The sequence below is a fragment of the Hahella sp. CCB-MM4 genome (assembly GCF_002260525.1).
GTDB lineage: Bacteria > Pseudomonadota > Gammaproteobacteria > Pseudomonadales > Oleiphilaceae > Hahella.
The window spans coordinates 749,728-805,316 of sequence record NZ_MRYI01000001.1 but is presented as its reverse complement, the minus strand read 5'-3'; the positions used below and the strand labels follow the sequence as shown (position 1 = coordinate 805,316).

At 49.8% G+C, this 55,589-nt stretch carries 48 protein-coding genes (1 of these 48 running past the window's edge); 25 read left to right on the top strand and 23 right to left on the bottom strand.

Translation table 11 applies throughout. From position 1 onward, the window contains the following. Nucleotides 1-229 precede the first annotated feature (229 nt). The 3 genes from BTA51_RS03565 to BTA51_RS03555 all read left to right on the top strand — a co-directional run bounded on the left by BTA51_RS03565 (nt 230) and on the right by BTA51_RS03555 (nt 1,875). Nucleotides 230-523: a hypothetical protein gene (locus tag BTA51_RS03565; protein ID WP_210404752.1), complete on the top strand. Its 294-nt coding sequence runs from the start codon at nt 230-232 to the stop codon at nt 521-523. 132 nt (nt 524-655) lie between these two features. Further along, nucleotides 656-1,042 carry a DUF6559 family protein gene (locus BTA51_RS03560; protein WP_094706002.1) on the top strand — a complete coding sequence of 129 codons (387 nt, stop codon included), beginning with the start codon at nt 656-658 and terminating at the stop codon, nt 1,040-1,042. A gap of 98 nt (nt 1,043-1,140) precedes the next feature. Next, nucleotides 1,141-1,875 (top strand): alpha/beta hydrolase, encoded by a 735-nt coding sequence (locus BTA51_RS03555; RefSeq protein WP_094706001.1) that lies wholly within the window; start codon nt 1,141-1,143, stop codon nt 1,873-1,875. A gap of 117 nt (nt 1,876-1,992) precedes the next feature. Here BTA51_RS03555 and BTA51_RS03550 read toward each other — a convergent pair whose 3' ends face one another. Beyond that, nucleotides 1,993-2,703 carry a hypothetical protein gene (locus BTA51_RS03550; RefSeq protein ID WP_141215522.1) on the bottom strand — a complete coding sequence of 237 codons (711 nt, stop codon included), beginning with the start codon at nt 2,701-2,703 and terminating at the stop codon, nt 1,993-1,995. Between the two features lie 438 nt (nt 2,704-3,141). On the opposite strand from BTA51_RS03550, the gene BTA51_RS03545 reads away from it, so the two are divergent. The 8 genes from BTA51_RS03545 (at nt 3,142) to BTA51_RS03510 (ending at nt 8,501) form a co-directional block, all read left to right on the top strand. Continuing rightward, nucleotides 3,142-4,794, top strand: a complete 1,653-nt coding sequence (locus tag BTA51_RS03545; RefSeq protein ID WP_094705999.1) for a tyrosinase family protein — start codon at nt 3,142-3,144, stop codon at nt 4,792-4,794. 273 nt (nt 4,795-5,067) lie between these two features. After that, nucleotides 5,068-5,484 carry a DUF2846 domain-containing protein gene (locus BTA51_RS03540; protein ID WP_094705998.1) on the top strand — a complete coding sequence of 139 codons (417 nt, stop codon included), beginning with the start codon at nt 5,068-5,070 and terminating at the stop codon, nt 5,482-5,484. A gap of 228 nt (nt 5,485-5,712) precedes the next feature. Then, the gene (locus tag BTA51_RS03535; RefSeq protein ID WP_094705997.1) at nt 5,713-6,180 is read left to right on the top strand and encodes a hypothetical protein; all 468 of its coding nucleotides are present in this window, start codon (nt 5,713-5,715) and stop codon (nt 6,178-6,180) included. Beyond that, nucleotides 6,170-6,505 (top strand): hypothetical protein, encoded by a 336-nt coding sequence (locus BTA51_RS03530; RefSeq protein WP_094705996.1) that lies wholly within the window; start codon nt 6,170-6,172, stop codon nt 6,503-6,505. Before BTA51_RS03535 ends, BTA51_RS03530 begins: the two co-directional genes overlap by 11 nt. A 2-nt stretch (nt 6,506-6,507) precedes the next feature. Next, the gene (locus BTA51_RS03525; protein ID WP_094705995.1) at nt 6,508-6,906 is read left to right on the top strand and encodes a hypothetical protein; all 399 of its coding nucleotides are present in this window, start codon (nt 6,508-6,510) and stop codon (nt 6,904-6,906) included. 104 nt (nt 6,907-7,010) lie between these two features. Further along, complete coding sequence (locus BTA51_RS03520; RefSeq protein WP_168188038.1) at nt 7,011-7,508, top strand: hypothetical protein; 498 nt, start codon at nt 7,011-7,013, stop codon at nt 7,506-7,508. Nucleotides 7,509-7,546: 38 nt separating this feature from the next. Then, nucleotides 7,547-7,960 (top strand): zf-TFIIB domain-containing protein, encoded by a 414-nt coding sequence (locus BTA51_RS03515; protein WP_094705993.1) that lies wholly within the window; start codon nt 7,547-7,549, stop codon nt 7,958-7,960. A 19-nt stretch (nt 7,961-7,979) separates the two neighbouring features. After that, nucleotides 7,980-8,501 (top strand): 2'-5' RNA ligase family protein, encoded by a 522-nt coding sequence (locus tag BTA51_RS03510; RefSeq protein ID WP_094705992.1) that lies wholly within the window; start codon nt 7,980-7,982, stop codon nt 8,499-8,501. A gap of 47 nt (nt 8,502-8,548) precedes the next feature. Here the strand turns inward: BTA51_RS03510 and BTA51_RS03505 are convergent, their stop codons facing one another. Then, nucleotides 8,549-9,340: an NPP1 family protein gene (locus BTA51_RS03505; protein WP_094705991.1), complete on the bottom strand. Its 792-nt coding sequence runs from the start codon at nt 9,338-9,340 to the stop codon at nt 8,549-8,551. A gap of 224 nt (nt 9,341-9,564) precedes the next feature. On the opposite strand from BTA51_RS03505, the gene BTA51_RS03500 reads away from it, so the two are divergent. The 3 genes from BTA51_RS03500 (at nt 9,565) to BTA51_RS03490 (ending at nt 11,109) form a co-directional block, all read left to right on the top strand. Continuing rightward, nucleotides 9,565-9,924 (top strand): hypothetical protein, encoded by a 360-nt coding sequence (locus tag BTA51_RS03500; RefSeq protein WP_094705990.1) that lies wholly within the window; start codon nt 9,565-9,567, stop codon nt 9,922-9,924. Nucleotides 9,925-10,009: 85 nt separating this feature from the next. Beyond that, nucleotides 10,010-10,429: a hypothetical protein gene (locus BTA51_RS03495; RefSeq protein WP_141215520.1), complete on the top strand. Its 420-nt coding sequence runs from the start codon at nt 10,010-10,012 to the stop codon at nt 10,427-10,429. 65 nt (nt 10,430-10,494) lie between these two features. Next, entirely contained in the window at nt 10,495-11,109 is a 615-nt protein-coding gene (locus BTA51_RS03490; RefSeq protein WP_094705988.1) for a LysE family translocator, read from the top strand. A gap of 29 nt (nt 11,110-11,138) precedes the next feature. Here BTA51_RS03490 and BTA51_RS03485 read toward each other — a convergent pair whose 3' ends face one another. Continuing rightward, nucleotides 11,139-12,782 carry a methyl-accepting chemotaxis protein gene (locus BTA51_RS03485; RefSeq protein ID WP_094705987.1) on the bottom strand — a complete coding sequence of 548 codons (1,644 nt, stop codon included), beginning with the start codon at nt 12,780-12,782 and terminating at the stop codon, nt 11,139-11,141. Nucleotides 12,783-13,070: 288 nt separating this feature from the next. Here BTA51_RS03485 and dhaL point away from each other — a divergent pair, with 288 nt between their 5' ends. The 5 genes from dhaL to BTA51_RS03460 all read left to right on the top strand — a co-directional run bounded on the left by dhaL (nt 13,071) and on the right by BTA51_RS03460 (nt 18,437). Further along, entirely contained in the window at nt 13,071-13,751 is a 681-nt protein-coding gene (gene dhaL / locus BTA51_RS03480) for a dihydroxyacetone kinase subunit DhaL (protein WP_094705986.1), read from the top strand. Further along, a complete protein-coding gene (dhaM, locus tag BTA51_RS03475) occupies nt 13,748-14,140 on the top strand; it encodes a dihydroxyacetone kinase phosphoryl donor subunit DhaM (RefSeq protein WP_094705985.1) in 393 nt (130 codons plus the stop codon). The genes dhaL and dhaM overlap by 4 nt, the downstream gene beginning before the upstream one ends. Nucleotides 14,141-14,332: 192 nt before the next feature. Continuing rightward, nucleotides 14,333-14,740, top strand: coding sequence for a hypothetical protein (locus tag BTA51_RS03470; RefSeq protein WP_210404751.1), 408 nt, complete (start codon nt 14,333-14,335; stop codon nt 14,738-14,740). 102 nt (nt 14,741-14,842) lie between these two features. Continuing rightward, nucleotides 14,843-15,817, top strand: coding sequence for a dihydroxyacetone kinase subunit DhaK (locus BTA51_RS03465; RefSeq protein ID WP_094705983.1), 975 nt, complete (start codon nt 14,843-14,845; stop codon nt 15,815-15,817). Nucleotides 15,818-16,271: 454 nt separating this feature from the next. Next, nucleotides 16,272-18,437, top strand: a complete 2,166-nt coding sequence (locus tag BTA51_RS03460; protein WP_094705982.1) for a methyl-accepting chemotaxis protein — start codon at nt 16,272-16,274, stop codon at nt 18,435-18,437. 195 nt (nt 18,438-18,632) lie between these two features. Here the strand turns inward: BTA51_RS03460 and BTA51_RS03455 are convergent, their stop codons facing one another. From BTA51_RS03455 to BTA51_RS03405, 11 genes are all read right to left on the bottom strand, one after another. Further along, nucleotides 18,633-19,676, bottom strand: coding sequence for a porin (locus BTA51_RS03455; RefSeq protein ID WP_168188037.1), 1,044 nt, complete (start codon nt 19,674-19,676; stop codon nt 18,633-18,635). A 554-nt stretch (nt 19,677-20,230) separates the two neighbouring features. Continuing rightward, the gene (locus BTA51_RS03450; RefSeq protein WP_094705980.1) at nt 20,231-20,413 is read right to left on the bottom strand and encodes a hypothetical protein; all 183 of its coding nucleotides are present in this window, start codon (nt 20,411-20,413) and stop codon (nt 20,231-20,233) included. Further along, on the bottom strand, nt 20,410-21,000 hold the full coding sequence (locus BTA51_RS03445; RefSeq protein ID WP_094705979.1) for a hypothetical protein: 591 nt from the start codon (nt 20,998-21,000) through the stop codon (nt 20,410-20,412). Before BTA51_RS03445 ends, BTA51_RS03450 begins: the two co-directional genes overlap by 4 nt. A gap of 21 nt (nt 21,001-21,021) precedes the next feature. Further along, complete coding sequence (locus tag BTA51_RS03440) at nt 21,022-23,247, bottom strand: methyl-accepting chemotaxis protein (RefSeq protein WP_094705978.1); 2,226 nt, start codon at nt 23,245-23,247, stop codon at nt 21,022-21,024. Between the two features lie 434 nt (nt 23,248-23,681). Next, complete coding sequence (locus BTA51_RS03435; protein WP_094705977.1) at nt 23,682-24,680, bottom strand: class 1 fructose-bisphosphatase; 999 nt, start codon at nt 24,678-24,680, stop codon at nt 23,682-23,684. Between the two features lie 98 nt (nt 24,681-24,778). Further along, nucleotides 24,779-25,786: an ABC transporter ATP-binding protein gene (locus BTA51_RS03430; RefSeq protein WP_094705976.1), complete on the bottom strand. Its 1,008-nt coding sequence runs from the start codon at nt 25,784-25,786 to the stop codon at nt 24,779-24,781. A gap of 10 nt (nt 25,787-25,796) precedes the next feature. Further along, on the bottom strand, nt 25,797-26,879 hold the full coding sequence (locus BTA51_RS03425; RefSeq protein WP_094705975.1) for an ABC transporter ATP-binding protein: 1,083 nt from the start codon (nt 26,877-26,879) through the stop codon (nt 25,797-25,799). Between the two features lie 91 nt (nt 26,880-26,970). Beyond that, the gene (locus tag BTA51_RS03420) at nt 26,971-27,180 is read right to left on the bottom strand and encodes a hypothetical protein (RefSeq protein WP_094705974.1); all 210 of its coding nucleotides are present in this window, start codon (nt 27,178-27,180) and stop codon (nt 26,971-26,973) included. Then, entirely contained in the window at nt 27,177-28,178 is a 1,002-nt protein-coding gene (locus BTA51_RS03415) for a carbohydrate ABC transporter permease (RefSeq protein WP_094705973.1), read from the bottom strand. Before BTA51_RS03415 ends, BTA51_RS03420 begins: the two co-directional genes overlap by 4 nt. Continuing rightward, the gene (locus BTA51_RS03410; RefSeq protein WP_094705972.1) at nt 28,175-29,128 is read right to left on the bottom strand and encodes a carbohydrate ABC transporter permease; all 954 of its coding nucleotides are present in this window, start codon (nt 29,126-29,128) and stop codon (nt 28,175-28,177) included. Before BTA51_RS03410 ends, BTA51_RS03415 begins: the two co-directional genes overlap by 4 nt. A gap of 105 nt (nt 29,129-29,233) precedes the next feature. Next, complete coding sequence (locus tag BTA51_RS03405) at nt 29,234-30,562, bottom strand: ABC transporter substrate-binding protein (RefSeq protein WP_094705971.1); 1,329 nt, start codon at nt 30,560-30,562, stop codon at nt 29,234-29,236. A 377-nt stretch (nt 30,563-30,939) separates the two neighbouring features. On the opposite strand from BTA51_RS03405, the gene BTA51_RS03400 reads away from it, so the two are divergent. Beyond that, on the top strand, nt 30,940-32,619 hold the full coding sequence (locus BTA51_RS03400) for a dihydroxyacetone kinase subunit DhaK (protein ID WP_094705970.1): 1,680 nt from the start codon (nt 30,940-30,942) through the stop codon (nt 32,617-32,619). Between the two features lie 133 nt (nt 32,620-32,752). On the opposite strand, the gene BTA51_RS30455 is transcribed toward BTA51_RS03400, so the two are convergent. Continuing rightward, nucleotides 32,753-35,755, bottom strand: a complete 3,003-nt coding sequence (locus BTA51_RS30455) for a glycosyl hydrolase family 18 protein (RefSeq protein WP_210404750.1) — start codon at nt 35,753-35,755, stop codon at nt 32,753-32,755. A 745-nt stretch (nt 35,756-36,500) separates the two neighbouring features. Between BTA51_RS30455 and BTA51_RS03385 the strand changes: the two genes are divergently transcribed. Beyond that, entirely contained in the window at nt 36,501-38,135 is a 1,635-nt protein-coding gene (locus BTA51_RS03385) for a glucan 1,4-alpha-maltotetraohydrolase domain-containing protein (protein ID WP_210404749.1), read from the top strand. Nucleotides 38,136-38,205: 70 nt separating this feature from the next. On the opposite strand, the gene BTA51_RS03380 is transcribed toward BTA51_RS03385, so the two are convergent. The 3 genes from BTA51_RS03380 to BTA51_RS03370 all read right to left on the bottom strand — a co-directional run bounded on the left by BTA51_RS03380 (nt 38,206) and on the right by BTA51_RS03370 (nt 42,468). Further along, nucleotides 38,206-40,443 carry an ATPase, T2SS/T4P/T4SS family gene (locus BTA51_RS03380; protein WP_094705969.1) on the bottom strand — a complete coding sequence of 746 codons (2,238 nt, stop codon included), beginning with the start codon at nt 40,441-40,443 and terminating at the stop codon, nt 38,206-38,208. 116 nt (nt 40,444-40,559) lie between these two features. Beyond that, nucleotides 40,560-41,843, bottom strand: coding sequence for a sensor histidine kinase (locus BTA51_RS03375; protein WP_246840900.1), 1,284 nt, complete (start codon nt 41,841-41,843; stop codon nt 40,560-40,562). Next, complete coding sequence (locus tag BTA51_RS03370; RefSeq protein ID WP_094705967.1) at nt 41,818-42,468, bottom strand: ATP/GTP-binding protein; 651 nt, start codon at nt 42,466-42,468, stop codon at nt 41,818-41,820. The genes BTA51_RS03375 and BTA51_RS03370 overlap by 26 nt, the downstream gene beginning before the upstream one ends. A 148-nt stretch (nt 42,469-42,616) precedes the next feature. Between BTA51_RS03370 and BTA51_RS03365 the strand changes: the two genes are divergently transcribed. The 3 genes from BTA51_RS03365 (at nt 42,617) to BTA51_RS03355 (ending at nt 46,571) form a co-directional block, all read left to right on the top strand. Next, a complete protein-coding gene (locus BTA51_RS03365; protein ID WP_094705966.1) occupies nt 42,617-43,591 on the top strand; it encodes a PP2C family serine/threonine-protein phosphatase in 975 nt (324 codons plus the stop codon). Further along, a complete protein-coding gene (locus BTA51_RS03360) occupies nt 43,588-45,783 on the top strand; it encodes a protein kinase (RefSeq protein ID WP_168188036.1) in 2,196 nt (731 codons plus the stop codon). The genes BTA51_RS03365 and BTA51_RS03360 overlap by 4 nt, the downstream gene beginning before the upstream one ends. 137 nt (nt 45,784-45,920) lie before the next feature. Continuing rightward, nucleotides 45,921-46,571, top strand: coding sequence for an OmpA family protein (locus BTA51_RS03355; RefSeq protein WP_168188035.1), 651 nt, complete (start codon nt 45,921-45,923; stop codon nt 46,569-46,571). Between the two features lie 39 nt (nt 46,572-46,610). Here BTA51_RS03355 and BTA51_RS03350 read toward each other — a convergent pair whose 3' ends face one another. From BTA51_RS03350 to BTA51_RS03330, 5 genes are read right to left on the bottom strand one after another with little or no spacing between them, the layout of a single operon-like run. Then, entirely contained in the window at nt 46,611-47,894 is a 1,284-nt protein-coding gene (locus BTA51_RS03350) for a HAMP domain-containing sensor histidine kinase (protein WP_094705963.1), read from the bottom strand. A 26-nt stretch (nt 47,895-47,920) separates the two neighbouring features. Further along, nucleotides 47,921-48,628, bottom strand: a complete 708-nt coding sequence (locus BTA51_RS03345) for a response regulator transcription factor (protein ID WP_094705962.1) — start codon at nt 48,626-48,628, stop codon at nt 47,921-47,923. Continuing rightward, complete coding sequence (locus BTA51_RS03340; RefSeq protein ID WP_094705961.1) at nt 48,622-51,810, bottom strand: efflux RND transporter permease subunit; 3,189 nt, start codon at nt 51,808-51,810, stop codon at nt 48,622-48,624. Before BTA51_RS03340 ends, BTA51_RS03345 begins: the two co-directional genes overlap by 7 nt. 4 nt (nt 51,811-51,814) lie before the next feature. Beyond that, nucleotides 51,815-52,966, bottom strand: coding sequence for an efflux RND transporter periplasmic adaptor subunit (locus tag BTA51_RS03335; RefSeq protein ID WP_094705960.1), 1,152 nt, complete (start codon nt 52,964-52,966; stop codon nt 51,815-51,817). Then, complete coding sequence (locus BTA51_RS03330; protein ID WP_246840899.1) at nt 52,963-54,360, bottom strand: efflux transporter outer membrane subunit; 1,398 nt, start codon at nt 54,358-54,360, stop codon at nt 52,963-52,965. Before BTA51_RS03330 ends, BTA51_RS03335 begins: the two co-directional genes overlap by 4 nt. A gap of 278 nt (nt 54,361-54,638) precedes the next feature. On the opposite strand from BTA51_RS03330, the gene BTA51_RS03325 reads away from it, so the two are divergent. Further along, a protein-coding gene (locus tag BTA51_RS03325; protein ID WP_094706054.1) for a DUF1565 domain-containing protein crosses the window boundary here: on the top strand, nt 54,639-55,589 show its 5' portion. 165 nt of this gene lie beyond the right edge of the window; the window shows 951 of its 1,116 coding nt (coding positions 1-951); the start codon lies at nt 54,639-54,641; its stop codon lies beyond the right edge, outside the window.

The following is a 55,589-nucleotide window of genomic DNA, read 5'->3' as shown; positions in this document are numbered from 1 at the left end:
GATGGGCCCAGATGAGGCCCTGCGAGGGGTGTGAGATCCAAAATGGCCGGAAAAACAATCTGTATCTTCGACCATTTTCGTCGAGAGTATCAATTACCTCAGAATTTTGGGGTTATTCAGACTCTCCCTAAGAAGGCATTCTAAGAAGCACCATGATTAATTATAGGATCTGGGAGGCATAGGAAAACGAGAGTAACAGAATGATCTTATTATTCACCGAGTGGGTATTTTGACCTACGCTGCTAAATTTATGTCAGCGATTCCCCTAACTAAGTATCAAAATCAAATGAAGCACGAACTCTGGGTAGAAACTGAAGAAGAACAGACATTTTGTTTAGCTGGGCGATATGGAGATAGTGTAAGGAGCCTGCTCAAGCCCGGAGCAAAGTTGGTCTGGACTTGCGACGCATCATCTTACTTTGAGGCGATGACAAAATACTATGAGTATATGGGATGGGGAGAGTATAAAAGTGATTTTCCAGAGGAAGATAAGAGAACCTATGTGGAACGTGGTTGGGAATAAGGGCATTTAAAGGCTTCTATGAGGCACTAATGATGGGGTAATACAAAAAGTAAATTATCGGTTTCAATCCTGTTCTTCTAGTTGCCAATTATCTCTTCTGGAGTAAATAACCTATGCTGTTTGAGTACTAATATGCGACTCTTTAATTCCATAAGAAGACGAATTCAGTTACACAAATACGTTCGCCAGCTCCCTTTTTATCTCATGAGAACTTTTGGGGTTAAACGATACTATTCTAAGGAGCAGGTAGAAAGTGTCATAGTGAAGTGGAAGTTTAATGTTCACTTTGCAGATTTTGGGTATGCAGTGGCCTGTCATCCAGACAAATTAGACTCAAGTCACTTGACTGAATTAAGAAAAGAGATTGCGGAAAAATATAAACTTCCCTTCCACTTCAGTGTTTTTAATGCAATCAGGCTTTCTCAATATAAAGACAAGTGGCATACCGGAGCGTCGGCTGATAATAATGAATATTGGGAGTTTATAAATGAACTGGAAGAAATGGAAAGGGAGGCATAGGGGGTCAACTGACAGGAAGTATGATCAGATCTACTCATCTGGCTTAGTTCTCGTATCTAGCGAGATGAGTTGTGGGCTAACAGATAGCGAGAAAATGTGTGTTTAGCTTTCTTGAAGACCAGTTTATCTTCCCCGGATGCCCTCCAAACCCTTTTGCCTATTCAACCTACAAATCTCACGAAATCTGGTTGAAGTCAGGTGGAGTTAATTTACAGGGTTGGAATTATGATGTCCCCCAACCTGCCAGTAGTGCTGTCATGCTGTATTTCGGCGGTAATGCTGAAGATATTACCCAGATGTTCGACTGTGTTTCCAGGTGGGGTGTTAAGTCGGTCTTTACTTTTAACTATCGCGGGTATGGAAATAGTGAAGGCCGCCCATCACAAAGTGCGTTATATGAAGACGCGCTGCGAATATACGACTACCTGATTTCCTCCTGTGGCATTGATCCCCGGAAAATTGTTCTGCTTGGAAGAAGTCTGGGGTCATCGGTTGCAACCTATCTATCATCTCAACGGAAGATTGAGAAAACGATTCTGGTAACACCCTTTGATAACTTGGCTTCTGTTGGCAAATATCACTTCCCATTTTTGCCTGTTGGTAGTCTTCTAGGTCAGAGGTTTCCATCAGCTGAGTTTGCCGGGACGATTGATGAATCAATGCTGATGGTAGTAGCGGAACAGGATGAGGTGATCCCCACAACAAGCTCTATGGCTTTGTATGACCTATGGAAAGGTAGAAAGGATCTTTGTGTGATTGCGCAGGCGTGTCACAATGATCTGCACTTAAATGAGCTTTTTGATAAAGCGATTTATGGCTATCTGGTTAGCTAGGAGGGGAGCTTGGGGAAGTTGGTTAAATGGTGCCAGACTCGCAGAGTCAGGCACCTATGGAAGTAAGACAATTTTCTTTCTAAAGAGTCGGTATCTAGAAAAATAGTATCTAAAGAGTTAGCCACAATTTGCCAACACATAAGGGGATGCAAGTTCCAGGGGGCGAGGTTGTTCCTGATGCATCACCATATCGTTCAACCCTTCCAGCACAGCCCTGAATGAATCCAGGATACGATCAACCGTTTCAATGATCTGACGGCGTTTTTCATAAGATACGGTATTGTTCATAAATGCGGCTTCAATATCTCTATCGCTATGAGACATTTCAGCTTCATAGTGATGTCGGGAGAAATATAGCAGTTTAAAGCCATTTGCTTTGGAAGATGTATATGTTGCCATATGATAAAAAAAGACTTCACTGACGGCTTCGATGGTTTCAATAATGGCAAGTCTTGTATAGTCGTCGTCAGACTTCATTATTTCGCCCATAACTTCGAATGCGCTGTCTCGCACAAATGCCAAATCAGGCGAGTACAGCATATATAAATCCGGAGGGTTAATTCTTAGGGCGTCCAGGTCATGCAGATACCAGAGGTCGTGACCGCTGTCTTCGTTTCGATGTTTCTCTGCAATTAGCTTAAGTTTCTGATCCTGGAACTTCTGAGCGTTCAAACGGAGTGCATCCTGAAATGTCATGATCCAGAACCCCAGTCCCATAGCGCATACGGGGACTATGATCTTTTCATCGGCATTTCTGAAATTTTTATAGAAGTTTTCCTGGGTGAATTGATCCTTACTCTCGCTGATATATTTGTAGACGTTTTTCATATAAGAATCCCTGCCTATATATGAATCATTACTACGGTCATCAAACAGACAATCCAGCTGTCCTATACCACCACTGTAAATATTAACATGGCTCATTTATCAGTCTGGGATGATATTTGTTTGATTATTTATCGGGCTAATATGGATTTGTATAGATTGCGTGTAGATATAGATCCAAATAAATGTGAAGCGTAAATATGCAATGCAATGCGATAGGCGCAGCAAAGTATCTTGCGGAAAGCGGAAAGCGGAAAGCGGAAAGCGGAATCAGGATGGCGGTCAGATCAATGGCTGAAAAATGTAAACCGGTCTATGGTTATTGATGTTCATTGAACAGACTTCCTATGAATCAAAAAAGGATGTACCGGGTCTGAAATAGAGCCGGAGTAATAAACCCAAAATAGTGTGCGTCAATGTGACGTCACAAGGAGAAAAAGGATGGGTGATTCAAGCGAACTGAACGTCAGAAGGTCCGTTCGGGATCTTCAGGCAGAATATGACAGAGGAAACAGAAAACCTCTCGAAGACCTGATTCGAGCCTGGAAAGGCATTCAGGAACTACCGCCGGACGATAAACGATCTTTTTTTATTCTGGGCGGCTACCACGGCGAACCTTTCGATTACCGGAATGCCGTTGACGCTCTTCCCCCTGACGATATCTATACATACTGGGGAGGATGGTGTAACCACGGTAACGTGCTTTTCCCGACCTGGCACCGGATATATATCCTCAAACTGGAGGAGGCGCTGCAGTCCATTGTGCCAGGCGTCACGCTGCCATTTTGGGATGAAACAAGCGAAGAAACCGTCAAGAAAGGTATTCCCGATGTTTTGACCCGTGAGTACTTTGAGCTGGATGGGGAAAATATCAAAAACCCTTTATATTCCTACACGTTGCCTCTATCACTGAGTGACAATGTGCCCGGTGATAATAAGGCCTATGAAAAACCTGCCGGATATGAAACGGTGAGATATCCGCTTTCCGGACTAGTCGGAACCCCAGAAGCTCGGGCTGCCACAGCCAAACATAACGCGAAATATCCAAACCCTATCGAGAATACCCAATTACTCAACAAGAACATCATTGCTTGGCTACATGGCTCTGGAAAGGATGAAGAGGGACCGACAACGACGGATCCGAATCCGAAAGGAAGAGGTGTGAAGTGGATGTACGAGAAATGTCTGAGTGCACCAAACTACACCGTATTTTCCAATACCACATCAGCCGGTCAATGGAACCTGGACCACCCGGCCAAATCCGTGGTAGCGCTCGAACAGCCTCATAACGACGTTCACTTGGCAGTTGGTGGCTTCGATATACCGGGGCAGGGAGAGTCAGGCCAAGTCGCTGATGCCAATGGGGACATGGGAGAAAACAACACGGCTGCACTGGATCCGATCTTTTTCTTCCATCATTGCAATGTGGACCGGATGTTTTGGCTTTGGCAAAAACAAAACGGTTTCATCAACAAACTGGAAGTCATCACCGGCTATTACGGCACAAACTCCAGTGACTCACAGGGACCGACACCGGGTATTCCACCTGGGACACCACTGGATCTCAATACACCGCTCAATCCTTTCATCAAGGATGAGTTCGGCAACCCGTTCACGTCAATGGACTGCATCAATATCGAGGAGCAGCTTGGTTATACCTATGGGCCGGGGTCTCTCGACGAAGTACCCAAGCCTGAGCCAATCACCGGCGGCAGTACGAAAAAACTCACGGTGAGAGGCATTAACCGTGGTCTGTTTGACGGATCGTTTGTGATCCGGGCCTATGCTTCAGTGCCCGATGCCCAGGGACAATTAACTGAGTACTATCTGGGTGATCATGCGGTGTTGAGCAGACGCAACGTGGTGAAATGCGCCAATTGCCTGACTCACCTGGAAGTGATCGCACACTTCCCCTTGGATACGTTATCTGCAGATCTGGTGGATAAGGCGGAATACTGGATTACCATCCAGCACCGTGGACACTCCAAGCGGATGAAAGTCGATAAAGACACTGGGCAATCTGAAAAGGCGTTGCTTGCACAAAGGGCGGAGCTTCCCGAAAAGCTGAAGTATTCAATTTCTGTGACGGATTAATTTCGTGCGATAGTGCAATGTTGGCAGGAACAGTCATCGGGTGAATTTCCGATGATAATACATTAGTTAAAAGGAGGCTGAATTTTCAGCCTCTTTCTTTTATCAATGTTGGGCCTGGTAATTTACCACACGCAGTAAACCGCTTTTCATATTGTGTGTAATTGATTCCGGGTTATAAAATCAGGATGCTCTAAATTCAACCCTATTGGATTGTTCATTTTCTGCAACTGAAAAGGCAATTTCAGCACATCTAAAACTGCGAGTGAGTAAAGCATGTCATTAGTTAGATTTCTTATTGTAATACTGCTTTCATTGAGTACGGTAGCCTGTGGGTACCACCGATACTTCAACGGCTTTGACGATATACCAGAAGGCTCTGCGAGCTTGTATATAATTCGCCCAAATAGCTTTGTCAATATGGGTATAACGATGCAAATTTTTGTTGACGAGAAGGAAATCGGCATTCTTAAAAATGGCCATTTTCTTGATACTTCCATCAATCCAGGAGCGCATAAGATAGTCGCCCGTACGACAGATATTATGGGCGATGAGAGTAGCTTAACGATTAGCGCCAAGCCCAATGAAAGGGTGTACTTAATTGCCAGTTTCGGGTTGGAGAGATATTTTGGTATTAAACAAGTTGGCCATCAAGAGGCATTACAGGAGCTTATGGAGTTTACTGACAAATAGCGTAAATTTGATGGGTATAAGACGTGGTTTAAATAATCGGTAACTCTTGAGTACCGAGCTTCTTCTTGGAATAGGATTTGAAGCATCGCTCTGTTCAAGAGAGTTGTTTCAATAACACTTTGGAGTGAGGCAAAAGATCTCCGAATAAGAAATGGATTGATTGTCCTATAGCCTTTTTACACTGGCCTTAGCAAATAAGAGTTCTACACCACCACTGGATTAAAGGTATTGCAAGACAACCATATTGTGCACATTGAAGGCCAGCGTAAAATTCGCAATAAGAATGTCCAGCAGCAAAATTTGCTTTCATACCTTGAAATGAAAGTTTGTGCAGAGTCGTTTAGAAAACACCCGGAGAAACTGCCATGGTTGGTGGAATTACTTTCTGTGGAAAGACTGAGTGTACTGGGCGGCCTTTTAATAGATTGCAGTGACATACCCGAACAATTGGGCACTCAATGGATAGGAACCTGGCTCACATTTAACGAGTGCTTTTATGCTTTCGAAATTGCTGCGGAAAGATCTACAGGCAGGTTATTAGAGATAGATGTGTGGGAAAGAATTACGCCAGAAATATCTATTCACAGTAAGGGAGTTGGCAAATCGCCTGGTTTCATCGCTTTGTCATTACTAGCTGAATATGGAGATGGACCGGCCGAGTTGAGTGAAGCAGGGTGTCTTCCAGATGATGAATGAAGCTAGAAAAAAACTACCAATCTCTGTAGTTGAATATCGTGAGTTTGGTCGATCGAGTGATACGCTTTTGGGGGAGCAAGAAAAGGAAGCTGTCGTAGATTTCATTACACAAGATCCAAGAATTGGTGAACTTATCCAGAACACAGGAGGTATGCGTAAGCTTGCATGGCCACTGTCGGTAAAACACAAAAAAGAAATCAAGGGAACGATTTACTATTTCTACAAAGATCGCTCTATGCCCATTTTTATGATCAATGTGTTTAAACCGACGGCAAAAAATACTTTAGCGAGGACAATAGAAATTCTGTTGCAAGCGAGGGGATGAATATGGAAATAGGCAGTGAAAATCCACTTGATAGTTTTTGCAAGGCTATAAAGGAACGGTATCCTGCCATAGCGACAATGGCAGATTCTGAATATACCCGATTGTGGGGAGATTTCGCCGATGAAGAGTTTTACTCCTATTCTTGGTTTGAGGTGCTGGCCAGAGCTCTCAATAAAGAAATGTGTGGGGATGTTCCTCCATCTGAATATCGTGACTTATTGGTGGATATCAGTAACAGCTTTAAATCAGGTGATAGAGAAGTTAGGAATTGCATCGATGTTGCTTTTGTAGAAAATCTATTTTGGCAAGTGCCAGAGCTTCAAACTGAAAATTATTGGAACGCCTTACCTGAAGTTCTTAAAGAGCTATATCTTCAGTTTCACCGTAAAGCTCCAATTTAACCAATCCAAAAGATCCAGTATTCACATGCTTCATATGTGATTTTATCAAGAATATGATTGTAAACAGCTCTCCGGTTGTCTCAGCGCTCTCCAGATTTCAGAAGGTGGAGATACTTAACAGTTGTCATTATCCTGCAACTGTTGGAATGAAAGGCTCAGTTATCTGGTCTGACCTATTACATCAACACCAGAATGACGCTGTGATAGAAAAATGGCTCCATATTGTTGAATTGGATAAAAGCGTTGAAGGTCGCAAGTTTGTCACATGTTTAGAAGAGAACCTTCGTCCTGAACAAGCGTATAGTAACGAACGCTGTCATGTTGGAACTCGCAACGAAATTTCTTTCGACACAGAAAGCGGCCATGAGGGGTGTTTGAGGAGGGCAGGAGAGTTCTGGCAATGTTTCTATATTTCCTGGAAAAATGTGCCCATAGTCCAGATAGAGTCAGGCGTTTGGAAAAGTGGAATTTATGGGCACCGTATAGATATTCCTGTTGGAACAGAGATTAGCCAGGCGTTTGCTAAAGACCTTATAGAGTGTGAGCTTGGGACGTATCCCTTAGAGGTTATATCTGGTCCGGATTCATTGGTGCTGAAGTAGTTTAGGTTTTGTAGTTATTTGTAAGGTCACCATTTGATATGAAAAAGTTAATGTGCCCTAAGTGCATCGAACGATTAAGAACAGAACAATATCGACATCGAGAATATCGAATCTGCTTTTATTGTGAAGGTCTCTGGTTAAATCACGCTCAGATCAGCGAACATGGAATCTTAATTGAAAAAGAGAAAATTGGGGACACAAAACTAAGTTGTCCAAGCTGTGAGGATGTGAGGCTAGAGTTAGTGTCTTCAAACGGCGTACAAGTAGAGGAATGTCCACAATGCCACGGGGCTTTTTTTGATAAAAATGAAATTGATCAGTTTTACAGAAACTATCAGTCTGTGGACAGCAAAGAACTTGCAGCTGATGTAACTAATGGAGTCTTCAAAATGATTAAGTTTTCCAGCACAGTGCTCGGGATTTTTAGAACAATTACGCGGCTGTCTCCCTAAGGAAGAGAAGATTGATTCTATGTCATTAGTTGTGCTTGCTTATCCGGAGTTATCTCACACGGATAATGAGTGGATCGAAGAATTTCGTTTACAGCATGATGAACTTCATGCGGATGTTGTAAGTGCGCATTTCACTATGGTTTTCCCCGTATCCGGCATTGAAAAATCAGCCTTTATTGACCATGTTCAGAGAAACCTGGCTGGCATAGAGTCGATTTCTTTTGTGCTTCGATGCGCAACGCTCATGAAGGACGCATTCAGCGACTACAACCATGTATTCCTGGTACCGGATGAGGGCTATAGCCACATCGTCAAGCTGCATGACCGGTTCTATACAGGGCTGCTGGCCGAAGCATTGCGATTGGATATTCCCTATATTCCGCACATCGGAATCGCCAACTCCACTGATGCGCAGAAATGCAAATCTCTTGCTGATGCAGTGAATGCGAAAGACTTTGCAATCAATGGCACTATTGGGGAAGTGGAAGTGGTTGAATATATCGACCGAACGATACATCCGATACAGCGCTTTGTGTTGTAGACAACGCCCATTTTCCGGGCGCTGTCTGATTGTTGAATACCGATTTTCTACTGCGAAGCACTCACATCCGCACTGGTAAAAGTGGGATATCCTGAAGGCCGGTAGTCATTGATATTGTTCAGGAAATTGCTGTCTTTCATTGGAATGGTCGCGGAGCCGTAATCATAGGAATTCAGGCGATTGCGCATTTCTTCGTTGCTAAGCCCGTCACCGGTTACCTGATACCAACTGATTATCGTCGGAGTCAGAAAAGAACCATAGGGGTTCTCAGCATATTCGTTTGATTTGGCGAAACGGAAGGCGTGGGTGGTTATCCCATCCTTGTGATAGACAATTTTCAGGTGACCGTTTTCAAATGGCAGTTCCGCGGCCGGTTTTGTATAGAGATCACCGTGAGCGCTGTAGCTTCCATGGGTGACGACGCCATTTTTTGTCCAGACGGCCGCGTGTTCCCAGTCATGCCGGTGACCTCCGCCGAAATAGTGAAATAGCTGGTCTTTTTCAAAATACAGCGCATAAAAGTGGCCGCAATAGGTATCTCCGTTCGAAGTCTTGCAGACATAGCGATGCAGGGTATTGGAGGTCAGTAGAAAGTTTCCTGAGCGACAGCCACCGGTAATGGTTCCGGAGGTTTTAAGGCCGGCATTCTGTTCGCCGGCCCGACTGATACCGGCGCTTGGCAGGCATCCGTCGCCATCAAAATCAAACACAGGCTCCAGGTTGTTGATAATGCCATTGGGCGGTAACGCTTCGTCCAGTTTGGCAAAATCACTGGCCAGTGAGTAGTGGGATAACAGCCCGAAAGTGAGAAGTGCGGTTATGGGGACGATTTTATTCATATTGTATTCCCGGTTAGCTTACTCATTAATGTTATTGTTGGAAAACCCACTATATACCCGATAGAGAGCACAAAATTGTGACCTCGCGACCATTTGAAAAGGGAAATGATTGAGTTGAGACAATCGTCTCAGGATATAGCCCATATGCACGATTGAAGACGGAGCGCATAAAGCGTTTCATTAGCTCCCTACCATTCTGACTTTCATGCACATGCAGTAAGCAAATGAACAAGCAGGGATTTATTGTCTGGTCACTGGCCTTTCTGGTGTTGGGGACCATTACATCAATGAGTATCAAGGGCGAGACCAGGATCGTGAAAGCCCGGTATCTGCATCTTGCCTGCGAAAAGTGCTATCACCTGGAAGTGGAAGCCTCGTCTGATCAGTCGCTGGTGCAGCAGGTTATCGTCCCGACCTCTGATACGGTCAATATTGAGAACCTCATCGCGGAGTCTATAAAGTCGGGAGAAAGTTTATGCCTGACCGGTGCTCCCTACGTTTTTAATCTAGGAATCTTTGATCCTAAGGGGATTCGTTTTTTCGTTAAGGATCAAAGCTCTGGGGCAGAGTGTCGGACGCTCTAGCGACAATAATTGTACCGCTACCCCCTGAACTAAATACTATAAAACCGGCGAACAAAGGTCTGCTATTTTTTGAGGTCAAATAAGCATGGGGACAGTAATAAAAAGGCTGCTCTGCACTGGTGCAGTGTTAACTCTTATGCTCGCCGTATATTATGCGTTGGCTTCCCTATCTGAGGACAGAAGCTATTCAAAATATTCAATCGACTATTTGTTGCTTACCCCGTCCCTCGTTAAAAAAATACCCATTGAAGATATTTCTGATGAATTCTATTTATACAGCGCTGCTGATGGTAATAAGCCAAGTAGGGCTTTAGTAACCTTTACATCAGGTATGAATCGGGAGAGTGTTGAAGGAACTTTGGCGAATTACTTGCGGTCTGAGCACTTCAAAACAAGTGGAGCAAATACGTTTACCAGACAGAATGAAGAAGTTATCTTGGAGTATCAATCTGAGGGCGAAGGTTTCCATAGAATCAGCTTTACCCTATTGGAATACTTGCAGTAAGTTGACGAGTCATTATTTTGGCTAAATACTAGCCGTCCACAGCCCCTGATTCCTCCGAGGTCAGCATGACGATTACCACTGCACTTGCCTTGTTCGGCTCCATGATCATTCTGGCCTTAATTCCTGGTCCCGGCGTTTTTGCGGTGACGGCACGGGCGATGTCCTCCGGTTTTCACCATGGCGCGATGACGGTAGTGGGTATTGTGGTCGGAGACTATATTTTCATTTTGCTTTCTGTCTGCGGATTGGTGGCGCTGGCGGAAGCCATGGGTAGTTTTTTTGTTGTGCTGAAATACGCTGGTGCGGCCTATCTTATCTGGCTTGCCATATCGTTGTGGCGCGCAGAGGTAGTGGATAATCAAGTACAAGGCGTTAAAGAAGCATCCTTCCTTTCTAACTTTATGGCAGGACTGATTACCACGCTGGGTAATCCGAAAGCGATATTGTTCTACATCGGTTTTTTCCCTGCCTTTCTGGATTTGTCAGCGATCTCATTCATTGATCTGGTGAGCATCATGGTCATTGCCACCGTCGCTGTTGGTGGCGTCATGATGGGATATGCCTACGCGGCGGGTAAGACCGGACAGATGCTTTCCAGCCGCCGGGCTCGGAAAAATGTCAATCGTACTGCCAGTGGCATTATGGCTTGTAGTGGCGTATTGCTGGCCACCAGGGCATAAAAGCCCTGATGGGACCAGGGTGTTATCTCTCAGGTAGAGAATTGACTCACCAATGCCTGCAGATTGCTTGCCATCCTTGCCAGATCCTGGCTTGCAGTGGTCGTATGGGCTGTACTGGAGGACGTTTCATTGGCCATATCGTTGATCTGGTCGATATTGCGATTCAATCCCTCCAATACCTGGGCCTGCTGTTCTGCGGCGCTGGCAATCTGGGTGCTCATGTCGGTGATTTTAGACACTGAATCCACAATGGTCGCAAGCAGCCCGGTTGAGTTCTGGGCATAGTCGACTGCAGTTTTTGCCTGGTGCCTGCTTTGCTCCATGACTTTAACAGCTTCACGTGATCCTTCCTGGAGCTTACCTATCATCTCGTTAATTTGTTCTGTGGATTCCTGTGTCCTGGCTGCCAGTGCTCTGACCTCATCTGCGACCACCGCAAAGCCCCGTCCCTGCTCGCCGGCCCTGGCGGCCTCGATCGCGGCGTTGAGAGCCAATAGGTTGGTCTGTTCAGCAATGCCGTTGATCACATCGACGATGGTATTGATCTCAGTACTGTGATTTTCCACCTGTTCAAAGGTTTTGGCTGAGCGTTCGATCTGTTGCGCCAGTTCGTTAATCTGGTCCACCGCTTTCCCAACAACTTCCTGGCCGGTGATGGAATGATGATTGGCTTCGCTGGCTGCCCCCGCGGTGGCATGTATGTTACCGGCCACATCCTGGACGGTTGCGGTCATTTCATTCATTGCCGAGGCGACTTGTTCGGTTTCCCGTTGTTGTTGATGGATGATGCGACCGGTCTGCTCGGTGATCACCGACAACTCCTCAGAAGCGGATGATAGTTCGTCGGTCGTTGAACTGATCGCAGACAGCATATCCAGAAGCTTTTTACGCATGCCATTCATCGCCATAAGCAGCTCGCCGATTTCATCCTTACTGGTGACCTGTATTTCCTGCTTGAGGTCGCCGGAGGCCACCACAATGGATTTGCGGATAGCGCTCACGATCGTGCTGGAGATCAGCCAGCCCAGCGTCAGACCGAAAATGGTGCTGATGATGCCAATGATCCAGAGGGTTCTGACAGTCTGAGATTCCTGGTCTCTGGCATCCAGGGCACTTGCTTCTGTGAAACCACTGATTTCAAGGACCAGATCTGATAGCTGCTCGTCCATATTTTTTTGTTCAGCTTCAGTAGACAGCAATAGTGATGAGGAGGGTGAACCGGAACCCTCGCTGTAGATTTCCTCAACATGTCGGAGATAGCTTTGGTAAACCTGGGCAATGTCGCTCAGCCGGGCTTCAACCAATTTGAACTCTTTGAGCGTTTGGCCGCTGGCATGGCTGAGGGCTGACTCAACCAGTGCACTGGCTTCGCGAAGCTCATTGTTAATCTGGCTGGAGATTTGCCTGAATTGCGACATGCTGGCTTGTGTATCGGAAGCGTCTGAAAAGTGCAGAGACTTCTCGAATACAACTGCCTGCTCCAATTGATGGAGAGCAATTGCCGTCAGCTTTTCGGTAAGTGGTATGTCGGCCTCCACTACCTGGGTCAGATTTTTACCAATCCCTGTCATGGTGACGATGGCGTAGCCTGAATTTAGAAACAGCAAAGAGAGTAAAATGCACACTAATCCAATTAGCTTTATTTTTATTGAAAGGTTGTTATACCAGCTCATGGATACATGTCTCCGGTTAATGAAAGTGCTTTCAATTAAGGGATAACACAACTAAGTGTAGACACAGGACATGAAAATGCGCGAATTGGGTTGGGATCTATTGCGAAGGTGGAATTGAAAGTAGTAGGGGCATCCGAAAGGGTTAATAATTGTGCTTAGTATTTATAATTTACTAAACATCTGATAGATTAATGCACGGCCTGTCCAAGGATGAATTCTGGCTGATGAATTATAATAACACTCGTGTGCACAGGTGTTTCCTGTACTCACTTCAGCCAGAGGCAAATCATGGTAACTCGAGATTCGTTGAACATTTCTCTGAACGATGTTTGTCGAACAGTCGGCGAATGCCTCATTGCCCATGAGGATGAACTTACCTGCCTGGATCAGGCGATAGGAGATGGTGACCATGGGTTCAATATGACCCGTGGCAGTCAGGCGGTTCTGGACGCTATTGAGCGTGATGACCCCTTTCACTCCCGGCTGTTTATCTCGGGGGAAAATCATGACGAAGAGAACATCGGATTATTGTCGGCTGACCTGAAACGGCTGGGTATGATTGTGGTTAATCAGATTGGTGGAGCTGCCGGTGCTTTATACGGCACATTCATACTGACTCTGGGTAAGTCTTTAACCACAAGCGAAGATTTTATACCTGCTCTGGTTGCCGGTGTTGAAGCGGTAAAAAAACGGGGGCGATCGGACCGGGGTGACAAAACATTGTTGGACGTGTTGATACCGGTCATCGATTTGCTGGTGAGTGGAAGCCAGACAGGGGTTCCACCGGATATATCTGTCGTTGCGGCAACAGCCCAACAAAGTGCTGACGATACGGTTCCGCTACAGGCCAAAAGAGGCCGGGCATCGTATCTTGGTCCAAGGAGTGTGGGACATCTGGACCCCGGAGCACGTTCCTGTGCTTTGGCGGTAGTGGCTATTTGTGACATGATGAGGAGAATAACAAATTGAATAATATAGGCATCGTCATCGTATCCCATTCTGCTCTGGTAGCCGAAGGTACAGCGATCATGGCTTTTCAGATCGCCGGGGACTCCGTTCCTATTGCTTGGTGCGGCGGTAATATTGAAGGTGGACTCGGCAGCAATGCAGATGAAATCTTTAATGCGATTAACCGGGCCTGGTCTGACAAGGGGGTCGCTATTTTTGTAGACCTGGGCAGCACGGAAATGAACAGTCAGATTGCGATTGATAATCTGGAGCAGGATAAGCAGAAAAAAGTGCTGATCATGAACGCTCCTCTCGTGGAAGGCGTTATAGTTGCCTCCGCCAAGGCTTCAGGTGGAGAATCATTGAAAGCTCTCAAGAAAGCGGTAGAAGAGTTGACTCACTCCGGATAACTCTTGAGACAATGCCAATGATGGGGAAAAATTTGTCCGTAATTGGAAAGATATGTCCATGATTGGAAAAAGAATGCCTGTGGCTGACACAAAAGCGCCGGTGGCTGGAACAAAAATGGCGTGAACGTCCGGCATGAAGCAGCAGAAAAGTGCCGGATATGATATGCAGCAATTGAAGAGACAATAACTCGCGTGAAAGATCAAACAAACTACGTCGCCGAATATAAATCGATCCTGAATGACGTGATCAATGAGCGACCTTCAGGGACACGACAGCGGCTGGCAGAAGCGCTGAACAAGAATCGCAGTTTTATCTCGCAGATTACCAATCCGGGATACAGCACACCCATTCCAGTGAAGCATCTGGAAATCATCTTTGATATCTGCGTATTTTCCCCCAACCAGAAAGAACAGTTTCTGGACCTGTATCACAAGGCTCACCCCAAGCGTGTTATCGCGGCAGATGGAGAGCACAGGATGCGGAAGATCTCCGTGAACATGCCGCATTTCAAAGATGAAGCGGCTAACAAGCTGGCTGAAAAACTCTTACAGCAATATGCAGATGGAATGTCAAAGCTGATTGAAACGCTTGAAAAATAGGGAATGTGGGGCCAAGCTCAGTAACAAAGACGCCAATCTCAATTTCATCCGTCTTCAGAGTTAACAGGTTCGTTGTCAGTTACGATGCCTAAGGAGTCGAAGATGAAAAAACTCATGAACAGACCACAAGACTATGTTCCCCAGAGTCTTGAGGGTTTTGCTGCTGCACACGAACATCTGGTCACTCTTAATACCTCCCCTTTGTATCTCCGGCGCGCTTCCCTGGTTGAAGGCAAGGTCGCGTTGATATCCGGCGGTGGATCCGGTCATGAACCGGCGCATGTAGGCTTTATTGGTCCGGGAATGCTGGATGCCGCCTGCCCCGGAGAGGTGTTTACTTCACCGGTTCCCCAACAGATTGAAGAAGCGATTAAAGCCACTGAAACCGGTGCGGGCTCCCTGTTGATCGTGAAGAACTATCAGGGGGACGTCATGAACTTTGAAATTGGCGCCGAATCTGTCGAGACGCCCGTTGCGACTGTCATTGTTAATGATGATGCGGCAGGCGAGGAGCCGGAATATGCCCGTGGACTGGCAGGAGTCCTGGTGGTAGAAAAAATCCTTGGAGCCGCCGCTGAGGCGGGGATGCACCTTGAAGCGCTGAAGGCTTTGGGGGATCGACTCGTCCGGGGGATATCCAGTCTTGGAATTATGTTGAGTTCTTGCACGGTGCCATTGGCAGGTAAACCGACATTTGTGCTGAAAGAGGACGAAATCGAGTTTGGTGTGGGAATTCATGGGGAACATGGTCATTCCAAAGAACCGTTAGCCAATGCGGATCATCTGATTGCCGGTATGATGAAACTGGTGTTCTCCAAATTTATTGGGAATGGGAACTCGAGAATACTGCTTTTCGTCAATGGCCTCGGGGGAACCCCGGAGTCTGAGTTGTACATTGCTTATCATACGGCCAGAAAACTGTGTGAAGCCCATGGATTTGAAGTTGCCAGGTCGTTGGTCGGAAATTATGTGACCTCAATCGACTCCGCCGGCTGCTCAATCACCGTGGCAACGCTGGATGACGAACTTCTGCAGTATTGGGATGCGGCTGTATCCACAGCTTCCCTGTCCTGGTAGCTCTTCCCTTTTTTAAACCTATTTGTTGTTTCTGTCCGCAAGAGCCGGCTTTACCGCTGAAGCTCTCTTTATCGACGAACCATTTCCTAATGGTGGCCTGCTGCTAGTGGTGGGTCCACAGCTTTTTTAGTTTATTAAGAGAGTTTGGTATATGAAAAAATACTAAACAGGTTAGAACAGCGATTGATTTGGAATACGTCAAAGAAATAAGTCGCAATAAAACAGATGGATATGTCTGTTATCTCACCAAAGTTACCTATTAACAACCTTCTGAAAAATTAAGTAAAAACGGATTTCTTGTTTAGTTTAGCATTATGGTGTTTACTTATTGTGTTAATAGTAAACATGGTTTGCTTAACAATACGCATGGTCGAGTCGGTCTCTATGGCAGTTCCTGAAAGGCCAGTGTAACGGCTGATCTGACTAAACAACCGGTCTATGAGAGGGTAATAGCATGGTGGATAACTTTCGTCCCCAAATCGTTAACCTGCGGCGTCTGGCCATGGTCCTGACTCTGGCTACCATTTTTTCGGTGGTTTCCATGGTGGGGATATTTGCCGTTGTGGAACATTATTCGGCCTTTGATCGGGAGTATGCAGCCCGAAGTGATGCCATTCGCGTTTTAACCCAGTCGATAGCAAAGAATGCAGCTGAAGCCGCGAAGGCCGATATCGGGGCATATGACCAACTGGCTACCGATCAAGCAGCACTGGCATCTCATGTTGAAATACTCCGCGAGGGGAGCTCTGATACCGATGGAACAGGGCTGCCACCAACTGATTCATTATCGACCGAGGCGGCAAGAGCCATGGATGAGCTCAACGGGTTGTGGGAGCAGCTATACAGCGATGTGGCTTTCCTGTTATCGCAGAGGAAGCAGGTGGCGCTGAATGACAATCTTGCGGAGAAATACCGGGGAGGGACTTTCCAGTCGGAACTGCAGGGGCAGGCGCAGTTGATGCATGAATGGTTCCTGGAATCGAATGCTCCAAATACCGTGTTGGCGGCAGTCGAGGATCTGTCTGACAGCGCCAACCTGCTATCCCGTAATCTCAGCGATATGGCCTTGAAACTGAATACGGGCAAGGGTGCGGTGATCGCGGAAGTCAGGCTGCGTCAGTCTATCTCTGAAACGGCGGGATCACTGGTGAAGCTCCGGGATGTGATTCAGGAAAATGGGATGCTGGATTCCCTCATCTCAGCACAGTTGGAAAACATGTCCCGCTCCTATATGGCTCTCAGTGATGATGCGCAGGTCATTCTTGAACGTACCGGCGTATTGTTGATTGTGCATTATTATCGAACAGATATTTTTAACGCTTCCAACAAGCTCTACCAGGCATCCGAGCGACTTGCCTCCGTCTATCAAAATGTAGCGGAGATGCGCGAGCCGCAACAGACCTGGGGGTACACCGCAGCAGTGGTGGCTTTCCTGTTATTACTGATCAGGGGATTGGTTGCACGCAGGATTGCCCGACTGACTCTGTTGAGCAAGGCCCGGGAAGCTCAGTTGGCCGAGGAGAAACATCAGCGTGATCAGGCGGCCATTCTCAGCTTGCTGGATGAAATTGCGGGGCTTGGTGAGGGTGATTTGACGGTTAATGCTACAGTGGGTGAAGAAGTGACCGGAGCGATAGCTGATGCTTTTAATGAAGCCATCGAGGAAATTCGACAATTGGTGGCGTCGATTAATCAGACGTCAGCGCAGGTGTCCGGTGCCGTTCGCGATACCCGTAGCACGGCTCTGCAATTAGCTGAAGCCTCAAAGGTTCAGGCACACCAGATCACTGCAGCATCCAAGGCAACTAGTGAAATGGCGGATTCAGTTAAGCAGGTATCGAGAAATGCACAGGAGTCGGCCGCCGTAGCGCAGCACTCTGCTGAACTGGCAACGCATGGGGCTGAACGGGTGCGCCATACGGTATACAGCATGGAGTCCATCAGTGAACAGATCCTGGAAACATCAAAAACGATCAATCGGCTGAGTAACTCATCCGAAGAAATTGGTGAGATTGTTAAGCTGATTGCCAGTGTCTCTGACCAGACCAACGTGCTGGCCATTAATGCTGCTATTCAGGCATCTATGGCTGGAGAATCGGGCAGGGGGTTTGAAGTGGTGGCAGACGAGGTTCACCGACTTGCAGAACGCTCCAACGGTGCCACCAAGCAGATTGAGATACTGGTTCGGACGATACAGGCAGATATCAGTGAACTGGTGAAGGCGATGGCGAAAAGTACTGTTGGTATTAGCCAGGGAACTGAACTGGCGAATGATGCGGGAAATGTATTGAAGGAAATCGAGTCCGTATCGGGACATCTGGCGAATCTGATCAAGTATATTTCTGGAGCTTCGGCTCAGCAGGCGCGGGCAGCGATTAGTATTTCCGACAGTATGAAAGTGATACAGGGAATCAGCAGCCGCACTTCTGAGGGCACCAATGAAACCGCGATATCCATCTCGGAACTGGCAAACCTGGCAACCAGGCTGCGGAAATCCGTCGCCGGATTCAAACTTCCGGGTCAGGGGACGCTTTTACCCCGTAAGCAGATTATGTCCGCGCCCCGTATTGATAAACTCCCTGAGCTGGAGACTTTGGAGGGGGTTGGCCAGACCAGCTAGATATTGTTGGTAGCGAGTATGTTTGTTGATAGACGAAACAATCATTGATAGCGGGAATAAATGGAGCAGGAAGCTCCATTTTTTGTGCTCAGGGTATTGAGCGTGTTCGTAGTTGTTTGATAGAAGTGTCGAAAGGCCGCAATGAAAGGGAAAAAGGTGGTCATCCCTGACCACAAGAGGGCTGCAGGAAGACCCTTAGAAAACCAACTGAGCTCCCAGGGCAATGGATTTTGCATCCAAAGTGGTGGAACCGTCCTGAGCTTCGACTTCCTCCTGATTGAATTCAGCTACCAGAGTGACATTATCGGTCAGTTTATGATGAATGAAGGCCATGACCAGAGTGGCTTCGTCCTGTGCGGCTTCACCCTCTTCTTCGCGGGCACCGTAGCTTACCCCCAAAGTGGTTTTGTCGATGGTGTAATCGCCTTCGACATAGTAGAAGGTGGTATCTGAGCCGATGTTCAATCCGCGCAGGCCACGACCTATGCCTTCCCCGCTGGTATAGGCGGCTGTCAGGGCGGCGTCACCGAACCTTAACTCCCCGCCTACATCGAAGGCCTTGATGTCGCCCGAATCTGAGCTTTCCGACATGGTGCTGGCCCATAGATCGAACATATCGGAGTTGTAGTTTATTTCTCCCTCAAAGCGGGGATCGGTCTTTGACTGGCCTTCAAAAACACCGGCACGGAAGGAAACACCGCCAAAACTCTTGGAGGCATATTGCAGGCCCGGCGCGAAATCCGTCCAGACATAGCCGTAACCAATCCGGCCACAGGCACCATTGGCTCCGCTACGGTCAAAACCACATTGTCCGCCTACACCTGGAAGGCTGCCGGTATCATGGATCAGGCTGCTGGATCCCATAATCTGCCACCCGCGTCCTGCTTTGAACGTGCCGAAATCCCCGGAGACGGCAAGTTCGGCAATACGAACAGACGTTGCGTTGGGGTCGCCGCCGGAATCATTCAGTGTCTGGATGACCTGATAGGTACCGGAGACGGTGAGTCCGTCGACTTCAGGCGCGGTTAATCCCAGGGTAAGTTTGGAAGGATCGAAGCCGGATTTGACACGAAACTGGGAGTCGGCTCCATCGACGTCAACGCTCTCTCCAAAAGCCTGAATGAGTAGACCGAGATCAGCGTTCCATCCGTTACCGATTTCAAAAGATTGGGCTGCGGCTATGGTGGGAAGCATACCCGCTGCGGACACCAGCATTATTGTTTTAAGATGTTTCTTCACAATAGTTTCCTCTAGAGATGATGTTGTGTTTAACAGTTGAGTTAACCGGCAGTCCGTCTCCTGTTTGTTCTTATGCTCCTGGTTTGCATAGCTCCAGGTTTTTCCTGACAGTGCGCCATAAATTTGGGCGACAGAGATCCCTGGCATGTGTCTTCACACGCCACAATCAAAATTGAAGAAGCTGGCTGACAATCGGGGTCAGCGAGGATTTACCGATGTTGAGTAGCGAAATCCGGAGGAGGTAAGGGGAAGAATAGGGCAAGCTGCTCTGTCATGTCTTTCACCGTGTCTCTTGTTTTTGTTTTGTTAGATATTGGTGTTAAGTACTATTGTTAAGTTTCTGTTGTTAAGTAAACAATATATAAGCTAAATAAACAAGCTGTTTTGTCGTATATTTGCCTGGACTGCGGCGATATTTTAAAAAGAATTTAGCAATCAATTGTTAAGTGATGAATGTTTTATGAACTAAATAGTAAACATCATGATGGTATTGGTGACGACTCCCAACAAATGCCACCAGCATCGCTGAGAGTCGTGCGCAGCCTTGAATGAAATCAGGCGGTACTGACAGAAGCTCTCGCTGCCATCTGTCTCAATTCCTGGGAAATGGCCTCAGCCTCTGCCTGCAGAACCAGCTGACGAAGGGTATTATCAGAGGCAAGTGCCTTGTCCAGTTGCTCCAGTTTGGACTGGTATAACCGTCCAAAAAGAGATTCGTGTGTGCTGTGAGTTGTCATGATGAGTACCTCCCAATCTTGAATTGAATGTTGTCCAGCTGAAAATGGACTCCCCGCATGTCGGAATTCCATAGCGGCATGATTTCAATCACCAGGGTGACGGGAGGGCTGGACAGTTCCGGGCAGTCACTCAGTGAAAACCTGATGTGATGCCAGGCATTAAGGGATACGCTGTTATCCAGTATTGCGTGGGCATTACTGGCAGGTTCGCCATCGAAAACAAGCTTTACTGCCAGTCCGCCGGCATTGGCAAAGCTCTTTATTTTGAGATTAAAACTGATGCCAAGGACGGTGCAGAGATCCAGCCCCGACTTCTTGAAAAAGACCGCGCCAATGGCGGCATGGTCCGAGGTGGGGTTTCCAAATCTGATATCCGCGACCTGCTTGCCGTCCACGTCGACAGCGGTGTCCAGGGAGATGAAATCCGGATCTTCGATATAGGGTTCCCATCGGGAAACGGCCCATACTCCTGAATCCTTTAACAGGTCAATAGCGTCCAGGGAATCATAGTATGCGTTCATGGCTGTGAATAAACTCAGTACGGCAATGGAAGCTTCCTGGCTGTGTAATTGGTTGTTGTTGGTCATAGCCTTGGTCCTCCGCTCCAGCTAAGTCAGCATGGATTGGACAAAACGATCGGCTTCGAGGCGAATGGCACGGTTATTCTCTGTCAACACCAGTGCCATATCCTGGACCTCCCTGGCTTGCCGGTTGGTTTGTTCCACGGTTTGCGATAGTGACAGGATGCCCTCAGCGACGGTATGCATACTGCTGACGACCTCCGAGGAGTTTTGTCCAATGCCGTCTGTTACCGCAGCCTGTTCTGTCACGGCTGCCGCCACAGAGGTGAATGCCTGCTCGATAAAAGTGACCTTGTCGATGATGGTGGAAACCGCATGATTGGCATTGCTGCTGGCTGTCTGCATCTGTGCCACCATTTCCCTGATCTTCATGGCAGAGTTGGAGGTGTCGTTGGACAGATTCTTGACTTCATGAGCTACCACGGCGAAGCCTAGTCCGGCCTCTCCGGCTCGTGCTGCTTCGATGGCGGCATTAAGGGCCAGCAGATTGGTTTTTTCGGACACCTCATTGATCATGGTGAGCATCTCCTCCACCCGGGAAGCTGCCTCGTTGAGTTCGACGAGATTGGCGTGGCTTCTCTTGGCCTCATCCACGGCACAGGACACCATGGTTTCGCTCTCAGTAACCTGATGCTCAATTTCCCGGATCGATAACGCGAGCTCCTGGGTGCTTGCAGAAACCTGAGTGACGTTATCATTGGTATGCTGTATGGCGGAGGTCACACTCTGGGACCCTTGTGAGGCGCTGGCCGCGGCCTCCTGCATGGACCTTGCGTCGATATTCAGTTGCTCCACCATCTTCTGAACTTTGTCCAGTATGGATACCAGCCGTTGATTGAAATCATCAGCCAGGTCCACCCGCATTTGCCGGGTTTCAATCATGTTGTTGCGGAAGACCGCAACAGCCTTAACCATTCTGCCGATCTCGTCCCTGTTGGCCTTCGGAAGGCAAACCTCTGTATCGCCGTCAGCCAGACTCGCCATGACGTTATTCAGCTTTTCAACTCTGCGGATGATGCTGATATGGACAAAAAATATGCCTATCAACAGGGCTGTTAATACGGCCGCGATGGTAGTTATCCAAATCGTCCTGGTGGCTTGTTCTATGACTGTATCGGTATGGTCAGCTTCATTTCTCAGAGTCTCGATGTTCTGGTCCACCGCTTCTTTGACTCGGCTATTGAGCTGATTGCTGAGTAATTCGTTGGAAGAGAGCAGGGTTGCCAGGGATTGTCGTTTTTCGAGGATGCCGGCCCAAAGCTCCACCAGGCTGTTCTCGCTATTGGGGGAAAAATGATTCCGTAGAACCTCTATGTCCGCAGCGATGGATTCGGCATGTTCGTCCAGGATCGCTGCGCGCTGGGATCTCAGTAATGTCTTGGTCAGCAGGTAAAGTCCGGCTTTAGCCTGCAATGTTTCCTCCGGAGAGGATTCCAGCTTGAGACGTTGAATGCCCGCACTCAGTGCGCCGGTGGTATCCATCAATGAAAATACCCAGCGAAACACGTCCAGTTTTTCCTGTGACAGTTTACGAAGGGCCGCCTGAGCCTGTGCTTGCTGGCCCCCACGGTCTATGGCGACACTGATATCCGTGATCGATATTTTTGAGTCCCGGTGAGTGGTGTCCGAAATGCCTTTGATGCGCTGTAATATGTTGCTGATGGATTTTTCGATTTTCTGCTCTTCGGCCTTGTAGGCGATTAGCTGTTGCTCAATGTCGGTGACATAAGCAGCCATGTCGGTCAAAGTGCTGGTCAGGTTTGTCGCTTGAGACTCAATCTGATCTATCTTTCGTGAGTCAATTGAAATAGCTCCTGTTTGGGAGTCGTCTCCGCTGGCACCCTTACCAAGACTTACCCGGAGTTGATTAATTTGAGACCGGGCCTGATGACCATATTCCGGTAACAGGCTGATGGCGGACTCGATCTCCTCTGCACTCTTCGATGAAACGATTTCCGGGCCAATGGCCACAATCTTCCTGGTGACATCCTGCAATGACTTTGCTGCAGAGATAGCGGGAAGCAATCGGCTTTGGGTGGTGCTTTGTTGATTACGAAAGGCTTGTTGAGTGTCCAGTGCCACTGTGGCAATCACGATGGTCATCGCTGTCGTAACCGTAAATGCCAACATTAGCTTGATCCGTACACTCAGGCGGAAACCGGGCTTTGTTCTTGATCTTTTTGGGATTTCATTGCTGGCTTCATAAACTGAGCCTGCGATGGAATCGTTGTAGCTGATAGTTGCATCAGGCATGACACCAACCTCTTATTTTATTTATCAGTCGCGCATTCCCTAGGTTGATTAAATTCCTCTGAAACTAAAGTGCTTGCTCGTTACCTCTACACTTAGAGAGAAGTAGAAAAACTGTTAAGTGATTTCGTTCTCTCCGTTTATTTAGTAAACATTATGCAAAAGTATTAAACAAGTGGATATTTGTAAAAAGAGGTGTAAAAATTTCATTGTGTTTATATAAGCGATTGTATTTAAGAGGTATATTCGATTTATTCGGCATAGATTATTTTGGATTAATAGAGTGGTGTTTAGCTATATTATTTTTTAATAAACATTTTGGTGTGCTGACTGAAAGGTGGGAAATTATAGGGAGGCAAACAAAAAGAGGTGGAAAAGCAAAAGGGTAGAAAAACAAAGGGGCGGAAAAGCAAAGTCATCAGCCCCTGATTCAATATTTATCCGGCGATAAACTCTTCGGCTTTTCTGACCATGCCCTCTGACCCTATAAGCAGGGGGGCTTGCTGTCCTACTTCCAACGGTTGTAATTCAAGGATAGATGTTTTCCCGTTACTGGCCTTGCCGCCAGCCTGTTCTGCCAGAAAGGCCAGAGGATTGCACTGGAACAGCAGATGTAGCTTACCGTTAGGATGATCCATATAAGAGGGATACATATAGATCCCGCCTTTCATCAGGTTGCGATGAAAGTCAGTTACCAGACTACCTGTATAGCGGGGTTTGTAGGGGCGTCCTGTTGCCGGGTCGCTCTCCCTGCAATAATTTATATACTGCTGCAGGCCGGGCTCCAATTTCTGCTCGGCATTTTCGTTAATGGAATAAAATGTGTGGTCTTTTGGATAGCGGATATTGTCCTGGGTGAGGTAAAACTGGTTGGCCTGGGAATCCAGGGTAAAGGCGTTAACACCGTAACCACGGCTATAAAGCAAAATCGTGGCGGGACCATAGATCACATAACCGGAGGCAAGTTGCATGCGTCCGGGTTGTAGAAAATCGCCAGTGACCACTGGGCTTCCGACAGGAGAAAGTCTCTTGTAAATGGAGAATATAGTGCCGCTGGCAATATTGACATCAAGATTGCGGGAGCCATCAATGGGGTCCAGTGTGACAAGATAGCCCCCCTTCCTGGCATGATGTGAGTTTAGTGGAATGATCTTCTCATCCGGAGTGGTGAGAGCGCATACTTTACCTGTGGCCTCGAGAATATCCTTGAATCGGGCGACGGCATAGTTGTCCGCTTCCCGGCGTCGTTCAGTTCCCTCAAGACTTTCTCCCGAAAGTTGAGTTCCACTGCAAAAACCGAGATGACTGAAGTCTTGGTGCAGAGCCCGAGATGCCAGGCTGATAGCGAATAGAATGTGACCAATATCCGCGTAGCCGGCAGATAGAGACTCTTGCTCCCAATAAATGAATTCACTTAGTGTCGGGTGTTGAGCCATGGCGAACCTTCCACTCTCGTTGGTTATTATTAGCAGGCGTCGCACCTGGTGAAATCGCCTGCGTTGTTTTATGAAAATCCAGCCGCTGTCAAACTACGTTAAATCCTATGCCCTTCGGAATTGAAGAATAGAGGATCCTTCAATGTCAGGCTGATAGCATCTCCAGCCGCAAGCCTGGAATCCGGAGAAGCCAATATTTCCAGTTTTTCGCTGGCCAGTTTGACGTGTAATCTGTTCTGGTCTCCCAGATGTTCAATCCAATCCACCATGCCCTGGAATGCACCCGAACCGGACTTATCCAATTGAATATTCTCAGTCCTGAGGCCGATCGTAGTGGCACTTTCCGGATATTGGTCCGCCAGGGCCTCTACCGGTAACAGGTTGATTGCCGGCTGTCCCAGGCGTTGAGCGACATAGACGGAGTTGGGATTTTCATAAATTTCCTGGGGCGTACCGATTTGCATCAGCTTGCCGTTATTCATGATGCCGATTCGATCCGCCAGCGACATAGCTTCGATCTGGTCGTGGGTAACGTAGATAAATGTCGCCCCCAGCTCTTCGTGGATGCGTTTGAGTTCGATCCGCAGATCCGCCCGTAATTTTGCATCGAGAGAGGATAGAGGTTCGTCCATCAGGTAAACACTGGGTTCTCGTACCAATGCGCGTCCAATGGCTACCCGCTGCATTTCTCCCCCGGATAATGCAGTTGCTTTGTTTTTCAGCTTATGGGAGATCTTCAACAATTCAGCCACTTTCTCGATCCGCCATTTAATAGTTGATTCAGACAGACCGATAATTGGCGAGCGCAATGGGAAGGCTAGGTTGTCGTAGACATTCATGTGTGGATACAAAGAGTATTGCTGAAACACGAATGCCAGATCGCGTTCGTAGGGTGCCATATTGGAAGCATCCTTGCCGTCAAGCAGAATGCGTCCCTGGTCGGGTTTATCAAGACCTGCCAGCATACGAAGCAATGTGGTTTTACCGACCCCTGTAGGGCCAAGCAGCACAAAGAATTCGCCCTGACGAATTTCCAGATTGTGTTGGTCCGCCGCGCAGATTTTGCCAAAGCTTTTGGAGACGTTTTCCAGAGTAACTGCAGCCATAGTATTTTCCTCAGGACATGTAATCGCTTTTTAGTGCATTGCCGGATTCGGTATTGAAGATAATCAGCTTTTCGGGGTTGAACTCGATACCGACCTGGCTACCGTAGGTAGCAGGAATCCTGGATTCGGTTCTGGCTTTGAGTTTTCCGTACAGGGTCTCCAGAGTAACAACCTGGGTGGACCCAAAGTACTCTGCCGACAACACCTTTCCTCTTAAGGGCGAGCTATCGGAAAGCCTGATCTGATCCGGCCGTGCTCCCAATGCATATTCGGTTTCCCCCTGGCTTTCGTGTAGCGTGGGGATGGCAATTTCCGCACTTCCTAGTTTTATTTGGCTGTCCCCTTTCGCCAGGGGCGCTTTGAAGCGGATGAAATTCATTGACGGTTCGCCGATGAATTCCGCGACAAACATGGTTTGGGGCCGGTTATATATTTCCTGTGGGGAATCCACCTGTTCGATAACTCCGTGGTTCATGACCATGATCCGGTCCGCCATGGACATGGCTTCCAATTGATCGTGGGTCACATAGACGGTGGTTGCGCCCATGCGGTTATGAAGTTCCCGTAGTTCTACGGTCATCAGGTGGCGGAACTCCGTATCCAGCGCCCCCAGGGGTTCATCCATTAAGAAGGCTTTGGGTTCGCGAATAATGGCACGACCCAGGGCCACACGTTGACGGTCACCACTGGAAAGCCCCGAAACCTTGCTGTCCAGCAGGTGTTCTATGCGCAGGATGCGGGCAACTTCCTGAACTTTCTCCTGGACGACTCTGCGCTTATAACCCTGACATTTCAGCGGGAAAGAGATGTTCCCGCGGACATTCATATGCGGATATAAGGCGAACATCTGGAACATAAAGGCGATATCACGATGACATGCCCGTTGGTAGGTCACCTCGTCTTCACCCAGTTTGATTTCCCCCGAAGTGGGAAGCTCGAGACCGGCGATCATTCGAAGTGATGTGGTTTTGCCACAGCCTGAAGGGCCGAGGATGACAAAGAATTCACCGTCTTCTATGGAGAAGGAGGAATTCCTGACAGCAACAAAATCGTCGAAGCGTTTATGTAGCTGATTGACTGTGATGGATGCCATGACTATTTACCTGAAACTAAAACTTGATATCGATCTTGGAAAATCCGCGCTCTTCACCGGGAAAAACGTACTCTTCACCGGGAAACAATTGCTATTCCTCGGGAAAATGACTGGCAATGACGAAACCCAGCGTGCCTGTGAGAATCATCATGAACGACCAGGTAAACAGCTCCATATAAAATGGCTGCATCAACATAAATGTGCCGATGATAATGGCCGTTATCGTGATCGTTTCCCAGCGGTCGCGCCGAAAGATATTTCTCAGCTGACTGCGATTCTGATTGGTGCTCTGTTGTGTCATTTTCTTAATGCTCCGAAGGTAATGCCGCGCAAGAGGTGTTTTCTCACCAGAATGGTGAACACCATGACCGGGATCAGAAACAAGGTGGTACCTGCACCGACGGCAGGCCAGTCAAGACCTCCCTCCCCAATAATTGTCGGGATGAACGGAGGTGCCGTTTGAGCTGAGCCACTTGTCAGCAGTAAGGCAAAGGCATATTCGTTCCAGGCGAAGACGAGACACAGCATGGCGGTGGCGGCAATACCGGTTGTGGCCTGGGGTAATACCACTTTGATGAATGCCTGCAGACGGGTATAGCCGTCGATCATGGCCGCTTCTTCATATTCCCTGGGGATTTCGTCAATAAACGAATGTAGCAACCAGACTGCCAGCCCCATATTGACGGCTGTGTACAACAGGACCATTCCCGCATGGGTATCAGCCAGTCCTGTGGCGCGGAACATCAGGAAGATGGGAATCGCAGCCGCAATGGGAGGCATCATCCTTGTGGACAGAATGAAGAATAAAAGATCATCCTTCAGCGGTACTTTGAACCGGGAAAAGCCGTAAGCTGCCAGGGTTCCCAGGAAAATGGCCATGAAGGTACTGCCAAAGCCAATAATCAGGCTGTTTCCATAACGCTGGCTGAAATTGGACGCGCCAGTAATCACCATTTGGCGGCTGCGCACCAGTTCGTCGTACCAGGTTTCCGGTGGTGGCAGACTGTCCAGGTATTCTTTGGATTGCCGTGAACGGCTGGTAAACAGGTTAACGTAGCCTTCCAGGGTCATCTGGTAGTAGGGGGAATATTCTCCCGGTTTCTCCTCCACCTCACTCAGAGTCGGTATGAACTTGGGAGGATAGGAGATGGAGTCCGCGGGTGATTTGAATCCGGTCAGCATGATCCAGACGATGGGGACCAATGCCACAACGGCGTAGAAAACGACCACCAGCGCTGCAAATCTCTTTGACCAGGCTGTTGGTGCCACGACGGAATGAGATGTGGATAAGCCTTTCATCTGTTTTTCACTCTATTCAATACTTTGACGAAGATGTTTCCGGCACCGAAGACGGTGACGAACAAAATAATGGCGAACGCTGAGCTGTAGCCGGTGCGCCATTTTTCAAAGGCTTCGCGTTTCAGGTTGATGGAAGCCAGCTCAGTAATGGATCCGGGGCCGCCTGAAGTCAGTTCGTTAACCAGATCGAACATCTTGAAGTTTTCGATAAACCGGAACAGAACCGCCAATAACAGGAATGGCAATACCATCGGCAGGGTGATGGACCAGAACTTTCTGAAGGTGGAAGCACGGTCGACTTCAGCAGCTTCATAAAGACTCGGGGGGATCGATTTGAGTCCCGCCAGACAGATCAGCATGACGTAGGGAGACCACATCCAGGTGTCGACCAGGACAATACCCCAGGGTGCGAGATCGACATTACCGATAAAGTCGACCGGCCCGAAGTTGCCGAAGAAATTGATGATGTAGGTCATGATGCCGGTTTGAGGTTGAAACAGATAAGTCCAGAACACACCTACGACCGCCGGCGACAACATCATCGGAATCAGGATGACCGTGGAGAAGAAGCTGCTGCCTTTGAAGTTTCGGTTGAGCAATAGTGCCAGGCCGAAACCTATAATGGTCTGCAGTATCATGGTCCAGCAGACGAAGTGGGCGGTTACCTGCAGGTAGCCCCAAATATCTTCGCTGTTCAACAGGCGTTCGTAATTGCGCAGCCCCACCCATTCGATGTCCCGGGTCGGTTGGTTTGCCCGGTAGTTGGTAAAGCTGAGATAGATAGTCCACAGCAGTGGAAAAATGTTAATCAGCAACAGTATGACAACTGTTGGGCCTATAAACAGCCAGGCCATGGAGCGGTCTGACATGTTCATCAGCTTATTGATAAGTGACCTGCTCCTTTTTTGAGTCACAGGAGCCTGGGCCTCTATGGTGGATGAGTCCTGCATGATGAAATTCCAGAAAATTAGGTTGTTCGGTATTGGATCTGTTGGATCCTGTAATGGTCGTCCCTGACCATGTGCGGGCTTTGGCCCGAAGTTGTCTCCGACGCCTTACAATTTGCCGTCGTCTTCGAAGACCTGAATCCAGTCTTTGACCAGTTTATCCAGAGCCTGCTCAGCTGTTCCCTGATCAGCTACCACATAGTCATGCAGACGTTTTTGCATGGATTGCAGCAGTTCGGCATAGGTGGGCTCCTGCCAGAAGTCCTTAACACCGCTCATCGCCTGCAGGAAATCTCCGGCAAAGGGGGCGGTATTCTTGAAGTTAGGGTCTTCCAGTACGGCTTTGTGACAGGAGTAGCCGCCCAGGGACCACCATTTCTTCTGCACGTTGGCGTCGGCGAACCACTTGATGTATTTCAGGGCAAGATCTTTCTTATCAGAGTACGACACGACAGAAATGCCCTGGCCACCTAGGGTTGAGGCCGCAATGTTTTCCGAAGGATTCACAAAAAAGCCGGATTTTTCTCCGCCAACCTGGGGATCTTTGGCGATGCCCGGGAAGAAGGCGAACCAGTTCATCTGCATGGCGACCTGGCCGGATTTGTAGGCGTCAAGGTTTGCCACCATGTAAGCGTCGGAATGACCCGGAGGCGTACAGCATTTGTAGAGTTCCTTGTAGAACTTCAATCCTTCAGCGGCTTGCGGGGAGTTCACGTAACCCACCATGTCGTAGGGCTTATTGGGGTTCTGATATTCAAAGCCCCATGAGTACAGAGCCGCAGTGGCACCCATGGTGATGCCTTCTGAACCTCGCTCGGTATAGATGGCGGCGCCATAAACTTTCTTACCGTCGATTTCCTTGCCGGTGAAGAAGGTGGCGACATCCTTCAACTCGTCCCAGGTTTTAGGCGGCGTCAGCTCACGACCATATTCTGCTTTGAACGCTTTGCGCAGTTCAGGGCGGGCAAACCAATCTTTACGGTAAACCCATCCAAGCGCATCACCCATGGCCGGTAAAGCCCAATAGTTTTGGCTTCCTTTGGGCCAGGTAGAGTAGGCCTCTACAGTGGCAGGCAGGAAGTTATTGATGTCGATGCCTTCTTTCTGAAAGAAGTCATTCAGCTTGACGTAATGACCGTAAGTGGCCGAACCACCGATCCATTGACTGTCGCCAATCATGAGGTCACAGAGTTTGCCCTGTGAGTTCAGTTCGTTCTGAAAACGGTCAGCAAAGTTGGTCCATGGGACGAACTCGAACTTCATTTCGATGCCGGTCTTATTGGTGAAATCTTTGGATAATTCCACCAGAGCGTTCGCCGGATCCCAGGCGGCCCAGCACAGAGTTAACTGATCTGCGGCTGAGGCTTTCGCTGCACTGACCCCTATGGAGGCAGTCAGGGCGACGGTAGCTAGTGTACGACTGAGGTGTTGCAACATGGCTATGAGTCCTCTTGTTATTGTCTTAGCTCAATGTGTAAACGCTGTGTCTGCATGATTTTTACTAAACACGCTTTTTACTATATTGCTAAACAAAAAGTTTAGAAAGTATTATTTTTGCTAAACAGGCGTTTTTTTAGTTTGAAGTGTTATATTGAGTATTTTAGATGTAGGTAAAGGTGTTTAAATACAGTTATATAGAGGTTGATCGCTGTTATTGGTGGATGCTCATGGTCTGGATAAGTGGGGAATATTTAGTTGTAGACAACGAAATTCTAAATTACTAAACTCAATATCGCTAAACAAAAGTTTAATACCGATTCTCCAACGATTAACTAAACGTGGGTTTAAAGGTCAACAACAAAAAGGAAAGAGCCATGAATCACTTTTTTCACTCTACCGATACTATTGTGACCCAGGCCATTGACGGTGTGTTGAGGGTGGCAGGTGCAAAGAATCTGGTCAGAGCAGATGCATTTCCCCATACCAAATACGTCGTACGTGGAGACTGGGATAAATCCAAAGTCGCGATCATTTCCGGTGGTGGTGCTGGTCATGAACCGGCGCACGTAGGCTTTGTCGGCAAAGGGTTGCTCACGGCGGCTGTCGCCGGCGAAATCTTTTCCTCTCCCAGCGTGGAAGCCGTTTTGTCCTGCATTCTGGAAGTGACCGGAGAGGCTGGATGTCTATTGATTGTGAAGAACTATACCGGGGATCGCCTAAATTTTGGCCTGGCGGCCGAGCGTGCACGGGAAATGGGCAAAAAAGTGGAAATGGTCATTGTTGCCGACGATATTGCATTGCCAGGAGCTCATCAACCCAGAGGAATTGCCGGAACATTGTTTGTGCACAAAGTGGCGGGCTGTCTGGCGGAACAGGGGGAATCGCTGGAAATTATCCGGTTTCAGGCGGAAAGAGTGGCTCGGAACACTATGTCCTTGGGGTTTGCCCTGTCCACATGCACCCTCCCGGATCAGAGCCTGCCGGAAAGATTGATCGATCCTGAACTGGGATTGGGGATTCATGGTGAGCCCGGCGCCGAAAAGGTTTCTTTGGACGAAGATCGTATGGCGGTGTCCATGGTGTTGGAACGCCTCCAGGAGGCCGTGGAATCCGACAGCTGCGAATATGCCTTGATTGTGAATAACCTGGGCGCGGTGACTGCGCTTGAGATGTCCATCATTACCGATCAGGTGTTGACCTCTGACTTTGGCCGACGTGTCAAATATATCATTGGTCCGGAACTGTTGATGACGTCACTCAATATGTATGGTTTCAGTCTGTCAGTGACCCGCTTAACACCGGAAGTGGAGGCGGCATTGCTAGCGCCGGTAGAGCCAAGAGCCTGGCCGCCTGTGGTACAGCCTGTTGAACCCGTCCTGGTGGATGTCAGCTATCAGCAGTTAAGGCAGCAGTTCGAACCCAGTGAATCGTCGTTATTACGCCATCTCCTTGGTGAGGTCTGTGAACTGTTGATCCATTCGGAACGCAGTCTCAACGAATTGGATGCAAGCGTAGGAGATGGTGACACGGGGCATACTTTTGCCAATGCTGCCAGGGCCGTTCGTGATGCTCTGGAGGATAAAACGCTCCCATTAGCTCAGCCCGGAGCGCTGTGCTTGTCCATCGGTCAGATTCTCTCCAACGCCATGGGAGGTTCCAGCGGCGTTTTACTCTCTATCTTCTTTACTCGGGCGGGTGCCGCGATCAACGAAGGGCTGGATTGGGTGAATGGCTTAAAGTCTGGTCTGGATAAGATGATGGAGTACGGAGGTGCCAAGCCGGGAGACCGCACTATGCTGGATGCCCTGATCCCTGCTGTTTACCGCCTGGATAATGCAGATTTCTCCTGTGCGGCCATACTGGCCCGTGAGGGAGCTGACATGACAGCAAGTATGATGTCGGCCAAAGCCGGGAGATCTTCCTATCTGCGAGCGGATTCACTGGATGGCGTTATCGATCCAGGCGCAGAGGCTATTGCCCGCGTATTCAAGAAAGTGGCGGAGGTAATGGATGAGCAGAGCGCCGGTAGGCAAAAGGCTGAAATTAGCGGATAGAGCGGATAGAGCGGATAGAGCGGATAGAGCGGATAGAGCGGATAGAACGAGTAGGGTATCTGGCCTTAAAAAACGGAGACACCAGGACGAGTTGGTGTCTCCGAACTGTGCTACGGGCTAAGCACTTTTGGTGCTACTGTTGCGGATGGCCCAATCCTTCATGGATCGCATTCAGGATATTGCCGTTATCCGCATCGATCTCCCAGCTGAATACGCCAGCCAGTCCTTTGTCGCGGGCATATTGTCCCTTGGCTTTGACTGAACGGGCGTTATCGAAGGTGATCAGGGAGCCGTTGGAGGAGTTCCAAAGGAACGGTGCCTGGGCGGTTGCGTCATAGAAGTACTTATAACCATTCACGCCCTGGCCATTGGCACCACCAAGCATGTTCTGCTCGATAGCGCGGTAGTCCAGCACTCCATCTTCCCAGGTGCCGGCGTGCTTACCGCCGCCTGTACCCATGAATGGATCGGTGTCTGTTCCACCGGTGACGCCTTTCCAACCGCGGCCGTACATAGCGGCACCGATGACCAGTTTATTGGCCGGAACCCCGGCAGCCATCAGGTTGTTAAGAGTGGCATCTGCGCTGAATCCTTCGTGGATTTCGTGGTCACCGGCATAGATACCGGTTTGATGGCCCAGCTCATTATTCCAGGCGCCGTAGTAGTCATAGGTCATCGCAAACACGTAATCCATGTACTGCACGGCGTTGGAGTAGTTCACTGCATCGATCTTGCTTGGTGCAGCGCCAACAGCAGAGGTTAACTGGTACTCACGCCCGGTTTCAGTTTCCAGGTTGTCCAGAGCGGTGCGCAGGTCGTGCATCAGCTCGGCATAGCCATCACGATCCTGGGCTGAACCGAGGTCTGTGTTAGCACCACCGCCGCCAGGGTATTCCCAGTCGATATCCACACCGTCAAAGAACTTGTAGGTCTTCAGGAAGTCGACAACCGAGTTGACGAATACCGCACGCTTCTGAGGATCGTTGGCAAAATAGAAGAACGGATCAGACAGTGTCCAGCCACCGATGGACGGCAGGATAGTGATGTCCGGATGAGTCTTCTTCAGGCGACGCAATTGACCGAAGTTTCCACGAATAGGATCGTCCCATTTGTCTCCTGGATAGCTCTTTTCCAGGGCGGCAAAGCGGTCATGAATGGTCACTGTATAGTCCTGTTGATCGCTACACTCGTTCATCAGCACAGAGTGCCCCTGAGGGTTGGCGATACGCAGGGATTCGTTGGGGCCGCACACTGCGATAAAGGCATAAAGCAAGTGGGTCAGGTTACGGGCCGGGATTTTTTCCACAGGGAAATTACGGCCATATACACCCCATTCAACGAAGTAGCTTCCAACAACGCTGCCAGTGGTGTTCTGGTAGGGCTTGTTGTTTTCCATCAGAGGCTTGGGCCAGCCGGTGGTGTCGATAGGATCATCGTTTCCGGTATCTCCATCACCGTCACCATTGTCGCCGTCTCCATCATCACCGTCTCCGTCGCCAGGGCAGCCGGAGTCAGAGACTTTTTCCCATGGGCCCCATTGGGAAGATCCCGGAGCATCGCCTTGAGTCCACCACTTGGCACGGTAGATAGCACCGTTATGGAACACTTCCATGCCTTGAGTATAAACAGCGCCGGAGTCCCAGGCAGGAGCGCTGTTATCACAGTCGCCGCCGTTATCTCCTCCAGTATCGCCGCCAGTGTCCCCACCGGTATCTCCTCCGGTATCGCCACCAGAATCTCCACCGGTGTCTCCTCCAGTATCGCCGCCAGTATCGCCTCCGGTATCACCACCAGTGTCACCGCCGGTATCACCACCATTGCTGGCGTTCAGGCCTTCAAGTGTGGCCTGGGTAAATGCGCCGGAAGGGGAGTCAATGCCGGAGCAAAGATCGAGTCCACCGTTGCAGTTTTGTCCCTGGTCTCGGCTGATGGCCCAGAAGCCGATAGAGTAGAGACCATTCTCACGGGCAAAGGTCGCTTGCTTTTTCTGCTCTTCAACCGTGGTGACATGGCTGTCATCGGCCATACCGATCATGCTGACGATGCCGTACATGTTGCGGGCTTTGGGGAAGTTGTTAAAGCCCGAGGCACAGTCGCGAGCAACAGGTTGAGTACATTCGCCGGTGATTTCCTTGGCGATCATGCCCACGGAAACCTTGGCTGCCTGATACACATCCCGATTCAGGCTGTAGTAGTCGAAAGACATTGCCGTGACAGCGGTCAGTGCGTTGGCCTGATACATCTTCTTCGCCATACCGATGACGGAATCTGACAGGCCGTACTCTCCGCCGTAGCTGGGTACGGTAAGAGTAATGTCGTGATTTGGCAGTTGCTTGCGCACTTCTGCCATGATCGCCACCATCTTATCCACTGCCGCCTGGTTTTCGGTGTAGGAACCTTCGAAATCCACATCAATGAAATCAAAATGGTTGGTCTGGATGAAATTAACGAACTTGGTGGCAACCTCCTGGGTGGTTCCGGGCATATCGGTAAGATATCCGGCAGTCGCTCCACCTGTGGAAACACCGACTTTGACACCTTTTTGGCGAGCGGCATTGATCTGTCTGGTAAGCTCGTTGGTGTCATCCGCCTGTAACCTGATGTCGTCACCATAGGCAAGCGCAAAGGCCATTAACACATGATCAACGTTGGCCGGCATCTGACTGATATCGTTTAGCCAGTAGGAAGAGTTTTGAAGGCTCCAGGAATAGAAATACGGAACAAACTTAGTGCCGGTGAGATTTCCGTTATCTCCACCGTCGCCATTGTCACCGCCGTCTCCGTTATCACCACCATCTCCATTATCACCACCATCTCCATTATCACCACCATCGTCTCCACCGTCATCGCCGCCGTCGTCTCCACCGCTGCAATGATCGGGTTCTTCATAGTGCCAAAGGGAGCCGACTTCAGGAGTCCAGCCGGTACCGGGGTAAGCGGTGTGGGTGGTTAAAGCCTGATAAATGCCGGAATTGTATGTGACATACTGGCCGGCGGTAAAAGTGTCTCCTTCCTGCCAGGGACCGGAGACCTGGCTACAGTCCACACCCCAGGCAATCTGGGATGCGGCGATGAGGCCTGCACAGAGTGCAGATTTCATCATTCCGGATTTGCTATGTATTATCTCTGTGAACATAGGGATATCCTTTAGTCAATTGATTCGTTGTCAAGAGCAGGAAAAGTCCGTTCGCCAAGTTGACGACCACAACCGACACAACCCCGATGGAATTCCTTTGAACCAATAGGGATTCTTCTCAGAGTCCATACCAGCGCGAAGCTTTCCTCCCATTTCCCCAATTGCCGGTACCGCATAATCCATTGCTGAACAAAGCACTGACAGACAAGAGTGTCAGAACTGTACAATATTCAAGCTATTTCAAAATACCAAATAGATACCAAAAATAGCAATAAATTGTTCAAATTTTGATTAATGGATATGTATAGGGCCATTTTTATACTGGTTTTAATCGTCTAATTGTTTGAAGAGGTATACTGCGTGACGAAAGTGGTAGATACCATTTTAGGCTCTTGTAGGGGGCTGACAATCTGTCTAAGAGACTAGTCTAATGGGAATAAAGCTGTATTTTCGTGAAAAAATACGAAAATAAAGATCCATTTTTGAGAGAGGGTCGATTTACTTGAAAGAGAAATTGGTATTGTTTGCCTGAAAACGAGATAGGCTGTTTATATTTGGCGGCTATTTGGAAATGGAATGTCATCTTTTTTAAAGCAATATCCCCCTTAAAATACCCCCCAGGGAGGGTGGCTCGGCCTCCATCGTCCCAACTAGTATCGGATCAAGTGATGAGATCGTTTGGAGAATGACTGTCTCATGGCCAAAACCTGAAAACAAAAATAAAACACTATAGGAGCATGCCGATATGCCTGCCAAACAACCATTAAGGGCCGCCGTAGTAGCCATTTCCTTTGTTTCCTCATGTATTGCAATGACACCCTATGCTGCCGCAGATGTGTCAGGCAAGACTGCAGAGGGGGTACGTTTCCACGGGGGCGATGAAATCATTCTGCAGGGGTTCCATTGGAACGTGGTAAGAACCGCTGAATATAACTGGTACAACGTATTGCAAAGTAAAGCGGCGGATATCGCCGCGGATGGTTTCACTTCTATCTGGTTACCACCGGCCTGGCGGGACCAGTCATCATACGATGCCGGTTCGGGGGTAACCTTCGGGGGAGAAGGCTATTTCTGGACAGACTTCAACAAAGACAGTCGATATGGCAATAACGGCCAGTTGCAGTCCGCCGCGGCCGCTCTCACTGCGCAAGGGGTGAAGGTTATCTATGACATCGTGCCCAATCACCATAACCGTGGCCATTGGGGGGATGAGCTGGATCTGGATTCAAATCAGGGACATTATCGTTCAGATTGCGGATCCTGTGATGATGGTGATCCTTTCATCAGCGGGGATTCGGACTTCAATACCGCCGACAGTACCGTATATAACCTGTTCCTGAACGAACTGAGTAACCTGAAAAACAACTACAACGCTGCTGGTTTCCGTTTTGACTTTGTTCGTGGCTATGATCCCGCCCGGATCGATGCCTGGGTGGGAAGCGCGCTTGATAGCGGGTATTGCGTCGGAGAGCTGTGGAAATCTCCTGGAGAATATCCCGCCTCGGATTGGCGCAGCTCGGCCAGTTGGCAGGAAATTATCAAGGACTTTGCTGATACGTCCCATTGTTCAGTCTTTGATTTCGCGCTTAAGGAACGTCTGCAGAATGGTTCTATTTCAGACTGGCGTTATGGATTGAACGGTAACCCGGATGCTGCCTGGCGTGAAGTGGCGGTAACCTTTGTGGATAACCATGATACTGGATATTCACCCGGCCCGTTGGATGGACAGCATCACTGGGCATTACCGGATTGGAAACGCAAGATGGCATATGCCTATATCCTGACCAGCCCGGGAACTCCTGTGGTTTACTGGTCTCATATGTACGACTGGGGCTTGGAATCGTTTATCAGCAGTCTGATTCAGATTCGTAAGGAAGCCGGAATCAAGGCCTACTCGCCGATCAGCTTCCACTCTGGTCCCAGTGGACTGGTTGGAACGACCACAGGTGAAAATGGCAAAGTGTTGTTTGCTCTGGACTCGAATTTGAGCGACCCATCGTCTGTGGAATCCGGTAGTTGGAGTCAGGTGATGAATGAAGACAGCGGGCAGATTCGCATCTGGAAGCAGGGTGGCACCGGTGGCACCACTGTTGCGGTGAATTTCCAGTGCAGTAACGGTGTGACGAACATGGGAGACAGCGTGTATGTCGTGGGCAACAATGCCACCTTAGGGAACTGGAATGCTGCCAATGCCGTGAAACTGGATCCAACCGCCTATCCAACCTGGACTGGTACTATCTCTCTGACCAGCGGTTCCTCCTCGGAATGGAAGTGCATCATTCGCAATGAGTCTGATCCTACAAACGTGATTCAATGGGAAGGTGGTGCCAATAACGTTGTCACTGCTTCTGCAGGTGTCCTCACCATTGGTGACTTCTAATCAAACAATTAGAACGCGGGCCATCATGGTGGCCCGCGCCATTCAATGACTTCCGGATGCAGGAAGAAATTCAAATCTCGATTTGGGTACCCAATACCCGGAGTATTTCATAGGTCGTCGTCAGTCCGCTTTGAACTCTTTCTTTGGCGTCTTCGATCAAGGGTTTCAGCCCATTGGATACCGCAATTTCCTGCAGTTCCTTACTGGACGCTCCCGCAGCAATATGGTGACGAAGCTCTTCCGTAAACGTCAGTACTTCATAAATCCCAATACGACCCTTGTATCCGTGATTGCATTTAGGGCAGCCCCGACCCCGGTAGGTTTTTAGGTCTGGGTCGTTGAATAGGGGGCCCAGAAGAAAGGTTTCCTCTTCATTGGGTGTTGCTTCCTCCCGGCAGTACTCACAGATTCTACGCACCAGCCGCTGGGCGATAATACATTCCATCGCTTGGGCGACGACAAAGGGCTTGATGCCAAGATCAAGTAGCCGGGCAATGGTGCCGACGGATGAATTGGTGTGTAAGGTGGAAAACACTAGGTGTCCGGTCAAAGCAGCATGCAGGGAAACCTCTGCCGTTTCAAAATCCCGTATTTCGCCCAGCAAGATAATGTCCGGATCCTGTCGTAAGATCGCGCGCAGCACAGAAGCGAAGCTCAGCCCGATTTTCTCCCGCACTGACACCTGCCCGGCCATATCCAGATAGAATTCCACCGGATCTTCGATGGTGACGTAATTCTTTTCTGTGGTGGCATTGTGTTGTAACAACGCATACAGCGTGGTGCTCTTGCCGCTACCAGTGGGGCCGGTCGCCAGAATGATCCCCTGGGGCTTGTTAATGGACGCTTCCAGACGCTTGGCATTGAGTTCACAAAGACCCAGGCTCCCCAGGTTTTTAACGGAGGAGTTTCGTTCCAGCACCCTCATAACGATTTTTTCCCCATTCAAGGTAGGGAGTGTGGATATTCTCAAGTCGACCACCCGCAAGGGGGTTTTAACGGTAATTCTGCCGTCCTGGGGTCTTCGGCGCTCACTGATATCAAGTTCGGACATGACTTTGATTCTGGACACCAGCGACATATTCATGCTGTGAGGTATACGGATTTTATCTTCCAATACACCATCAATACGATAGCGCACCACTACCTGGTTGGTGCGCGGCTGAATGTGGATATCGCTGGCTCCGAGCCTGAGGGCTTCGACAATAATGGCGTTGACCAACCTGACAGCAGGGGGTTGCTCTGTCTCGCTGAGGAGATCTTCCAGCGATTCATCGTCTTCGTCTTCGATAACCACTTCAATCCCTTCGAACGGATCGACACCGGAGACGATGCTTTCCAGATCTTTGATTGAAGCTTCCTCTTCTCCGTAAAGCTCTCCGAGTTTTCTCTCCAGATCGGTGACGGTACTGATGACCGGGTCAATTTCCAGTGCAGTGGTAAATCCAAGCTCGTCAATAAGCTCTACATTCAATGGGTCAGCCATGGCAAGTAACAGTCTCTTGCCGGTCACCCTAAGCGGTATGATGAGTTGCTTCTGGCAGAATGATTTTGGAATAAGCGACAACACGGCCGGGTCAACCTGGAATTCGTTGAGGGAGATCTCTTCAAAAAACATTTCCTTCTTCAACAGGCTGAGAAGCTTCTTTTCATCAATCCATTGTTTCTCCAGCAATAACTTGATGACCGGCTGTTTTCGTGACTGCTGCAGTTTGAAAATCTGCTGTACCTGTTGTTTGTTAAGGAGATTGTGCTTGTGGAGCATCAGGGCCAGCTGGCTGCGATTCTGTTGTGCGAGCTTGGAAAATGTCTGCAGATCTTTCTGTTGTTGGGCAGTGGTTTTTTCCAGCTTTTTGTTCTTCTGGATCAGGTCGTACTGTTCCAGAGCCAGGGCGACAGTGACACGCAGGTCATCGTCGTTCCAGGGTTTCAGTATGAACCTGTAGACGGCACCGTCATTGATCGCCGACATAACGGCGGTGGTATCTGCATGCCCGGTGAGCATGATGCGGATGGTGTCAGGAGATTCTTCCTTGACCTTGCGCAGCAACTCAGCACCGCTCATTCCGGGCATCATATAATCGGAAATCATCAGGTGGATACGCTGCTGGGAAATGACTTCCAGGGCCTGTGCTGCATTCTCCACTGCCTGGATTTGGTAGCTCTCTTTGCGAAAGACCCGGGTGAGCGCGTTCAGTACAGCCTTATCGTCGTCGACTAAAAGGATGTTATATCCGGCAGGACCCTTGTCCGGCTCTTGGGACGGTTCTATATCCTGCTGGTTGATAAACAATGATGCGAAGCGAGACATAATGCACCTGGTGTAGTTGCTCTTTTAACCATACAAAAAACTTTAAACGTTTAACCGTACAAGCATCGAATGGCACCGGTGACAGCCCTGTAATAGGAGGGCTACAGGCGCGGTTGCTAGTTCGTGACCGGCAGGCTGATGCGAACCTGTGTTCCTTCACCCGGTGAACTGGTGACCCGGATTTCTCCCTGGTGAGCACGGACAATGTCGCGACAAACCGTAAGACCCAGGCCGGTGCCGGTGCCTACCGGTTTGGTGGTGTAAAATGGTTCATAGATTTTGGCCAGGGTGGCGTTATCCATTCCGCTTCCGGAATCTTCAATTCTGATAAAAATGGTCTGGCTATCCTCATAACATTTGATGAGGATGGATCCTTCCTTCTCGATAGCCTGAATAGCATTCAGGAATATGGCATATAAGGCCTGGCAGAGAGCGGCTTTATCCGCCATCAGTGGGGATACCTTGCCAAAGTCCCGGGTGATCCTGATATCTTCGTGGAGTAAGGGGTGAGACAGGTTGCAGATGCTATCCAGGACCTCATTCATCATAATGGGCTGTCGAGTGCTGGTTCCTGCGCTGACGAATCCTTTCAAGTCCTTCACGATACGACTGACCCGGACGACACCGTCGATCGTTTCCGTCATCAGCGTTTGCAAATCGTCCAGAACGAAATCCAGATCAAAGGATTCCACGACCTTTGCCATGGTCTCGCCTTGCCGCAATGACGCCAGTGCATCCATGATGTCCTGGATATAGGTTTTCCCGGTATTCATGTTTGATTGGATAAAACCCAGGGGATTATTGATTTCATGGGCGACACCGGCACCGAGTTGAGCCAGTGCGCTCAGCTTTTCTGCTTCGTAGACCTGGCGTTGTCGAAGTTCTATCTGATCAACCTGATCCTTCACCCGTTGCTCAAGTTGGATGGCCAGATCCCGGTATTTGGCTTCGGATTCCAGCAATCGCTCATGCTTGGTCTGTAATTCATCAAAATCCTGCAGCACTATCGCGTGATGAGCGACTGCAGCCAGACGATATCGTGATGCCTGATACAGTACGGACTCCAATATGTCGGTGGCCGCTTTGGCTGATGCTGGTGGTGCTTCCGTCACCAGATAGGCAACCGGGCAGATTTGGTACCTGACAGGATAGGATCTGTCTTGATCGGACTGGAGGGCTTCGGCATCGACAATTTCGGTGTTGGTGCCAAGTAGGATGGACATCCGGTCTTCCAGGCGTTCGACATCCTTGGTGCTCAGCAGGTCGCTGAGGGAAAACTCGGGATCAATATCCGGCAAAGGCTCGCCAAGCCCTTCCTTATCCGAGGCAGTCTTATAGTCCGGATCCGTCATTTTCTTGCGCACTCCATGTCGACTATCGACCCAGAAGTCCTGAAACAAAGGACTCCAAGTCCAGTTGGTGTGTATTCGCCAGGGAAAACTCGTTATTCAGAATGGGATACACCCGCCGCAACAGCAGCTCCAGAGTTTCCAGCACTCCTTCATTTTGCAGGGCTGACGCAAATATGACAGGCCACCAGGGCGTGTGATGCCAGCGTTCCCTGACTTCTTCCTCTGACAATATATTGGAGAGGTCTCGCTTATTAAATTGGACCACCAGCGGTAGCTTGTCAAAGTCCAGCCCCACACGGCCGGCATTGGCAGCCAGGTTTTCAAAGGATTCCAGGTTGGTATAGCTCTGGTTGCTCTGGGAGTCAGCGATAAATGCAACACCATCGGCCCGTGACAGTACGGCTTTACGGGTGCTGTCGTGTTCAACCTGGCCTGGAACGGTGTAGAGTTTCAGCTGGATCAGTAAACCACTGGGGGTTGCAAATCCCAAAGGAAACAGATCGAAAAAGAGTGTTCGGTCGTTACGGGTCTCAAGCACCATCATGTCGCCTTTCAGCTCAGGTGCGACCAGTTCGTGCAAGGCTCCCAAGTTGGTGGTTTTGCCACTCATCGCTGGTCCGTAATAAACCAGTTTGAGCGTCAGCCTGCCAGTCCGTTCATCCAATTCAGCCATGGTGTCCGTTATCCTAAGTCATCCATTGAGGTGGCTCATTCAAACAGTATAGAAGATATCCAGAAGGCTGAAAGAACCCGGTTAAACCAGAACTGGACTATGCTCTTGTATGACCCTGTTTGCAGGGACTTAGCTAAAGACCCGGATTATGAACAATATCGAATGCTCGGTGGCTCAGATTGATGGAGCCAGAACTTATCAGGAAGACAGTTACCGGATCATGTCGGATTTGCCGATTGGCGAAGGACGCCGTGGGCACCTGTATGTTCTGTGCGATGGAATGGGAGGGCATGCCGGAGGAGGGGTTGCCAGCCGGCTCGTTTGTGAAAGGTTCAGCGCGGGGTTTCAGAGTGCTTCGGGGGAGCCCAAAGAGCGATTTGTTCAGGGCGTTCAGGAAGCGAACCAGTCGTTGGCCCGGGAAATAAAGATGCAGCCTGCCTTAAAAAGCATGGGGTCCACGTTGGTTGCCGTCTGGCTGGAGGAGAACCGGATCTGGTGGATCAGCATTGGTGATTCGCCACTCTGGTTGCTACGGGATGGGCAGTTGACGAGGTTGAATGAAGATCACTCGATGACACCGGTATTGAGAAAGATGGTGGATCTGGGACAGATGACCCAGGCAGCTGCGGATACTGACGGCAAGCGGCATATCCTACGTTCAGCGGTAAATGGAACGGATATTCGACTGATGGACATTTCGGATCAACCGGTAGAGCTGCAATCAGACGATCAGCTGATACTTGCCAGCGACGGAGTGGAAACAATGTCTGTCGAGGGCATCCGCGATGTACTGATGACGACTGCATCGCATAGTTGCCAACAGGCCCTGAGTGAGTTGATGAGGCAGATAACGGCTCGAGACTTCCCCGAGCAGGACAATGCCAGTGCTATCCTGATAAAAGTATCCACCCCGGCGTGGAACACTCTCTCACCGGGTTATCGCCGGAATGTCTCGAATCTAGAGGGAGAAGGACGTCTAAAGGCAGGGGAAAGTCTCAAGGGTGAAGGAGGGGAACTTGCCCGCTTTCTCATGAGACACTCCGGTCAGCGAAAAATGTGGTTGTGGGTGGTAGTCGTTGCAATTGTTCTTTTACTGTTGATTGTCACGGGGGTTTTTGTGTGACAGAGCAAGGTAATCATTTCCTGACCAGCGGTACCAGGATAGCTGAGTACCGGATAGAGAAGCTGTTGGGAGAAGGTGGCTTTGGCCTGACCTACCTGGCGTTTGATGAAAACCTGGAAAAACAGGTGGCCATCAAAGAGTACCTGCCGATTGATTTTGCAATCCGCTCTACAGATGCAACGGTACATCCCCGTACAGAGTCCACCAAGGAGGCATTCGAATGGGGATTGAACGCCTTCATTAATGAAGCCCGGACACTGGCAAGGTTCCAGAATCCCTATATTGTGCAGGTCTATCGCTACTTTGACATGAATGGTACAGCCTACATCGTCATGGAGTATATCGAGGGGCTGACACTTCGTAAGTCCATCCGGGAATCGGGCAAGCTTGACCAGAGCCAGTTGATGCCGATTCTGCTTCCGATCCTGGAAGGCCTGGTGGATGTTCATAAGGCAGAGATACTGCATCGGGATATCAAGCCTGAAAATATCCTCATTCGTGACAACGGCAAGCCGGTTCTGATTGATTTCGGTGCAGCCCGTCAGGCACTGGGCGCTAAGAGCCGCTCCATTACCACCATCATTACCCCTGGTTACGCACCTATCGAGCAATACAGCAGCAAGGCGAAGGTGGGTCCCTGGTCTGATATCTATGCGCTTGGCGCCGTTGCCTATTTCTGCCTCACCCAGATCAAGCCGGAGGATGCCTCAGACCGGGTGGTGGATGATCAACTCAGGCCATTAACAGACATTGCCCGGCAGCAGGGTAGTCCGGCATTCCTTGAAGCCATCGATAAGGCTCTGGCGGTGACTCCTGGTGACCGTCCCCAGACTCTTGATGAATGGACCAATATGCTGCAGGCCGGGGAAGGATGGAAAGCGCCGACCGCAAAAGATCAACTCCTGGCAAAAAAATCACAGGAACAGACAAAGAAAGCAGGACCTGATGCCACCCGGGCCATGCCCTCTAATGACCCGGAGGCAACCCAGCTGGCCGGCTCTGACCAGGCCGCAACACTGGCCCGTCTCTCCACCGGAACCGGTCCCCGACCAAAAGATCCACCAAAACGATCGCCGGTACTGATCGGCATGGTTCTATTTTTGGCTGTGGTCGCCGCTTCCATTGCGGGGATTGTAGTCTTCAAGCCGGAGATTCTACCGCTGTGGGCGCAGAACCTAGGAATGACAGATGCAAGCGGCAAGCTGGAAGGCGGCAATTTGGAAAACGGAGCGCTGGAAAACGGCAATCTGGAAAATGGAAAGTCAGGTACGGGAACATCGGTGCCCGAATCGAAGCTCAGCTATCCTCTGTATGTGACAACAGAGCCGCCAAATGCGTCTATCTCCATTTCCGGAGGTCAGCAGGACTATACTTCCGGTATCAAGCTCCCGGCTGGTGAATATAAGCTTCACATCAGTTTGCAGGGGTACAAAACGATTGACGCTTCTGTTCGCGTTGTGGATCAGGAAGTGCGTAAGCACTTTGTGATGGAGCGGGCCATTAGCCGCGAAGAACAGCAGGCATATGATCGAGCAGCCAAAGGTCGTCAGGTGGAAGATCTGCAGGCATATATCGATGGATTTCCCGATGGGGCCTACATCGGGCAAGTCAAAACCTGGCTAGAGCAGGTTCATCAGGAGATCGCCGCTCGTGAAGAGCGTGCACGGCTTGAAAAGATTGAACAGGAACGACTCGCCAAGTTGGAACAGGAAAAGCGCGCGAAGTTGGAGCAAGAACGGCTTGCCAAACTGGAGCAGGAAAAGCGTGCAAAGTTGGAGCAAGAACGGCTTGCCAGGCTGGAACAGGAAAAGCGTGCCAAACTGGAACAGGAACAACGCGCCAAGCTGGAGCAAGAACGGCGGGCGAAAGAAGCCGAGCAGGTGTGGGTTGAATGTAAACCTATGCCAAGTCGAGCTGCAGCGCTGACCGGGAGAGTCTATATAGATACGGGTAATACCGGAAGTAACTTCACACTGAAGTTGGGGCGGTTTACGGTTCAGCCCAATGCCATTCGGAAAATTGGTGCTTCTGATCCTTATCGGAGTCTGTGCGCTACTTCAAGTTGTTATGAAATCCGCGGCAGTTTTGGTAAGCAGGAATATACTTATATGACAGGTGGGGCTGTCACCAGCCGGGGTGAGGCATGCTTTTATTATTTTGAAGAAAAACCTCACGTCATCCGGATACCCTGATCCCGGGACGTTTAGTACCGGGATTAAGGGATACAAGTACCGGGGCAACAATGCAGGAATAAATGCTCCGGGAAAAATATGAGACTGACAGGCTCCAAAGCCAGACCTTCAAAAACGGTGTAACAAGGAGTAACGAGATGCTGAAGAAACCTGCGCTCAAATTGAAATCTGTGTTTATTGCTTCCACCCTGGTGGTATTGAGCGGTTGTCAAACCATGACGGAGAATCCCGGCGCATCGGCGGTGGGCACTGGGGTGGCGGCAGGAGCCCTGTGCAAGGCCTTCGGAGGAACGGACAAGGAGTGTATTGGTGCAGCCGTTGTGGCTGGGGCCGTCACCTATATCTATCTGCGCAACCAGTTGGAAGAGATGCAGCAGATTGAAAACGTCGAAGCCCATGAGTGCGTGGCAAACGATCCTTCCAAGCAGGCATACTGTGTCACCATGGATAGCAATGCGGTGAATTTCGAATCAGGTAGTGCGCAGATATCCCGTGGTTCGGTCAACACGTTGAATGAAGTCGCCGATGTCATCAAACAGTCTCCAAACACTCTGGTATACATTGAAGGCCACACGGATACTGACGGTAGTGCATCGTTCAACCAGCGTCTTTCTGAACAACGGGCGCTTAGTGTCCAGAGCACGTTCCAGCAACAGGGTATCGAACGGGACCGGATGCAAGCACTGGGTTATGGAGAATCCCGCCCTGCCTATGATGATGTCTCTGATCCTTCCAAAAAGCCTCTTAACCGCCGGGTGGAAATCCGCGTAGAAGGCGGTGAAGGCTAATCGGAGAACGTTTCATTCGGCGTTGCATCAGATGGAACGCTAGGCGGAAGCGAACCTGAGTTCCACCTCATGTCCATATGGGGTGGCCTGGTTTTTGTAATGCCAGTTAAAGCGTTCGGCCAGCTTGCGTGTCAGATCAAGGCCCAGTCCGAATCCAAGTTCGTTGGCTTCATCGAGCTCAGCGGACTGGTTACGATTAACGATGGTTACCTGGTTTCCTTTCTGATCAATCCAGACTTCACCTGCCTGGGTGTGTTGAAAGGCATTTCGAACCAGATTGGCAAGTACAATCTGGGCAGCCACCCGGGGTAGTGGCAGTACCGTTGAAGAGGTTTGAGTGTGCACAAAAACGGATTTTCCCTGCAGCAGGTAAGCCAGATCATGACTGATCTGTTCAACCAGGGCATCCAGTTGTACAGGTTCCTCTGGTAGCGGTCCTTCAGTATCGCGGCTCAGCCACAACAGCGTTTCGGTCAAGTGACTCATGGTGGCGCTGGCGCGCTCAATACGCTCAATCACTTTACCTTCTTTTTCAGACACTTTGCCCTCATTTGCGGATGGCGTGGCATTGAGCTTCTTCAACAGTTCGATGTTGCTTCGTACGGTGGCAATGGGGGTTCGAAGTTCGTGGCTGGCGTGGCGTAAAAAGTCATGCTCCCGTTCCAGAGCCTGCTGCACGGATAGAAGACTCCCGCGTACGATCTCCGCCAGTGTATTCAATTCGCTGTATCGAAAGTCCGGTGCCGGTTGGCGAAGTTTGTCAGGATTCAGAGTGCGGGCCCAGTCACGCAGACTTTCTACCGGATTGGCGACTGACCGCATGATCAGCAATAACAGCAGGATAAACACCAGGATAACGGAGATCGCCACCAGTATTGATCCGGTGATCGGACTTATCCGCGTGGGCGGTGGCATGATCTGTTGCATCTCACGGGAAATGGCCCTGGAAACATACCTGAGATCACCGTCGGTGGTTTCCACCAGCATCAGAAAGTAAGCTGCGTTGGGTCGGGAAAACATTGATTCCTGAAGTATGTTTTTCGTGAACTCAAAAGGCTCCTGAGGAGGAGAGGGAATGTTCTGCCTGATCTCTATCGGCAGGTCCTCAAAACGCTTGGCAATATGGAACGTCAACATTTTCGCCTGACCACTCTCATCGAGCTCGGCACTGTTGGCGACCTCCACCATGGTCCGCTGGGTAATCGCATCCAGACCTTCGATGAAATACTGAACCGTCAACACCGAGTACAGTGCGGCGAGGCTGGTAACCAGGAACAGCAGGGTTCCGAGGATATATAGGCGCAGACTCAGTCTGATTTTCATGGATACTTACACTTTCTTTTTGTTGTTTAGTCAGAGGATTTTGGTTGTTCAGTCGAGGGTTTCAATACAAAGCCAACGCTACTGATGGTGTGAATCAGGCCGCAGGACCGGTGGCTGTCCACCTGCTTGCGCAAATGATGCATATGAACTTTCAGGCTGTTGCTGTCGGGGGGATCCTCTCCCCAGACCGATTGCAGCAACTGTTCCCGACTGACCGGGTTGGGGCTGGATCTGACCAGTACTTCCAGGATCTTGAAGGCGATGGGTGACAGTTTCAGTAGCCCCCCCGCACGCCAGGCTTGCCGCTGCTGGAGGTCGACTTCCAGATCTTCGATTCGTATGCGGTTGATCTGTCCGCTGCGGCGTTTGGCGAGTGTACGCACCCTGACCACCAGTTCCTCCATGGCAAAGGGTTTGACCAGATAGTCATCGGCGCCCGAGCCAAAGCCCTCCAGTTTGTCGTCCAGGCTATCCCGGGCGGTCAGCATGATGACCGGGGTATCGATACCTTCGGAACGCATGGTTTCACACACGGAGAGACCGTTCATTCTGGGCAGGTTGATGTCCAGAATGACCGCCTGGTATCGGTTGTCTCTGATCAGCGTCAGGCCGGCCACGCCATTCGCGGCATGGTCACAGGCGATTGACTCCAGTTCCAGATAATCCACGATGGTGGAGGCCAGATCCAGGTCGTCCTCTACCAGGAGGATATCCAAAGGGGTGTCTGTCAGCATGGGCTGATCATCTCTTCTTGGGTTGCTTTGCGTTTGGCGAACAGACGCTGGGTTACCCTGCTCATGTCTTCTCTGATCATCAACAACACCGGTATCAGTATCAGTGTAATCAAGGTGGCGAACAGGATGCCATAACCCAATGAGGCGGCAGCCGGAATCAGGAACTGGGCCTGCATGGAGGTTTCTCCCAATAACGGAGCCAGACCTGCAAATGTGGTGAAGGAGGTCAGCAATACAGCCCTCAGGCGTCCGGTACAGGCGTTGATAATGAGATCCTGAATATCAAATGACTCCTCTTCGATTTCCCGTTTTCTGACAAGGTTGTTGAAACTGGATACCAGCAGCAGGCTGTCATTGACCACGACGCCGCTCAATGCCAGCACACCGTTAAGGGACAGTATGCTGATCGTCAGATCATTGAGCCAGTGTCCGAGAATCGCCCCGACAATACCGAAAGGTATGGCTGTCATGATCATGACCGGTTGAATATAGGACTTCAAGGGGATTGCCAGCAACGCATAAATCACCAGCAGTGTAATGACGAACATACTGGTCATGGAGCTGGTGGTCTCCGCCTGTTGCTCTGCTTCGCCTCCGAAGTGAATACTCAAATCGGGATATTGCCGCAGTAATTGTGGCACCAGATCAGTCTGTAACTGGCCGACCAGTTCATTGGACGATACCCGGTCTTTATCCACAGAGGCGCTGATGGTCACGGCCCGCAAGCCGTCAATCCGCGTGATCTCCTTTTGCTGATACTCCTGAATAACCGTGGCGACTGAGCTCAGAGGAACCACCTGACCGCTGCTGGTGCGAATGCTGGCCTGTTCGATATCCGCATAGGTCTGGCGCTGGGTTTCGGGGTAACGCACACGTACAGTGACTTCATCCTTGTCGCGCTGGAAGCGCTGTACGCTTTCTCCGCCAAAAGCCTGTAACAACTGCCGCGACAGCGTGGCGGTATCCAGTCCCAGGGCGCGTCCCTGTTCGGTCAGTTGAAACCGGTATTGGGGCTGACCTGAACTCAGGTTGTCATCGATACCGCTGACACCAGAAACCTGTTCAAGGGCACTTCTCAGCTGCTTGCCGGCGGCGATGACGGAATCTTCATTCCAGGCTTTGAGTTCAACTCTCAGATTATCGACCATTGCCATGGTAGACATGATTTTGAGCTTTCTGACACCTTCCGGTTTTCCGCTCAATTGCTCCCATTGTCTGCCGAAATCGGCAATGGAATAGGGGGCATTGTCTTCAAGTTCCACCCTGACAGTGCCGGACAGATCGCTCTCTGCAACAACCTGAAGACTCTTGATGGCACTTTGAGCGGCTTCAGAAACGTCTTCTCCTGATTTCCTTTGCAGCGTTTGATCGGTAAGCAGCGCCTGTTGCTCTAACTGCAAGAGGGCTTTATCCGTCTGCCCGAAACTGGCGTCCGGCTCCATGGCGATTCTGGCAGTCACCACATCACCGCTGATACCCGGAAAGAAGGAAATACGGACACTTCCGCTCAAGGGCAGGCCCACCACCAATATCGCCAGGGCCAGAAACAGTGGAACGACGGCGTAACGAAAACGCAGTGTCTGTTTTATCAAAGGCCGATAGCACTGATGATTGAACCACTGAAGCCCTGAATCGGCTGCGTGCTGCACATGACTCCACCAGTGTTTCACGCCACGGCCGGGAGTCCCCCGGTGAGTATTCAGGTGAGCCAGATGGGCAGGCAGAATGAGTTTTGATTCCACCACTGAAAGCAGCAGGCAGATCGTGACGATAGTGGCAAACTGGGCGTAGATTTTCCCCAGATTGCCCGACACATTGGACAACGACATGAATGCCGCCACGGTGGTTAATACACCAAAGATGGTGGGAACGGCCACCTTCATCGTGCCCTTGACGGTATTGTTCAGGGTGTCACCCTCAGCCTTGCGTGTGGCATAGACACTTTCCCCCACAACGACCGCGTCATCTACCACAATTCCCAAGGCCATGATAAAGCCGAAGGTGGTCATTTCGTTGATGGTCAGGCCGGTGAAATTATCCGTCATGAAATACAGAGTGCCGAAAAACACAAAAGGCAATCCTGCGGCAACCCAGAAAGCCACCCTGAGGTTGAGAAACAGGGCTAGCACGATGAATACCATGGCAATGCCCGTCAGCGCGTTTTTCGTTAACAGGGACAGCCGGTCCTTGATCAGGGTGCTTTTATCGTACCAGGTTTCCAGGCTGACGTTGGCCGGCAGAGAACCGCTGGTCTTCCAGTTGTCCACCACTTGCTGTGCCTGTTCCACGATATTGGTGACGTCTCCCTGTTCATCCATCAATATCTGGATGCCGATGGCATTTTGTTGGTTATAGCGTGAGAGTACGAAGGTATCGTCTTCAAACCCATCGGTGACTGATGCAATGTCTCCCAATCGGATGACAGCTCCGTCTTCGGTGGTCATTAACGGAATATCCGCAAACTCCCGGGTGGAGGAAGCCTGTTCGGATGCCTTCAATCGAACTGTTTTGTTACTGTTGCGCAGGCTGGTAGTCAGTGCAGAGGATGATTCGTTGTTGATAACCCCGGCGATGTCGCTGATGGTCAGGCCATAAGCCTGCAGACGCGCCTCGTCAATCTCGATTGACATCAGGGGATCTGCCTTGCCGGATACAGACAGATCACTGATCGCTGATTTGGCCAGCAGATCTGCTTTCAGACGGTCAGCTAGTGTTTGCAGAGTGCTTCTATCAGTATCTCCGTAGAGATGCACCCAAATGGCGTGGTCCTGACGCCGGGCTTTTTCGATTACCGGCTTGTCTGCGTCGGTTGGAAAATTATTGACCGCATCTACCTGGGTTTTGACGTCGTTTAACAGGTCATCGAGATCCCAGTCGCTGGTCTTTTCGATACTGATGGTGCTGCCGTTGGAGTTGGATGTGGAGGTGATCCGCTTGATACCTGAAACTGTCTCCAGGGCTTCTTCCACCTTCAGGGCAATACCTTCTTCGGCTTGCTTTGCGTCACCTCCATCATAGGAAACGGAGACCGTAATGGAATCCGGCTCCATGCTGGGGAATGCTTCCTTGCGCAGGTCACTGAGGGACAGCAGGCCCAGTACAATAGTGGTGATCAGTAATAGATTGGCTGCCACCGGGTTGGTGGCGAACCATTGAATAATTCCGCGATCGTAGTTTTGCATCTACTCAGCCCTCGTTCTTAGGCTCAACGACCATACCTGTAAGGTAGGTATTCAGGGGGCGAACTACAATATCCGCCTGCTGCAGAGTCAATGCTGGTTTGACATATCGGAAGTTGCCTTCGGAAAACTGCACCTCAGCTGGAAACTTCTGCAGCTGATTGCGGGTGTCCACATACCAGATCGTATTTTCCTGGGTAATGGCTGATGCGGGGATCCGCCACAGATTATCCATCTTGCGTCCGTTAATCTGTGCTTCCACGAATGTTCCTGGGAACAGGGCCGGAGTCTGCTGCAAGGGGTTCTCCACCGAGACAATCAAAGAGCGCTGACGGTCATTGCTGGAGATATGCTGTTGAACTCTGCTAACGCTACCTTGCCAGCTGGCTTTTCCATCGGTACTGATCAGGGTGACCGGCCAGCCGGAAGCGGATCCGGAAGAAAACTCCGGAAGCTTGATCCATTGTGCGGCAGACAAGGGAATCTGTATTTCAATCCTGTCGGTGCTGTAAAACATTCCGATCTGATTACCTGTCTGGACATAGCTGCCCGGTTGCACATCCCGACTGACCACAATGGCATCGAATGGCACTTTGATGCTGGTTTTTTCCAGGTCTCTTTGGGCGACTTTCAGCTGTTTCTGCGCCAGGTTCACATTTGCTTCAGCTGCTTCACGCTGGGGCTGCCGAAGAACCAGGGGAGATTCCGGCTCACCGTTCAGGCCAGATTCCTGCCATTCGAGTCGGGCCTGTTCTCCTTGTCTGTCTTCTTCCAGAAGAGCCAGTCTGGCATCTGCCAGTGTCGCTTCCGCGCTGGCCACCGCCTGTTCATAACCTGCAGTGTCGAGCTTGACGATCTCTTCACCTTGTTTAATCTGCATGCCTGTTGCAAAGCTGTCTGCCATAGAGGTTATTTGGCCGCTGACTTCAGCCGTCAGGGATAGCTGATATTGAGGCTTAGCTTCTCCATAACCTTTGACGCTGGCCTGATAGGAATCTGTAGTGACTTGTATCACGCCGACCTGGGGATGTTGAACCAATGATTGCTCAACCGGGTTGGATGTGGTCTCTTCCATTCGAGTACTGTTGAAAGCAACCGCAGCAGGAATGGTTATGACGGCAATGGCTGTGACGATCAGTGTTGCGGTGGACGATTTCATGAAGTTACCCCAAGGCCCAGAGCCAGCCCGAGATCGACGCGGTTGGCTAGTCGGTTGTATGTGATTTGGATCAGTTGCGCCTGAAGATCAAACGTCTGTTGCTGTACGGAAAGAAGATCGAGAATATCCACCAACCCCTGGCGATATTTGGACTGATAATGATCAGCGCTTCGCTGTGCGTTTTTCAGGGCTTCCCTGATATGTTGCTGCTGGCGCTCCAATGATTGCTCTTGCCCCAGTGTGTCATTCACTTCCTTGACGGCGGAAATCAGGGTTTCCTGGTAGCCCCAAAAGGCCTGTTCAGCCTTCAATTCAGCGATATCTGCTGCTGCCCGGAGCTGGCCACCCTGAAAGAGTGGAGCTGTTAACTGTCCAAGCAGATTCCAGGCCGGGCTTCCGGTCAGAACATCATTGAGGGAGTTACCGGAATTGGTCAGTGAACCGGTCAGCGTAATGCTGGGAAGCAGGTCTTTGTATGCCACTTTTGAGCGATATTGGGCCGCCAGGATGTTGGCATAAGCTTCCTGGAGATCGGGACGGCGGGCTAAATCCTGTTCGGGTATTGCAGACAATGGTTGCAGTACCTCGGGAAACGCTGTGGAGGTCGACGATAACAGGGAATCAATCACGGAAGTGACATCGTTCACAGAATCAGCAGAAAGAATTCCCAGTTGTTGCTTTAGGTTACGAACGCTCTGCGCCAGCTTCTCCTCGTAATCAGCAATCGTGGCGCGGGTTGAGGCGCTGCTGGTGCGGGCATTGTCCAATTCCTCCAGATCACCAAGGCCGCTCCGGTAACGCTGGGTTACCAACTGCTGATTGCGTTCCAACGTTTTCAAACGATCGGTTTCGATGGTTAACAACTGTTGGTACTGGGAAATCTGCAACCAGGAACGCATCAGGCTTGCTGCGAGTGAGTCTCTGGCGGACTGAAGTGTGGCTTCTGAAGCGGCAATATCCATGGCGGCTGCCTCGGTGTTGTCCGCCAGCTTGCGCCACAGATCCAGCTCCCAACTAACGCTGAGTCCGGCACTGAATACATCCTCCGGACTGTCCTGGCGGGTATCGCTCAGGGTGGCTGTCAGGGAAGGTAATTGGCTACCGGAAGTTGCGTCATATTGCCGCCGGGTGATTGCCAGCGCGAGCGCCGTCTGACGAAGCCCGGGATTGTTTTCAAAGGCATTTGACAACAACTCATCCAGCTCTGGAATTCCGACCAGATCATCCAGTTGAGCGACGTTGGTCGCATCCACCTGATCGTATTCCCAAGCGGTTATTGCCTGCTGTGCCTCAGCGGCGGAATTGCTACGGTCTGTGGTCGTCAAACCGGCACAGCCGGTCAGCGTCAGTCCGGCAAATGCCAGGCATATCAAATGTAAGCGACCCCTATTCAAATCTAAACGACCCCTGCGGCCCATTGGTTGTACTCCTTCCAGATTCGGTCACCAGCATAATCCGGAGGGGGTTAACAATGGGTTAAGAAAGCGAACAGCCTGCCATAGATTTGTACATATTTTGTACGATTAATAACCCATGCCAGGAGGGGATTTCTCTAATCTTGCGGCCAATGGATTTCTGAGAACAGGAGAAAGAACGCAGTAGTACCTGCCTTTTCAGAATCCCGGATATCCGGTTTCCACTTTGTGACGGTGATATTTTGAGGGACGTGAAATTGAGAACTTTATCTATATTTCTAGCGTTGGTATTTAGTTATTTTCAGTCTGCTTCAGTATTGGCTTTTTTTGATCAGTCATATGAAGACTTCCAGTATCCAAACCTACATATCTACCATGTTTCTCCCACCGGTGATGATGCCAATCCCGGTACTGACAGCGCACCTTTAAGAACCATTAATGCAGCGCTTGAACTGGCTCAACCGGGGGAGCGAATATTTCTTCATGACGGCCATTATTACCAGGATGTGAGAACTGTCAGGGACGGTGAAGCTGACCGGCCGATCCTGATCTACGGTTCTAAAGAGGCCGAACTGCATGGCGCATTCGATGCTCACATCATCGAAATCCATCATAGCTATATCCATCTGCGCGGATTTACGATTGATGGCAAGTATGCGGATGAAGCGTCACCGGAAAGCTACCGTGGAACCTTGATCTGGGTGCAGGGAATTGAACCGATGTCCGGACCCAAAGGCGTGGCGATAAGGGCCATGAGATTGCGTAATGCCGGGGGAGAGTGTGTGAGAATTCGCTACTTTGTTTCGGAAGCGGAGATTTTTGGAAACACCTTCTATAACTGTGGCGTTCTGGATTTTCAGTTCAATGACGGAACCAAAAATGGTGAGGCCATCTATGTGGGCACTGCCCCGGGGCAATGGGGCAATGGTAAGAATCTGACCTCTGATCCAGACCATAGTCATCATAACTGGATTCACGACAATAGCTTTCTCACGAATGGCAATGAATGCGTGGATATTAAAGACGGCTCTGAGTACAACCTGGTGGAAAATAATATTTGCACCGGTCAGCGAGATCCCAACTCCGGAGGATTTAATATTCAAGGTGACCGGAATATCCTGCGTAACAATATCAGTTTTGCCAATAACGGCGCCGGAATTCGAATCGGCGGGCATATGGTAAACGGGTATCAGTACGGCGTGGAAAAT

Bases quoted from the DNA above. Each gene is read 5' to 3' on its own strand.
- BTA51_RS03560 (WP_094706002.1), top strand. From the start codon at position 656: ATGCGACTCTTTAATTCCATAAGAAGACGAATTCAGTTACACAAATAC.
- BTA51_RS03550 (WP_141215522.1), bottom strand. From the start codon at position 2,703: ATGAAAAACGTCTACAAATATATCAGCGAGAGTAAGGATCAATTCACC.
- BTA51_RS03545 (WP_094705999.1), top strand. From the start codon at position 3,142: ATGGGTGATTCAAGCGAACTGAACGTCAGAAGGTCCGTTCGGGATCTT.
- BTA51_RS03540 (WP_094705998.1), top strand. From the start codon at position 5,068: ATGTCATTAGTTAGATTTCTTATTGTAATACTGCTTTCATTGAGTACG.
- BTA51_RS03530 (WP_094705996.1), top strand. From the start codon at position 6,170: ATGATGAATGAAGCTAGAAAAAAACTACCAATCTCTGTAGTTGAATAT.
- BTA51_RS03525 (WP_094705995.1), top strand. From the start codon at position 6,508: ATGGAAATAGGCAGTGAAAATCCACTTGATAGTTTTTGCAAGGCTATA.
- BTA51_RS03515 (WP_094705993.1), top strand. From the start codon at position 7,547: ATGAAAAAGTTAATGTGCCCTAAGTGCATCGAACGATTAAGAACAGAA.
- BTA51_RS03510 (WP_094705992.1), top strand. From the start codon at position 7,980: ATGTCATTAGTTGTGCTTGCTTATCCGGAGTTATCTCACACGGATAAT.
- BTA51_RS03505 (WP_094705991.1), bottom strand. From the start codon at position 9,340: ATGAATAAAATCGTCCCCATAACCGCACTTCTCACTTTCGGGCTGTTA.
- BTA51_RS03500 (WP_094705990.1), top strand. From the start codon at position 9,565: ATGAACAAGCAGGGATTTATTGTCTGGTCACTGGCCTTTCTGGTGTTG.
- BTA51_RS03495 (WP_141215520.1), top strand. From the start codon at position 10,010: ATGGGGACAGTAATAAAAAGGCTGCTCTGCACTGGTGCAGTGTTAACT.
- BTA51_RS03490 (WP_094705988.1), top strand. From the start codon at position 10,495: ATGACGATTACCACTGCACTTGCCTTGTTCGGCTCCATGATCATTCTG.
- BTA51_RS03485 (WP_094705987.1), bottom strand. From the start codon at position 12,782: ATGAGCTGGTATAACAACCTTTCAATAAAAATAAAGCTAATTGGATTA.
- dhaL (WP_094705986.1), top strand. From the start codon at position 13,071: ATGGTAACTCGAGATTCGTTGAACATTTCTCTGAACGATGTTTGTCGA.
- BTA51_RS03465 (WP_094705983.1), top strand. From the start codon at position 14,843: ATGAAAAAACTCATGAACAGACCACAAGACTATGTTCCCCAGAGTCTT.
- BTA51_RS03460 (WP_094705982.1), top strand. From the start codon at position 16,272: ATGGTGGATAACTTTCGTCCCCAAATCGTTAACCTGCGGCGTCTGGCC.
- BTA51_RS03450 (WP_094705980.1), bottom strand. From the start codon at position 20,413: ATGACAACTCACAGCACACACGAATCTCTTTTTGGACGGTTATACCAG.
- BTA51_RS03445 (WP_094705979.1), bottom strand. From the start codon at position 21,000: ATGACCAACAACAACCAATTACACAGCCAGGAAGCTTCCATTGCCGTA.
- BTA51_RS03440 (WP_094705978.1), bottom strand. From the start codon at position 23,247: ATGCCTGATGCAACTATCAGCTACAACGATTCCATCGCAGGCTCAGTT.
- BTA51_RS03435 (WP_094705977.1), bottom strand. From the start codon at position 24,680: ATGGCTCAACACCCGACACTAAGTGAATTCATTTATTGGGAGCAAGAG.
- BTA51_RS03430 (WP_094705976.1), bottom strand. From the start codon at position 25,786: ATGGCTGCAGTTACTCTGGAAAACGTCTCCAAAAGCTTTGGCAAAATC.
- BTA51_RS03425 (WP_094705975.1), bottom strand. From the start codon at position 26,879: ATGGCATCCATCACAGTCAATCAGCTACATAAACGCTTCGACGATTTT.
- BTA51_RS03420 (WP_094705974.1), bottom strand. From the start codon at position 27,180: ATGACACAACAGAGCACCAATCAGAATCGCAGTCAGCTGAGAAATATC.
- BTA51_RS03415 (WP_094705973.1), bottom strand. From the start codon at position 28,178: ATGAAAGGCTTATCCACATCTCATTCCGTCGTGGCACCAACAGCCTGG.
- BTA51_RS03410 (WP_094705972.1), bottom strand. From the start codon at position 29,128: ATGCAGGACTCATCCACCATAGAGGCCCAGGCTCCTGTGACTCAAAAA.
- BTA51_RS03405 (WP_094705971.1), bottom strand. From the start codon at position 30,562: ATGTTGCAACACCTCAGTCGTACACTAGCTACCGTCGCCCTGACTGCC.
- BTA51_RS03400 (WP_094705970.1), top strand. From the start codon at position 30,940: ATGAATCACTTTTTTCACTCTACCGATACTATTGTGACCCAGGCCATT.
- BTA51_RS30455 (WP_210404750.1), bottom strand. From the start codon at position 35,755: ATGTTCACAGAGATAATACATAGCAAATCCGGAATGATGAAATCTGCA.
- BTA51_RS03385 (WP_210404749.1), top strand. From the start codon at position 36,501: ATGCCTGCCAAACAACCATTAAGGGCCGCCGTAGTAGCCATTTCCTTT.
- BTA51_RS03380 (WP_094705969.1), bottom strand. From the start codon at position 40,443: ATGTCTCGCTTCGCATCATTGTTTATCAACCAGCAGGATATAGAACCG.
- BTA51_RS03370 (WP_094705967.1), bottom strand. From the start codon at position 42,468: ATGGCTGAATTGGATGAACGGACTGGCAGGCTGACGCTCAAACTGGTT.
- BTA51_RS03365 (WP_094705966.1), top strand. From the start codon at position 42,617: ATGAACAATATCGAATGCTCGGTGGCTCAGATTGATGGAGCCAGAACT.
- BTA51_RS03355 (WP_168188035.1), top strand. From the start codon at position 45,921: ATGCTGAAGAAACCTGCGCTCAAATTGAAATCTGTGTTTATTGCTTCC.
- BTA51_RS03350 (WP_094705963.1), bottom strand. From the start codon at position 47,894: ATGAAAATCAGACTGAGTCTGCGCCTATATATCCTCGGAACCCTGCTG.
- BTA51_RS03345 (WP_094705962.1), bottom strand. From the start codon at position 48,628: ATGCTGACAGACACCCCTTTGGATATCCTCCTGGTAGAGGACGACCTG.
- BTA51_RS03340 (WP_094705961.1), bottom strand. From the start codon at position 51,810: ATGCAAAACTACGATCGCGGAATTATTCAATGGTTCGCCACCAACCCG.
- BTA51_RS03335 (WP_094705960.1), bottom strand. From the start codon at position 52,966: ATGAAATCGTCCACCGCAACACTGATCGTCACAGCCATTGCCGTCATA.